The sequence below is a fragment of the Bradyrhizobium sp. UFLA05-153 genome, from assembly GCF_054185185.1.
Map to the genome: position 1 here is coordinate 1 of NZ_JBBIAM010000059.1, position 57,482 is coordinate 57,482.

General features: G+C 59.6%; 42 protein-coding genes, 1 tRNA gene and 2 pseudogenes. 26 read left to right on the forward strand and 19 right to left on the reverse strand.

Annotated elements, in window-relative coordinates:
* Nucleotides 1–261 precede the first annotated feature (261 nt).
* Nucleotides 262–915, reverse strand: a complete 654-nt coding sequence (chpT, locus tag Q2941_RS29250; RefSeq protein ID WP_027527982.1) for a histidine phosphotransferase ChpT — start codon at nt 913–915, stop codon at nt 262–264.
* Nucleotides 916–1,086: 171 nt separating this feature from the next.
* Here chpT and Q2941_RS29255 point away from each other — a divergent pair, with 171 nt between their 5' ends.
* Nucleotides 1,087–1,920, forward strand: a complete 834-nt coding sequence (locus Q2941_RS29255) for a 3'(2'),5'-bisphosphate nucleotidase CysQ family protein (protein ID WP_254108281.1) — start codon at nt 1,087–1,089, stop codon at nt 1,918–1,920.
* Here the strand turns inward: Q2941_RS29255 and Q2941_RS29260 are convergent.
* Nucleotides 1,910–2,395, reverse strand: a complete 486-nt coding sequence (locus Q2941_RS29260) for a YHS domain-containing (seleno)protein (protein WP_254108282.1) — start codon at nt 2,393–2,395, stop codon at nt 1,910–1,912. The genes Q2941_RS29255 and Q2941_RS29260 overlap by 11 nt on opposite strands.
* Nucleotides 2,396–2,533: 138 nt before the next feature.
* Between Q2941_RS29260 and Q2941_RS29265 the strand changes: the two genes are divergently transcribed.
* From Q2941_RS29265 to Q2941_RS29280, 4 genes are all read left to right on the forward strand, one after another.
* A complete protein-coding gene (locus Q2941_RS29265) occupies nt 2,534–3,139 on the forward strand; it encodes a DUF1134 domain-containing protein (protein WP_027527979.1) in 606 nt (201 codons plus the stop codon).
* Between the two features lie 316 nt (nt 3,140–3,455).
* Nucleotides 3,456–4,754 (forward strand): coiled-coil domain-containing protein, encoded by a 1,299-nt coding sequence (locus tag Q2941_RS29270; protein WP_027527978.1) that lies wholly within the window; start codon nt 3,456–3,458, stop codon nt 4,752–4,754.
* 153 nt (nt 4,755–4,907) lie between these two features.
* Nucleotides 4,908–4,982, forward strand: a tRNA-Val gene (locus tag Q2941_RS29275).
* 294 nt (nt 4,983–5,276) lie between these two features.
* On the forward strand, nt 5,277–5,606 hold the full coding sequence (locus Q2941_RS29280) for a hypothetical protein (protein WP_458194528.1): 330 nt from the start codon (nt 5,277–5,279) through the stop codon (nt 5,604–5,606).
* Nucleotides 5,607–6,165: 559 nt separating this feature from the next.
* Here the strand turns inward: Q2941_RS29280 and Q2941_RS51940 are convergent.
* From Q2941_RS51940 to Q2941_RS29305, 6 genes are all read right to left on the reverse strand, one after another.
* Nucleotides 6,166–6,663, reverse strand: a complete 498-nt coding sequence (locus Q2941_RS51940) for a S8 family serine peptidase (RefSeq protein ID WP_479684037.1) — start codon at nt 6,661–6,663, stop codon at nt 6,166–6,168.
* Nucleotides 6,576–7,091 carry a S8 family serine peptidase gene (locus Q2941_RS51945; protein WP_479684036.1) on the reverse strand — a complete coding sequence of 172 codons (516 nt, stop codon included), beginning with the start codon at nt 7,089–7,091 and terminating at the stop codon, nt 6,576–6,578. Before Q2941_RS51945 ends, Q2941_RS51940 begins: the two co-directional genes overlap by 88 nt.
* Complete coding sequence (locus tag Q2941_RS29290; RefSeq protein WP_458194529.1) at nt 7,015–7,389, reverse strand: S8/S53 family peptidase; 375 nt, start codon at nt 7,387–7,389, stop codon at nt 7,015–7,017. The genes Q2941_RS51945 and Q2941_RS29290 overlap by 77 nt, the downstream gene beginning before the upstream one ends.
* Before the next feature lie 1,069 nt (nt 7,390–8,458).
* The gene (locus Q2941_RS29295; RefSeq protein WP_458194530.1) at nt 8,459–8,638 is read right to left on the reverse strand and encodes a hypothetical protein; all 180 of its coding nucleotides are present in this window, start codon (nt 8,636–8,638) and stop codon (nt 8,459–8,461) included.
* 54 nt (nt 8,639–8,692) lie between these two features.
* Entirely contained in the window at nt 8,693–10,432 is a 1,740-nt protein-coding gene (locus tag Q2941_RS29300) for a hypothetical protein (protein WP_458194531.1), read from the reverse strand.
* Nucleotides 10,429–11,832 (reverse strand): hypothetical protein, encoded by a 1,404-nt coding sequence (locus Q2941_RS29305; RefSeq protein ID WP_458194532.1) that lies wholly within the window; start codon nt 11,830–11,832, stop codon nt 10,429–10,431. The genes Q2941_RS29300 and Q2941_RS29305 overlap by 4 nt, the downstream gene beginning before the upstream one ends.
* 115 nt (nt 11,833–11,947) lie before the next feature.
* Between Q2941_RS29305 and Q2941_RS29310 the strand changes: the two genes are divergently transcribed.
* Nucleotides 11,948–12,184 (forward strand): hypothetical protein, encoded by a 237-nt coding sequence (locus tag Q2941_RS29310; RefSeq protein ID WP_458194533.1) that lies wholly within the window; start codon nt 11,948–11,950, stop codon nt 12,182–12,184.
* A 2,025-nt stretch (nt 12,185–14,209) separates the two neighbouring features.
* On the opposite strand, the gene Q2941_RS29315 is transcribed toward Q2941_RS29310, so the two are convergent.
* Entirely contained in the window at nt 14,210–14,512 is a 303-nt protein-coding gene (locus tag Q2941_RS29315; RefSeq protein WP_458194534.1) for a hypothetical protein, read from the reverse strand.
* Nucleotides 14,513–15,162: 650 nt separating this feature from the next.
* Here Q2941_RS29315 and Q2941_RS29320 point away from each other — a divergent pair.
* The 6 genes and pseudogenes from Q2941_RS29320 to Q2941_RS29345 all read left to right on the forward strand — a co-directional run bounded on the left by Q2941_RS29320 (nt 15,163) and on the right by Q2941_RS29345 (nt 20,713).
* A pseudogene (locus Q2941_RS29320) lies at nt 15,163–17,093 on the forward strand (putative bifunctional diguanylate cyclase/phosphodiesterase).
* Between the two features lie 221 nt (nt 17,094–17,314).
* Nucleotides 17,315–17,437 (forward strand): annotated as a pseudogene (locus Q2941_RS29325) (DUF2130 domain-containing protein); the annotation flags it as partial.
* Between the two features lie 477 nt (nt 17,438–17,914).
* Nucleotides 17,915–18,925 (forward strand): DUF6662 family protein, encoded by a 1,011-nt coding sequence (locus Q2941_RS29330; RefSeq protein WP_458194535.1) that lies wholly within the window; start codon nt 17,915–17,917, stop codon nt 18,923–18,925.
* A gap of 25 nt (nt 18,926–18,950) precedes the next feature.
* A complete protein-coding gene (locus tag Q2941_RS29335; protein ID WP_458194536.1) occupies nt 18,951–19,406 on the forward strand; it encodes an FMN-binding protein in 456 nt (151 codons plus the stop codon).
* 2 nt (nt 19,407–19,408) lie between these two features.
* On the forward strand, nt 19,409–20,224 hold the full coding sequence (locus Q2941_RS29340) for an FAD:protein FMN transferase (RefSeq protein WP_458194537.1): 816 nt from the start codon (nt 19,409–19,411) through the stop codon (nt 20,222–20,224).
* A gap of 3 nt (nt 20,225–20,227) precedes the next feature.
* Complete coding sequence (locus Q2941_RS29345) at nt 20,228–20,713, forward strand: cytochrome b/b6 domain-containing protein (RefSeq protein WP_458194538.1); 486 nt, start codon at nt 20,228–20,230, stop codon at nt 20,711–20,713.
* A gap of 337 nt (nt 20,714–21,050) precedes the next feature.
* On the opposite strand, the gene Q2941_RS29350 is transcribed toward Q2941_RS29345, so the two are convergent.
* The 4 genes from Q2941_RS29350 to Q2941_RS29365 all read right to left on the reverse strand — a co-directional run bounded on the left by Q2941_RS29350 (nt 21,051) and on the right by Q2941_RS29365 (nt 25,669).
* Nucleotides 21,051–21,356: an HU family DNA-binding protein gene (locus tag Q2941_RS29350; protein WP_458194539.1), complete on the reverse strand. Its 306-nt coding sequence runs from the start codon at nt 21,354–21,356 to the stop codon at nt 21,051–21,053.
* 824 nt (nt 21,357–22,180) lie between these two features.
* A complete protein-coding gene (locus tag Q2941_RS29355) occupies nt 22,181–22,657 on the reverse strand; it encodes an Lrp/AsnC family transcriptional regulator (protein WP_458194561.1) in 477 nt (158 codons plus the stop codon).
* Nucleotides 22,658–22,866: 209 nt separating this feature from the next.
* The gene (locus tag Q2941_RS29360; protein WP_458194540.1) at nt 22,867–23,967 is read right to left on the reverse strand and encodes an NAD(P)-dependent alcohol dehydrogenase; all 1,101 of its coding nucleotides are present in this window, start codon (nt 23,965–23,967) and stop codon (nt 22,867–22,869) included.
* Between the two features lie 226 nt (nt 23,968–24,193).
* On the reverse strand, nt 24,194–25,669 hold the full coding sequence (locus Q2941_RS29365; RefSeq protein WP_458194541.1) for a benzaldehyde dehydrogenase: 1,476 nt from the start codon (nt 25,667–25,669) through the stop codon (nt 24,194–24,196).
* A gap of 388 nt (nt 25,670–26,057) precedes the next feature.
* Here Q2941_RS29365 and Q2941_RS29370 point away from each other — a divergent pair, with 388 nt between their 5' ends.
* The 3 genes from Q2941_RS29370 (at nt 26,058) to Q2941_RS29380 (ending at nt 32,524) form a co-directional block, all read left to right on the forward strand.
* Nucleotides 26,058–27,851, forward strand: a complete 1,794-nt coding sequence (locus Q2941_RS29370) for a sigma 54-interacting transcriptional regulator (protein ID WP_458194542.1) — start codon at nt 26,058–26,060, stop codon at nt 27,849–27,851.
* A gap of 1,101 nt (nt 27,852–28,952) precedes the next feature.
* A complete protein-coding gene (hemN, locus tag Q2941_RS29375; RefSeq protein ID WP_458194543.1) occupies nt 28,953–30,287 on the forward strand; it encodes an oxygen-independent coproporphyrinogen III oxidase in 1,335 nt (444 codons plus the stop codon).
* A 533-nt stretch (nt 30,288–30,820) separates the two neighbouring features.
* Entirely contained in the window at nt 30,821–32,524 is a 1,704-nt protein-coding gene (locus Q2941_RS29380) for a carbon-nitrogen hydrolase family protein (RefSeq protein WP_458194544.1), read from the forward strand.
* A gap of 216 nt (nt 32,525–32,740) precedes the next feature.
* Here the strand turns inward: Q2941_RS29380 and Q2941_RS29385 are convergent, their stop codons facing one another.
* Complete coding sequence (locus Q2941_RS29385; protein ID WP_458194545.1) at nt 32,741–33,370, reverse strand: FMN-binding negative transcriptional regulator; 630 nt, start codon at nt 33,368–33,370, stop codon at nt 32,741–32,743.
* 62 nt (nt 33,371–33,432) lie between these two features.
* Here Q2941_RS29385 and Q2941_RS29390 point away from each other — a divergent pair, with 62 nt between their 5' ends.
* From Q2941_RS29390 to Q2941_RS29410, 5 genes are all read left to right on the forward strand, one after another.
* Complete coding sequence (locus Q2941_RS29390) at nt 33,433–33,855, forward strand: hypothetical protein (RefSeq protein WP_458194546.1); 423 nt, start codon at nt 33,433–33,435, stop codon at nt 33,853–33,855.
* A 2,201-nt stretch (nt 33,856–36,056) separates the two neighbouring features.
* Nucleotides 36,057–36,782 carry a LuxR family transcriptional regulator gene (locus Q2941_RS29395; protein WP_458194547.1) on the forward strand — a complete coding sequence of 242 codons (726 nt, stop codon included), beginning with the start codon at nt 36,057–36,059 and terminating at the stop codon, nt 36,780–36,782.
* 86 nt (nt 36,783–36,868) lie between these two features.
* Entirely contained in the window at nt 36,869–37,501 is a 633-nt protein-coding gene (locus Q2941_RS29400; RefSeq protein WP_458194548.1) for an acyl-homoserine-lactone synthase, read from the forward strand.
* A complete protein-coding gene (locus tag Q2941_RS29405) occupies nt 37,471–37,713 on the forward strand; it encodes a hypothetical protein (RefSeq protein ID WP_458194549.1) in 243 nt (80 codons plus the stop codon). Before Q2941_RS29400 ends, Q2941_RS29405 begins: the two co-directional genes overlap by 31 nt.
* Nucleotides 37,714–37,769: 56 nt before the next feature.
* The gene (locus Q2941_RS29410; protein ID WP_458194550.1) at nt 37,770–38,084 is read left to right on the forward strand and encodes a hypothetical protein; all 315 of its coding nucleotides are present in this window, start codon (nt 37,770–37,772) and stop codon (nt 38,082–38,084) included.
* Between the two features lie 42 nt (nt 38,085–38,126).
* Here Q2941_RS29410 and Q2941_RS29415 read toward each other — a convergent pair whose 3' ends face one another.
* Nucleotides 38,127–39,416, reverse strand: a complete 1,290-nt coding sequence (locus Q2941_RS29415) for a cytochrome P450 (RefSeq protein WP_458194551.1) — start codon at nt 39,414–39,416, stop codon at nt 38,127–38,129.
* On the reverse strand, nt 39,376–40,023 hold the full coding sequence (locus Q2941_RS29420; protein WP_458194552.1) for an acyl-homoserine-lactone synthase: 648 nt from the start codon (nt 40,021–40,023) through the stop codon (nt 39,376–39,378). The genes Q2941_RS29415 and Q2941_RS29420 overlap by 41 nt, the downstream gene beginning before the upstream one ends.
* 90 nt (nt 40,024–40,113) lie before the next feature.
* On the opposite strand from Q2941_RS29420, the gene Q2941_RS29425 reads away from it, so the two are divergent.
* The 3 genes from Q2941_RS29425 (at nt 40,114) to Q2941_RS29435 (ending at nt 50,894) form a co-directional block, all read left to right on the forward strand.
* Nucleotides 40,114–40,887, forward strand: coding sequence for a LuxR family transcriptional regulator (locus Q2941_RS29425; RefSeq protein WP_458194553.1), 774 nt, complete (start codon nt 40,114–40,116; stop codon nt 40,885–40,887).
* A 1,373-nt stretch (nt 40,888–42,260) separates the two neighbouring features.
* Nucleotides 42,261–46,145, forward strand: coding sequence for a hypothetical protein (locus tag Q2941_RS29430; protein ID WP_458194554.1), 3,885 nt, complete (start codon nt 42,261–42,263; stop codon nt 46,143–46,145).
* 6 nt (nt 46,146–46,151) lie between these two features.
* Complete coding sequence (locus Q2941_RS29435; protein ID WP_458194555.1) at nt 46,152–50,894, forward strand: hypothetical protein; 4,743 nt, start codon at nt 46,152–46,154, stop codon at nt 50,892–50,894.
* A gap of 704 nt (nt 50,895–51,598) precedes the next feature.
* On the opposite strand, the gene Q2941_RS29440 is transcribed toward Q2941_RS29435, so the two are convergent.
* From Q2941_RS29440 to Q2941_RS29450, 3 genes are all read right to left on the reverse strand, one after another.
* Entirely contained in the window at nt 51,599–51,991 is a 393-nt protein-coding gene (locus tag Q2941_RS29440) for a transposase (protein ID WP_458194556.1), read from the reverse strand.
* The gene (locus Q2941_RS29445; protein ID WP_458194557.1) at nt 51,952–53,187 is read right to left on the reverse strand and encodes an ISL3 family transposase; all 1,236 of its coding nucleotides are present in this window, start codon (nt 53,185–53,187) and stop codon (nt 51,952–51,954) included. The genes Q2941_RS29440 and Q2941_RS29445 overlap by 40 nt, the downstream gene beginning before the upstream one ends.
* Nucleotides 53,188–53,451: 264 nt before the next feature.
* Nucleotides 53,452–53,931 (reverse strand): GNAT family N-acetyltransferase, encoded by a 480-nt coding sequence (locus tag Q2941_RS29450; RefSeq protein WP_458194558.1) that lies wholly within the window; start codon nt 53,929–53,931, stop codon nt 53,452–53,454.
* Nucleotides 53,932–54,495: 564 nt separating this feature from the next.
* Here Q2941_RS29450 and Q2941_RS29455 point away from each other — a divergent pair.
* From Q2941_RS29455 to Q2941_RS29465, 3 genes are all read left to right on the forward strand, one after another.
* Nucleotides 54,496–55,203: a Crp/Fnr family transcriptional regulator gene (locus Q2941_RS29455; protein WP_458194562.1), complete on the forward strand. Its 708-nt coding sequence runs from the start codon at nt 54,496–54,498 to the stop codon at nt 55,201–55,203.
* 242 nt (nt 55,204–55,445) lie between these two features.
* Nucleotides 55,446–55,661: a hypothetical protein gene (locus Q2941_RS29460; protein WP_458194559.1), complete on the forward strand. Its 216-nt coding sequence runs from the start codon at nt 55,446–55,448 to the stop codon at nt 55,659–55,661.
* Between the two features lie 118 nt (nt 55,662–55,779).
* Nucleotides 55,780–56,199, forward strand: coding sequence for a hypothetical protein (locus tag Q2941_RS29465; protein ID WP_458194560.1), 420 nt, complete (start codon nt 55,780–55,782; stop codon nt 56,197–56,199).
* The last annotated feature ends 1,283 nt before the right edge of the window (nt 56,200–57,482 follow it).

The window sequence follows — 57,482 nt, forward strand, 5'->3', positions numbered from 1 at the left end:
ACTTCACCAGCTGATTGTCGACGGTGTCCAGGCTCTCGCTGGTCTCCGTCAAAAACTCCCGCAACAGATCATCCATGAAAACAGGCCTTCATAAGGGAGGGCGCACATGTGCGCCTTTCAGAATGGGGCCAGCTTCTCCGCAAAGCGTTTAATATTGGTTGAGTAAGTGCAAAAGAACGGAACCAACAAAGAGATAAGGCGCTCCAAAGGTTTCGAAGCGCCTTGTAAAGCTTTGATTAACGAGTGCCGTGCGGTAGCCGTTTACGAAGCCGTAACAGTTATCGCCTCGCCCTCGGGCGCGAGCTTCACGGTGAGCCCGCAGGCCTGCGCCAGCAGTCGCGTATAATAAGGCTGGATCGCATGCGCGTCCGCGGCGGGTCCGCGCTCGCCGCTCAAGAGCTCGGCGATGTTCTGCGGCAGGCGCGCATTGTGTCCGGTGGCGGTGACGCAAAAGCTCATGGTTTCGCCGTCGCCGATCGGATCGACCTTCAGCATGCCGCCGCGCGGGATCGTATGTTGCGCGATCACGAGCATGTTGAGCAGCAACTTCACGCGGTTCTTCGGCAACAGCAGCCGCGGCAGATTCCAGGTGATCGTGCACTTGCCGTCCTCGATGTGGCCGCGCGCCATGTTTTGCGCGTCACCAAGATCGATCTGCGCGCCGGACGATCCGGCCGCGCCGAAGGCGAGCCGGCAGAATTGCAGCCTCGCCGATGCCGTCTTGGCGCTCTTGCGGATCAGATCCAGCGCGAATTCACGATCCTCGGGCTTGGGATCGTCATCGAGCACCTCGAGGCCATTGACGATGGCGCCGACAGGGCTGATGAGGTCGTGACAGACCCGCGAGCACAGAAGCGCCGCGAGTTCGAGCATATCGGGAGCAGTAGCAGTACCGGGTGACGAGGTGCCAGACATCGATGGTTCCTGGAATTGCACGGCCAGAAGGCGGCGAATCACGCGTGCCCTAAAATTGGCTCGGGTTCTAACATTCGCACCCCCGTCGCAGCTAGCGCTTGCGATAGGCTCGAAGCGGCCATAAGGGACGCGAATCAACTCGAGGCGAAAGAGGTTGCCGATGAATGAGGCATGCAGGTGAAGGGGCGCATTGAGGGGCCGACTGCCCTTGGCCTGATGGAGCCGTTGACCGCGCTGGTGCTGAAGGCGGGCGAAGCGATTCTCGCCGTCAATCGGGCCGCGATGCGGGTCGACGGCAAGCAGGACGGCTCGCCGGTCACCGAAGCCGACCTCGCCGCCGACCGCATCATCGGCGAGGGGCTTTTGCAGCTCGCGCCCGACGTGCCGACGTTGTCGGAAGAGCGGGCTCAGCTTGCGACGCTGCCGTTTCAGGGCAGCTTCTTCCTGGTCGATCCCCTTGATGGCACCAAGGAATTCGTCGCGGGCCGCGACGAGTTCACCGTCAATCTCGCCATCATCACCGATGGCGTGCCGCTGCTCGGCATTGTCAGCGCGCCCGCGCTCGGCCTGCTCTGGCGCGGCATCGTCGGGCGCGGCGCGGAGCGCGTGAAGTTTGATGGCGCTATCATCACCGCCGCCGAGCCGATCCGGACCCGAAAGCTGCCGAAGCCGGGCGAGCCCTGGGTCGCCGCGGTCAGCCGCTCGCATGGCGATACCAGGAGCGAAGCCTTCCTTGCCAGCCGGCCCGGCGCGGTCAGGCAGACGGCGGGCTCGGCCGTCAAATTCGGCCGCATCGCCGAAGGCACTGCCGACATCTATCCCCGCCTCGGCCCGACCTCGGAATGGGACGTCGGAGCCGGCTGTGCCGTGGTCACCGCCGCCGGCGGCAAGGTCACGGACGGCAAGGGCGGCGAGATCCGGTTCGGCGAGAAACGCGACGACTTCATCGTCCCGGAGTTCATCGCCTGGGGCGACCCGCAAGGCGAGTTCGGCCCTACTGGCTGAGCTGCTCCTGCAGCGCGGGCCAGCGCTTGGCGACTTCGTAGAGGAAACGCTCGGGATTGGCGGCAAAGGCGTCGCGACTGTCCTCCCGGCTAAACAGATAGAGCCGCTGGGCCGAGATCACGAAGAAGCGGGGATTGCCCGCAATGACAACACCGCGGGCGATATCGGTGGGATCGTAACCGCCGAACTGCGGTCCATAGACCTCGGGATGGGCCAGGAACTCGGCCCGGTTACCCTCGTTGCGGAACCGCCAGACTGCACCCCACAGGCTTGCCTCGAACTCGGCGGTGCCCTGGACGGGCCCGCCATCGACGAAATAGGCCACGGGATCGAACCCCTCGATGGCCACCCCGGAAAAGCGGTTGACCACGATCCGCTCGGTGGTGGCGGCCTCGACCGCCGGGCCGTAAAAGACCAGCCAAAGGCCGGCCAAAAGCGCGATCCAGGGGCCGATCAAGGCAATTCCGGGGCGCAAAGGGCTATCTTCCTGCCGTTGTGCCGTCATAGTTGCTGCGGATAACATCCGAGTCGAGGGGACATCCAGCGCAACCTAGCCCTCGCCTGTTGGCGTCAGGTTAAAGGTGCGTCCGGATTCGATACCAGGGGTTCTTTTATGACTTTCGCATCACGCCTCGCCGCGGTCGCACTTGCCGCGCTGGTGGGCTGGGTCGTGCCGGCCTCCGCACAGCAGGCGCCGCCGCCCAACCTGCCGCCGCCGCAGCGGACCCCGACGCCGAACACCTATGGGCCGGACGAGCTCGTCGGCGCCGGCCACCGCTTCTTCGGCAACGTCTCGCGCGGGCTCGCCTCGATCATCGAGAAGGCGGTCAGCCAATGGGGGCTGCCGAACGGCTACATCCTGGGCGAGGAAGGGTCCGGCGCCTTCGTCGCAGGCCTGCGCTATGGCGAAGGCACGCTCTACACCAAGAACGCTGGCGACCTCAGGGTCTTCTGGCAGGGGCCCTCGCTCGGCTTCGACTGGGGCGGCGACGGCGCGCGCACCATGACGCTGGTCTACAACCTGCCCGCCACCAACGCGATCTACCAGCGCTTCGCCGGCATCGACGGCTCCGCCTACATCATCGGCGGCTTCGGCATGACGGCGCTGACCGCCAACAACATCGTGCTGGTGCCGATCCGGTCCGGCATCGGTCTGCGGCTCGGGGCCAATATCGGCTATCTGAAATACACGCCGCGCGCGACCTGGAACCCGTTCTAGAGAACTCGCCCGGGGTCTTCGACAAAAAGGTCGAAAACAACCCCATGCAAAGTAGCCGATGACCACCGGCGCGATGCCTTGCGCATCGTGCGGAACCGTCGCGCAAATCAGCGGCATCACTGCATCATCGCGGCGCGCCGGATAGATGGAGCCGTTGCGGAGCTGCCTTTCCGCTAGCGGGAGCCGTCACGTCCTGAGGCTCCCCTACTTTTTCGGTTACAGATTCACGTTAACGACGGGCCGGGGCTGGCTTTTTGCCGGCCCGCCATGGCATGGTCTTTGGTAAATTTTTCCTTGTCTTTGGGAGTTCTGGCTCATGGTCGAACCGATCATGTACCTTGCGATCGGTTTCCTGCTCTCGATGCTGTGCGGGCTCGCGATCGTGCCGCTGGTGCATAACCGCGCGGTGCGCCTGACCACGCGTCGGCTCGAGGCGGCAACGCCGCTGTCGATGGCGGAGATCCAGGCCGACAAGGACCAGCTCCGCGCCGAATTCGCGATGTCCGCGCGAAGGCTCGAAATGAGCGTCGATCAGCTCAAGAACAAGACCACGAGCCAGCTTGCCGAGCTCGGCAAGAAGAGCGACGCCATCAACCGCATGAAGATCGAGCTTGGCGAGAAGAACGCCACGATCTTCGCGCTTGAGGCGCGCGAGAAGGCGGTGAAGGAGCAGCTCCGCGCCACCGAGGAGGAGTTCAGCGCCAAGACCGAAAGCTTGCGCACCGCCGAGCAGGCGCTGACAGACAAGCAGGGCGAACTCGCCAGGATCAACCACGAGCTCTCCGACCGTTCGATGATGGCGGAAAGCCGCCAGGTCGAGCTGGTCACGGTGCGTGCGCAGATCGAGCAGCTGAAAAATCGCGTCGGCGATGCCGAGAAGGAGTTTGCCTCGACGCAGGCGCGCCTGACGCAGGAGCGTTCGGACTCCGAAACTGCTTCGCGCGAGCTCACCGACGCGCGCGGGCGTGTCGAGAATCTGAGCCAGCGCGTCACCGAGCTTGACCGCCAGCTCATCGTGCAGGTCAAGGAGGCCGAGATGCTGTCCGGCCGCGTCGCCGATCTCGAGGGCCGGCTCGCAACCCAGGGCAAGCTGCTCGCCGAGCGCGATTACGAGAACAACCAGCTCCGCCAGGGCCAGGAGACGGCCGAGCGCACCATCAAGGAACTGCGCACCGAGATCGCCGGCCTCAGCGCCGGCAACAAGTCGCCGGCGCTGGAGGCGCTGCGCAGCGAGAAGGCCGCGCTCGAGGAGCAGCTCAAAGCCGCGCGCGACGAGCGCGGCAAGCTCCAGCGCGACATCAACGCGATCCAGCAGCAGGCCGAGAGCTCCTGGGCGACCGAGCGCATGGAGAATGCGCTGCTGCGCGAGCGCATCAACGACATCGCCGCCGAGGTGGCCAAGCTCGCGATACAGCTCGAAGGCCCGAACTCGCCGATCGAGGCGCTGCTCGCGACTGAGGCAGGCCAGGCGCCGAAGCCCGCCCCTCGCCCGGCCAATGGCGCCACGACGAACGGCGCGGCCGCGGCCGGCCTGCCCGAGGGCGGCGGCACGCTCGCCGAGCGCATCCGCGCCCTCCAGGCCCACGCCTCCCGCGCCCGCCAACAGGGCGCGTAAGCGGCCAAAAGACGATTTTCGCAGGGATTGCGAAGTCTACGGACAGTTTTCCGGCTGGATGCCGCCTGAAAACTTGACACCTTTGGCCCGCACTTCTAAATCGCGGGCTCTGACATGCCGGTCGGCCAACCGCCTGACCGGCACATTGGTCCCGGGCGCATAGCTCAGCGGGAGAGCGTTCCCTTCACACGGGAGAGGTCCAAGGTTCGATCCCTTGTGCGCCCACCATTAAACCTTGATCTTCAACGACTTAATGAATTAATTCCCTAGAGGCGTGCCCCGGAAAAGCGGGGGCACAACAGGGGCACAGTTGACGACCAACGCAAACTTTTTGCGGATAGTGGGGCAAAAATCAAAATTCGTGGGGATCTACGAGAACTGATAACGGCGTCATTCGACGCTGCTGCGGCAAATGCGTGGAGCAAGTTTACGGTCGGTGAAGCCGATAAGCTCGTCCTCCACGAGGCCGCCCTGAGCGTACTCAAGATCTTTCCCGGCCGGATGCCGGGCCAGTGCGCTCTGATGAGCGCGTTGTATTCACGGGCGCTGGAGAAGCCTGGTTCGCAGCGCGGCTACGTCGTGGCCGGTTCGCTTTACATCGGCGACGAACGCGTCTTTGGCGAAGACAAGGAGTTCGACGGCAAAGAGCTGTCGGATTCGAACCTTGATTGGGGGGATGCATGGGTCGTCTATAATGATTGGATCGCGGATGTGTCGGTCTGCCGCACGGCTGATGCCGGCACCCCGCGGACACGTCAAAGAAGTCGGCAAGAGCAAAGGCTTGTTGGCGTGCTGCTCGAGTGCAATGACCCGTCAGGAATCCGGTACGTCCCACAATATGTGTTGACGTAGGATCAGGTTGACGCGGTCGGGCGCGGTGCGCTCGCAATGATCGACAAAGTCAACGGGATTTGATGATTCGCGTTGCACAAATTGGGTCCGCCATTTCCCAAAAGTCCACCGGTACAGCCTGTGGTGAGCAATTAGTCATCAAGCAGAACGGCGCCGCATGACGCGGCGGCATCGCACAATGCCGTGGGACATTGCGGCAAATCGCTGCACCACTCAGAACAAAACCGCGAAGATTTATGGGAGTGGTCATTTTTTGTCGAGCTTGCTTGTCGGGGTTCAAGTCACTGGAGCGCTTGTACCTCATCCAATCTTACGCACAGGGTCGCTCGTGAACCCGGAGACCCGGCGTAGCTCTACCCTCGTACGGAGAATATTGAAGCACCTTCGGCTACGGGTCGGCTGAAAGCGGCCTCCGAAGCGGAAAATCGAAGGCGCCCATGATGTGTCCAATGTCGCGTTGGGACCGGATACTTTGGGGAAGACGATGTTTCGGGCCGAAGCTCCCGTGCCGCCTGATTGATGCGGGCTCTGAACTCGTCGACAGTCTCGGTTGCGGACTTCACACGGAAGCGAAGGCCGTGCGAAACGTATCGATGTCGCCTCGTCCCCCGCGCTCTCCAGGATTGGGGTCGATGAGGTAGGACAGGGTCGCTCGTAGCTCAACCTGCGCGGCACCAAGCGCGGCCGGCCAAGTCAAGCGATGCAGTTTCATGTCACGGGTCTTGGCCGCGGCGCTCCCCTCCCGCTGAAACGGTTGAAGTTGATCTTCGACGACTAGCGTCAGATCGTTCACCGTCGAGAGAAGCGCTCGCCCAATATCCGGGACTCCATAGCCATAGCGTCGTACGAGTGCCGGTATTTGCCCCTTCGGGCCGTTGCATGCGTCGATACGGGCACGCATCTGCGGGGTCCACCCAGCGGAGTGCACGATCAAGGCGCGGACCGTTTCCGGCCATAGGCCCGGACGCGCTACCAAGATTTGCCCCGCCATCCGCGCGGCGTGGGCGGTGGCCGCGCTCGTGCCGCCGAGAGTTGTGACGCAGTTCCGGGCGGAAATACGTCGTGAGGATTTGCAGTTTCGTCGATCGGTTCGGCGGGAAGCGTTCCGTCATGTGCGAGGTTGCCACCTTCGAACACGACATCGGGTTTCACAGGCCATTGCCGATCCCAAACGACAGAAGTCCTGCTGCGCGGCGATAGCTCGCCGGTCGGGGCGATTGGCGCATAACCGGCAAACTCAGGATCGATGATATCCACTTTCTCAGTGTACGCACCAACCGTCAGCGCGTACCACGCGTGTGCCGGATCGTCGATCGCCTCGAGGTCATTACGTGTGACGTGATCCGCAGGCGTCAGATCCTCGGCGATGTTTCCCGCGGACAGGATGATCAGACGCCGCTGATCCTCCTCAAAGCAGAGTTGGTCGACCGCCGCTGACCACGATGTGGGTCGGCCGCGCGCGGGGTTTGCGCTGGTGACTGCCAAGGCTATGGTGCGGCGTCGCGCCGGCGCCTGGATTTCGGCGCGAGCAATCGCCTCTCCGGTCGGGATCGTTCGCTTTGTCCTCGGGCGGCAGAATGCGAACGCTCTCGAGACGATGAGGCAAGGCAATCGGATCGCTTCCGACGAGCATAGGGACAAGGTCGCCATAGAGCCCGACACCGGCCATCCGCGTTCCGTGACCTTGCCACGCCGGGGTATCGTCGCTGCCCCAGGCGGGCTTGATTGTGTGGCAGTCTTCCGCAGCAAGTGCGGGTTCGATCAAGGAATGAGTCCGAGGCACACTGCTGTCAAGAATACAAACCGCGACATCGCTGTCCCGTGGGGGGTCACTCGTTCGAGCAGTTCATGACTCCAATCGCGCTGCTCGGCGCCCCCAAGGCCCATGAAGAAGGATGGTGTATCCTTCGCGCCGCAACTCGGCCACGACGTTACTGCGAACGACAAGCCGATCGAGCGTTGCTACGCTAGCGAGCGCGAGCATGATCTCTCGCTCGGGAGACTTGACGGCATGCGTGCGCAGGGTGAGATCCAGCGCTTGGGCGATGACTCGAAATTCTCTCAGCGCCCCTTGCGCAGTCAAATCTCCCACCAGACCTGTTCGGTTGGTTGCTGCGGGAAAAGCTAATCATTGTCAGTATATAGCGATCGCGCCGTGGATAACGGAACGCGCTCTTTTTGGGCCACGGCGGCATCCACTCCTCGCCGGGGTCCAATCTGACGTTAGCGATCTTCTCGACCTAGGGGCTCCCTGCCGCCTCATCTATGACGGAGCGAGAGGCGGACGGGTCAACGATACGATATTGTCTCGCCATCCCCAGTCCAATGGGCGACAAACTGACTTGGCCCCCCTCCTGAGATGCCGGATTTTACTCCGAACGGTCTGTGCCCGATGGATGGTCGGTGGGTGGCGGGTTCTCCAAATGGGGCGGTGTTTCTTCGTACGACATATTTCGCGATGGACACACGATGCACACAAGTTGTTCCAGGCCGCGGCTCGTCGGAAAGTCGTCGCGGCGCGACAGAAGCACAGCGCCGAGAAGGCAGACCGCAACTCCTCCGGAAGAATCTCTGGATTGCAACGCTCAATGAGCTGCCGGATGCGGCGCACGTCCCCGGCATCGACCTTGAACACGGCATCGCGCAAATGCTTGGCTGCGTTTCGGTTAACATGCTCGCCAGATGGGCAGGTCCAGCGGCGGATATAGGCGGAGGTGACGGCGGGCGCCATGATTAACAAAGGGCGGCGAACGGCGAACTCCCCTCATCGAGGAGGTCTTCGTCGTCCACGGATTAATTTTGGGTAAATCCTTCCCGGCTGACAGGCAGGTGCCGAGCCCCCGCGTCAGGTCCTACTCGTCGAGCTTCAGACTGTTCTCGGGACTCTGCTTGATTGCAGGCGCCGCGCTATCCGGCTTTGGCGCAATCTTCGACTGCATCAACTTGTCGCGCAACGCCGTATAGCCGTGTGGCGCGTTCACCTTGGAGAGATTCTCCTCAAGGAGGTCCGTCAACTGTCGTGATATAGCCATCAAAAACCTCCGAAGATGGAGCAAATATAACCAAATCCACGCGAATTTTCAACCCTATGGAATCCGGCCCAGCCAAGTTGGCGGGTCCGGGTGAGCGATCCCATGGGCGGCTCCAAGCGCAAATTGCATGGTCATTTCGCCGTCGCCGCGACCATCCAGCGTAAATTGCTCGACCAACCGGTTCGTCAGAGTCAGCAGCAATCCATGGTTCCCTTTGGGTAGTTTCAGCATACGCGCCGCACCATTCGGCTCCTTCCAGAGTGCTATCTCTCGATTCTCCGCATCTCCGGGATTTCGAGAACGATCAACCATCCCGAGGGACGTTACGGTCAGTACGGCTGAGCCAGGATCTTCAGCCAAAACCGTCGCGTATCGGCCAGGCCAGCGTTGTTCGAGTTGCGGTCCGTCCATCAGAAGAGCGACGACCAGATTTGGGCCGATCGCATTCATCACCGTGAGGACCGGATCATAGCGCGCGAGATCTTCGCACACGAGCACCGACAAGGTCGCGTAGGAGCGAAAGGATGCGATGTAGCAAGCGCGATCGCTGACATTGATCCGCTCCCACCACTTCGAATGCGGATCAAGAACGTGACCCAGATGATAGCGGCGGATCTGGCCGCCATCGAGACACCAGCGATGATGCTTGGACTGAAACCATCTCTGAGATACCCTCTTATTTCTCAGGAGATACATGGCAGCCAGGTTTCGACTGCCATCATGGTCGCTCAGAACGCCCGCCAGCAGCATGTCCAGTTTCGTGTCAGCCGCCAGGATTTCGGCGACCTCGTTCGCGAACTCCAGCCGCAGAGCGGTTTCCGGCAATACGATCGCGTGAACGGGCTCCAGCTCGGATGCTGCGACTTTGATGAGCCCGTGGAGAAAATCAGCGAAATCGCGCGGCGACACACCCGTTGGCCGTCCACTGGGGTCGCGGTTCATCCACTTGTCGGGATCAAGCGTGAAAACGCGATCGCCGGCCGGAAACTTCTCCACGACCGGCAAGAAGCTTCGGCCAGGAATTGAAAACGGAAACGGCACGACCAAAATGTTGAAGGGTTCAGTATGCTTTCGCGTGTCAACTGGCGGGAACCAGGATGTCCGCACGTTGCCTACCGATGGTAGCAAGGCAAGATTATGCGTTAGCGAGCGCAGCGTACAACCTACAGCAGGCGTCACCGTTTTAGGCTGCACACACAAGAGGCCGCGCGGGACGTGAATACACAAGCTAACCGGCAAGTGCGGAAGAAGAATGCCTCCAACATGATTGGGATTGATGCTGCTCCGTCTCGACCATTCAACATAGTCCGCATAGACGGCATACTGAACGGCGCTGGCGTCGGCGGAATCGGGCAAGAAGCCGATACCTGCACAAGCCTCGTCCGCAATCACGAGCAGCTCGAAAACGATCTTCTTCCACGGTAGCGCGCCCGGCGAGGGATCGTCGATTGAAGCCCGTCCATAATTGCGGATCAGATTCCGCCATAACACCTGGACTTCCTTTGGAGGGGAATCTGTGTCGGCCCACTTCTGCCCGATCCTACGCACATATGCAATCCAGGCATCCTTGCACTCGAATTCAGTGTCCCAACAGGAGGTGAACATCTGCTGTGAGTACAGGCCGGATCGCTCGGTAATGGAGGCAACCGCCGCGAAAAGATCGGGCGGCCACTCGCAGACCAGGTCCCAACGCCGGCCGCCGCGCGATCCGTCCGGCAACACGATCTTGATCACGTCGCGCACGGTCAGGGACCGTGGCACGTAGACTGACTCTGAGGTGTCGGTGTTGCTCAATTTACCCTCGGTGCATTCCACCAGCGTGGGAGCCAAGCAGTGTATCGCCATCTCTCGAAAAAGTTGGGGCTGCGAGCGTATAGTGTGTACTGACCATTTTGGCCCCAGGCGCGGATCGAGGCCGGAACTTCGGATCGCGACAGCAACTCCAGGATCTGGCTTACCGCCGGCGCCGGCAATCGAGTTGCCTTGGCAATGCCTTGCGGCGTTCGATAGTCGAATGCTGGATTGATCAATTCGGCCATTATCGCCGCAACATCTTCCGACGAAGGGGCCGTCGCCCCGATGCTCACCGGCGCATCCCAGCCTGCGATCTGGCCTCGCCGTACCAGATCGGCGAGTATCGTTTGTTGCACGAACGCAACGACGTGGTTGCGCAGGAACTGCTTCCAGCCGAATTTCAGCGCGAGTCGCAGCTTAACGCTCTGAGTCTGTGCGTCGATGAAATGCGGAGCAATGAGATCGATGCGCTTGGCCATCGCATCGCGAAGTTGGTCGAAGGCTGCCTCGGTCATTCGAGGCCATTTCGGCAGAGGAATAGGGGCGGCTGCGGAGCCGACGAGCGGAATGATGGGCTGCGGCTGCGTTGCACCGCGCTTGCCAACGATCACATTGTCAGCGGGCAGCAGAAAGCTGCTGCGCAGGAAATGCTGGCAGTTGCGGCGACCGAGTTGGAAGTCGTGCTCGCGAAACTGCTCGTCCAAAAATCCCCCGAAGCCGCCAACCAGCCCGCACGCGATCGCGTAGCGTTCGAGGGGACCTTCGGGCTTATTGGCGTCGGTTCGCGGAATCCGGCGCAGCGGAGCAATCAGAAAGCGGCTGAAGTCCCGATCGCTCACCGCCGGCGCAAGCTCGGAAGCGCGGAATCGCGCCTGGTTGACCAACGACGGAAACAGGACACGAAGGATGGCCGTGACGCTGGGCGAAGGAGACCCCTCGGGCAGAAACTGCGGCGGCTCCGGGAATGGCGCCACCATGACAATGGCGCGCTCGACGCTGCTCCCCTTCTCGGGCTCTTTGGCTGCCCCTCCAAACAGGGCGTATTGGGCGTAATCGAACGGGTCATTGTTGACGAGGCCGCCGTCCACGCTTTCAAATGCAAAAACTCCGGACGCAGCCTGGACGCCGAGCGGAAAGTCAGGCTGGATATTGACGCCCAGTCCACTGGGGATCGGATAGCGGCGCGATAGGTACTGGTCCCAGGCAAAGCCAAGCTTCCGCGAGGCAAGCCCGACCGGATAGGCGCCTGAGGCAAGTGCCGACGTTCCGTACAGATCCCACTCGCGCAGGTCTTCGCCGCGGCGCGTTGGCAACGTCTTTACCGAAATCGGTAGATGGCTATCCTGCTCGCACCAGGAGCCAGGCTCGCTCAAATCCGAGCTGCCGAGATCGCGAACCACATAGTGGATTCGATCGCCGATTGTTTGCATGCCGTAGCTGTTGCGGCCAAAAGCGACCCGAAATGGAATGCCGCGGAGATTGGAGACGGTGATGTAGACATGCAGATCCTTGGCGATGAAGGCGACCGGCGGCGCAACTACTCCCGGCTCGGACGCCGGCTCGATCGCGATCCGCTTGATCTTGTCCAGCAACGATGCGTTGAGCAGCGAGCGAAGGATCGGCCTCTCTTGGGCGGAAATTGCGCTGATGTCCTCCATTCCCAGCAGACCCCCGTCCCCGTCGGAAGAGATCATGGCCGGCAATTCCACCCAGGTCCTGCGCAATGCGGGAAGTACGCATTTGGCCTTTTGACGCTCGGGATACCAATCCGGATAGCATCGCTCGGAATACCCAGGCTCAAACGGGCAATGGTCCAATCCGCGCGCGAGACCAATCGCGCCGAGAGCACCGGTGATGGCGCCGGCTGAAGCACCCGCGATGACCTTCAGGACGACTCGATGCTGCGGCACGTCGGCTTTACCGCGATTTGCCTCCCATTCCGAGAGCGCCTGAAATAGAAAGTCGATCACGCCGGCGGTATAAGCTCCTGCCGAGATAGCGCCAGCCAGAGCCAATCCGACTTGAAACGGCTTGGCCGAATTTGCCCCGGGTAAGTGGACCTGCTCCATGGCCGTCGCAACTACTTTGACGAATCATATGGGCCGACCGACGAAAATGAATCAGCCATCTATGCTGGCTAACGGTCGATCTTGCACGGCTTACGACCGCATCATCGCTCAAACGGCGGCTGGTTGTAAAGTTCTAATAGTGCAACAACGGCAGGGCTGACTGCAGGAGACGAGCGGTCCGTGAGGGCACCGCGATGAGAATATCCCAGAGATTTTGACTTTGACGCCCTCAGGCGATGAAGTCAGCGCAAAACCGGCTTTATGGTTCAGCATCCAGAATGAAAATGAACGCCCACAATGCTCGCGATAGCGACGTTGATCTCGTCGTCGATCTGCTCAACTGAGATCGCAGCCGACTCGTCGATTTCGATTTCTGCGATACGCCCGAGGTCGTCAGGGTCCTTTGCCGTCGCTACACTCTCCATGCGCCTCGGCATTAGTATAATGGAGATCCCGTCTCAGGTCACCGCGGAAGTGCTGGGCACCGAAAGAGCTCACGGGCTGAAATGCTTGAGCACCGCGCCCGGACCGATCATCGATAAAAGCCCGCCATATATCGGATTGCGAGGAAAGTCCCGACGACAACGGCGGCCGTGATAGCGACTGAAAACCCCACTCGAGCCAAGAACTGGCCAGGGCTAAGTCCGTCCCATGAACCCATTTTTTTGCTTTACATTGCCACTCGGGCTTGCACCTGAGGCGTTATGCCTTCAGTTAATGCGAGGCTTGATCCAGCCCCAGACCTCTTACACAACAAGCCGTGAGCTGATCATTCACCAGTCTCGCGACAATGAGCCTGTCGTTTTTGTCCATGTGTCGTCGGATGTCGGCGTCTAGCGCCTCAGCTGTCGACGCCGCTTGAAAGATCCAGGCCCTCATCCTTGATGTGAGCTTTAAATATGATCGATCAGATTCTGTCGAGACCGCGCGTAGTTCGCCTTGTGTTTATTCAAATCCCGAGTGACCAAATACACTGCCGTTACTGATCTCCATACCCACGTAAAGCGATCAGACCGTACCACACGCACACTGCGATTAGTCGACAAAATCTCTGTTGCCCACGCCGTGAATCATCGCGCGTCTTAAGAAGTGCGCCGGAATCCGGCTTCAGCACAGTTCCGTTAGCACGGGCGGCGTTGGGACGGTGCCGTCGGAGTGAGCCGCCGGTTTTTCCAGCCAATATCGTCGGCGGCTCGTGCTACCCTTGAAATTCTGGCGGCAATTCGTCAGACGGCGAGCGTCACCTAGAATGCGGTTTGTGTCGGGAGCTGCAACATCGTGCTGAAGTTAAGGTAACGGCTCAAGGTTACCCGCTCGGGCGCACGGCCGTGTTGCGTTAGGATTACAGCCACCAGTCAACTTCCTGTTCCCCGGTACTGCGGGCCGCCGGCTTGGCAGCGAATCGCGCGCCTTCAATTGATACCCACTGTTACGCGCCCCGATAGATTGCGTGCCACACTTCCGACGCTGTCATTTCCGCCGCGCCGCTGCCGCCCATGCTTCGCACTGGCACTGCTCTTGCTGATGAAACGGTAAACCGACCATTAGCATTGAAAGGTGTGCCGCAATGGGATCCATGTTGTTTCAAAGAAGTGCGTCTGGCATTGCTGTCGGGTACGCGCTCCCGTTCTTAGTGGGCCGTCTGCTGACACGGCGAAAAACCCTCCGGCTGCGCCGAAAACTGCCGCCCTGGACGGGCCTTGCGCTACTAGTGCTTGTCGCCGACATCCTGATGGCGGTGTTCGCCTGGATCGCCGTAGGCTTCGTCCTGAACTGAGATGTCTCCCTTATGCACGCAGAACGCTGCCAGCAGGTAGGCGATCTGGCCGACAACGAGGCATCCGATGACGACGGATACGCCAGCAAAGAAGCCAAAGCCGGAGGCCTGAAGAAAAATCGCGGCGAGGACCGCGGTCGCCGGAGATGCTAGCATCATCGACCAGACCCGAAAGAACAGACCCGTCGCCAGTCCGATGATTGCGCTCCCTAGCAGGGCTAGCATAATCGTCACATTTCACTTCCAGTTTGAGTGCGAGCCGCACTGCAATCCATCATCTAGATCGCTCTAACAAGGATCGCTTTGTCCGCCGCTCCGACAGAGCGGAGTTAGTGTTAACCTCGACAATGCCCTTAAAATTCATCCGGGCCAGACCCGTCTGAAGGGCTTGTCTCGAAACACATCGGCGTTTGCGTTCGTATCGTGCGCTTCTTGCGGCGAACCCGCAGGAATGCTTCGTTCTATCGGATATGGCGCGGGAAAGCGGCGAGATGTCGCGCACAAGCTGCGTCATACCGATCTCATCGCAGAGAAAATCGTCGGCGCAGGCGGCCGTAACTTACGATGCGTTCGCGCATCTCATCTTCGCAGAGCACTGTCGATCGTACCGCGCCACCGTCTAATTGGCGGTCAGCCGAATTCGGCGATCGATTAAAGGCGCAGGTCAGTACGCAACGTACAGAACTGTGCTCCCGCGTTTGCGGTGATAGAGGACACGGGGGCGGCCCAGCTCTCGGCCCCGCCTTAGCCATCGCTAAATAATGAGTTCGGCCACCCATGCCGCGCGGACGTGGCGAACTTCAAGAATTTATCTTTTCTCAAATGTTTGCCGCGACCTTCCAGCGCTGGCGGCAACGTTAGAGCCAGTCCTGCGGGAGTCCCAGATGAGGACATATCTGAGCTCGTATCTCTCGAAGCTACTCGCGGGGGATCTGGCGGCTTTCGGCGGCCCGGCGACTGATGAAGCGGTCGCAGGGCACGTTATTTCCTGGGCATAATGCTGGCCAACGCCTGCAATGCGACGGTGCTCGTGATTGCTCTCTGGTACTCGCCCAGCCGAAACTATGCCCTGATCTGGGCAGCTGCCGTGGTTTGCGCCGCGTTATCGATAGGCTTGAAGGCGCGTTTATCACGACGGATTACGAAGCCGCAGTTCGTCTCCCGACAGGCCATGCATCGGCTGGTGCGAAATGCGCTCGTTCTTGGAACCGCCTGGGCGGTCGTTCCGGTGGCGTTCTTCGCCGACGCCTCGAATGGCGGTCAACTCGTGATTACATGTCTTTGCTCCGGGATGCTCGCGGGCGGAGCATTCGCCTTCGCTACGATTCCGGTGGCGGCGGTTGCATTCACGGCTCCGATTTTTGTGGGTACGGCAATCTGCCTCGGCAGAAATGGCGATTTCGTCTATCTCCTCGTCGCTATCCTTGTTGTGGCCTATGGCTTCGTGCTTCTGCGCGGCGTTTTCGCCCATTCTTTCGAATTCACGAAACGCACCATTGCTCAATTGGAGGCCGAAAGGAGGGTCCGGCGAGATCCCCTGACTCAGTTGCCGAACCGTTTCGCCTTCAACGAAAGCCTCGAAGCTGCGCTCAAGGGGTTGGCTCGCTCGGGCGAGGAATTCGCGGTTTTTCTCCTTGATCTCGATCGCTTTAAGGAAGTGAACGACAAATTCGGCCACCCCGCAGGAGATGAGTTTCTCATTCAGGCCGCGGCAAGACTGCAGCGCTGCGCGCGTGAGACCGATACTGTCGCGCGGATCGGCGGGGACGAGTTTGCGCTCATCATGACCAACCTGGCCAAAGTAGAAGATGCGTTGGAAATCGCCGAGCTCTTCGTCGGCGCTTTCGGCGAGCCATTCCTGATCGAAAGATGCGAGATAGCGGGCACGACGAGTGTCGGAATCGTGTTAGCGCCGCGCGACGGCGATACGCCTCATGAGCTCCTGAAAAATGCCGACCTTGCGCTCTATCGCGCAAAAAAAGCGGGGCCCGGGACGGTTCGCTTCTTTGAGGTCAGCGACGACAAATCAGCGCGCGATCGAAGGACGCTGCAACGGGATCTGGAGGAGGCAATCGCGAGGGACGAGCTTTTTCTCGTCTACCAACCATTCCTTGATATTCGCGAGAACCGAGTAACCGGCTTTGAGGCCTTGCTGCGGTGGCAACACCCTGTCCGGGGAGTCATTTCGCCGGCTGAGTTCATTCCAATTGCCGAGGAAACCGGATTGATTCACCCGATCGGTGAGTGGGTGGTCCGACGCGCCTGCTCGACGCTGTCGAACTGGCCCTCTGATCTCAGGGTCGCCGTGAATTTTTCTGCAGCTCAATTCCATAACACTAGCATCCTGCAAACAATCGTGCAGGCCCTAGCGCAGGCCAGAGTTGCCCCTAGCCGTCCTGAAATCGAAATAACGGAGTCGATGCTGATTTCACAGTACGGGCCGGCATCATCGATCCTGAATTCACTGCTGCAACTGGGGGTGACGGTGGCGCTCGACGATTTCGGAACGGGATTTTCGTCGCTGACCTATTTGCTAAAATTGCCTTACACCCGCATCAAAATCGATCAGTCCTTTATACGCGACATGCTGACACGGCCGGATTGCGCGGCGATCGTAAAATCAATAATCACGTTGGCGCAGGATCTGCACATTGGCGTTGTCGCGGAAGGCGTCGAGACTACCGAGCAGCTCGGGTATTTGCGCCAAACCAGCTGTGATGAAGTCCAAGGATATCTCATCGGTCGGCCAGTATCAGCCGACCGCATCGGCGCACTGCTCGATCAAGATAAGCAATGGTCGACGCCTGCCGCTTAAGACGCCTTGAGCAAACCGACCGACCAGCATGCCGCGCGAACGCCGCGTGCGGCGCTGGCATTGCTCACGGAATCAATCCCGAGATAGGTATGTGACCGACTTGTTGGGCGTCACTTGGGCACGAATGGCAGCATCAACGTCATCAACCAGCTTCAACCGCTGGCGTTGCGTGACTTCTGAACCTCGTCGACCTCTTTCCCCTTCGGCATCTGGTTCGCGGACGCCAAGAAGCCTGGAGCGATGGCTGGTTGGCAAAGCTGCGTGATGATCAACGCCGTTGCGGCGCCGACGTTGCCTTGATCATCTCTCAGGCCCTGCCGAAGCACGTCGAGCATTTTGACCTAGACCGCATGAGACGTCGCGGTGAGCCATTTCAGTGCTGGGTGGCTTGGTGGCTCGGTCACGTAGGTGCCGCTGGTAGGCGTCTATGCACTACGTCCGATCGGAACTCCGCTGCTGAAAGTTGTTGAAGAACCACCTGAAGACGGAACCAGGTCTCGTGCCGAGCGCCATGTGGACAACCCGCCGCTTGCGCGAGACCCCTGCACACCGATCTGGCGACGTCCCAAATCCCTGAGGCGCAATGACCGATACCGACATTCGGTTCAAGTTGTGATTTTGATACCTGCGTCCCGAACGCGAGCTCATGGTCAAAGGCGACTGACCTCAAGCTGAGCCGCGCGCCCGAGTTGGAATTTGTCAAAACGAGAATCATTCAAATCACAATCGGGAAGAAACAGACATAACGAGTAAACCGCTCTTATTGCTCACTTACTTACCTTTCCCGAAGCTTTACGAAGTGGCGCTAGGCGTCCCTATGATTGAAGCCGCTGGCGCGTTTAGATCGATTCCGAGCTGAGGCGCATTGTCACCCGTTCGTCTGTCACTGTAGGCCGAGCCCCACAGGCATTTCTCTGATGGGGACAACAGTGAAGCGATTAGTGGGACCGATCTGCGCGGCAGCTGCGATGCTGGGCACTTGTCATGCACGCGCGGGCGAATCACCGTTCGGCTGGATTTACACCGCCGATGTGCATCCGCAGGGCACGTTTGAATACGAACACAAATCGTTTATGCAGTCAGGGCAGTCTCAGGGGCAGTATTTTTTCATGCAGAACAAGGAGGAGATCGAATACGGCCTCACCAACCAGTTGCAGATTTCCGGCTATTTCAACTGGAGTTATGCCAACGCCTTCCGCAACGGCTTCGACGGGACGACGGGCGGACCAGGCGTTACTCAGTTTCTCGATGCTTCCTTCGACCCATACTCGCGTTACGAGAAGACTCGCTTCGATTCAGTTTCCTTCGAGGCCATCTACCAGGTTCTCAATCCCGTGACCGATCCGATCGGGCTTGCGCTCTACATCGAACCGGAGATCGGGCCGAAAGAGAAGGAGCTGGAATGGCGGGTGATCTTGCAGAAGAACTTCCTGGACGATCGCCTCATTGCCGCTATCAACATCATGGGCATGCATGAGCGCGGGGTCTACGCCGACGGCTCGATCGAAAGAGCGTCGCCGATCGACGTGAGCTTCGGCATGTCCTATCTCGTGATGCCGAACTGGATGATCGGCTTCGAGACCCGCGTCCACAACGAGTTTACCGGCTACTGGTTCAACAATCCCGAACATTCCGCGTTCTTTGCCGGACCCGTCATCCACTACGCCCAGAAGGAATTCTGGTGGACGCTGGCCTGGCGCCATCAGCTTCCGATGGTCATCACCTACAACGAGGACCAGGCGTCTGTGGTGAAGCATGGGCGCATCTACGGCGATGAACATGCACGCGATGAGGTGATGTTCCGTCTCGGCGTGCCGTTCGCCGTGAAATGAGCTCCGGCATTTCTAGGCAAGCAGCATGAAGTGGACGCCACTCCTCTCAACGCCGGCGGCGATCGTCTTGATCGCGCCGGCCAGCGCCAACGTTTATATGAGTGAACAGCAGGCGATGCAGTCGATCTTTCCCGGCGCATCGTTTTCCCCCGGCGGCGGCGCGGGAGTTTTCCGCGCCGACTCGGGCGGGATCGTCGTGATCGACCGCGTACTCGGCAAGCACGAATACATCAAATACGCCGTCGGCATCACCGCTGGCGGCGCGGTCAAGCACATCGAGATCCTCGAATACAACGAGTCCTATGGCTACGAGGTTCGCGAGGCCTCGTGGCGCTCGCAATTCATAGGCAAGAGCGCGAGCTCGCCGCTGCAGCTCGATGTCGATATCAAGAACATCAGCGGCGCGACCTTGTCGTGCAAGCACATCACTGATGGCGTGAGGCGCGTCGTCGGGCAGTACCAGAGTCTCAAGGGGCAGTAGCCATGAGGCGTGCACGACCGATGCTGGGCACGATCGTGGAGATCGAGGTCGATGGCGTCGCACAAGCCGACGCTGAACGAGCGATAGCCTGCGCATTCGAGGCTGTGACGCTGGTTCAGCACTTGATGAGCTTCCACGATGCAGGTAGCGACATCGGACGCATTAATCGCGAGGCGTTCCGGAGGCCCGTGGCGGTCCATCCCTGGACGGCGCGCGTTTTGCGTCACGCAGCAGCGTTTCACGCCGCAAGCAATGGCCTGTTCGACTGCGCGGTCGGCTTCGAGCTGATGCGCCGCGAGTTGCTGCCGTCCGACGAGCTCGACCATGTCTGTGAGGGCGACTTCAGCGCAGTCCGCCTGTCGGAGGATCGGTCCGTGCGATTGACGGCACCGGTCGCGATCGACCTTGGCGGAATAGCCAAGGGCTACGCGGTGGATCGCGCCATCGCCTCGCTTCGCGCAGCGGGCGTTCGATGCGCGACTGTCAACGCCGGCGGCGACCTGCGCGTCACGGGCGAGATCGACCAGCCGATCCATGTGCACGTTCCAGGCCGGGGCTTGCTGCAGGCCGGATTTTTGCGCAACGGCGCCATTGCGACCTCCTCTTCCATCGCCACTGTCGGCCGGAACGGAGCGCAGGAATCGCCGGGCTCCACAACGGACAGACGAGCCTATTCGGTCGTCGCACCAAGCTGCATCGTCGCGGACGCTTTAACAAAGGTCCTGGTCCAGAGCGGCGAGCCGCAGCATCCCTGCTTCGCTCGCTTCGGCGCAACGGCTTTCATCAGCGGCGGTGATCTCCAGTCGATGGCGGCCTGATCTATGCGCCTCGGCTTTGTTCAAAAGAGCGCCGTCTGGACCGCAACCGCGGTGGTCACACTGAGCGGCGTCGCCTGGTTCGTCCTGCACGACCTCATCGACGCCGAGCCCAGTGAAACCGAACGGTTGCTGTTGATGCTCCATGGCGTCTCGGCCTACGCGGTTTTGATCGTAATCGGCTCGCTGCTGCCGCTGCACGTGCGGTCGGGCTGGTACCGGCGCCGCAAACGATGGACCGGCGGCACCACGCTCGCCATGCTTGTCTTGCTCGCGATGACAGGTCTCGCGCTCTACTACGGAGGCGAAGCAACCCGGGAGCCGGCCCGGTGGCTCCACATCGCCATTGGGATTGCATGCATCGCGTTGTTTCCCGTCCATGCGCTACTTGCGGCAACGGTCAGGCGCAGCGCGGACAGCGCGATATCATCTCAGAAGGACGCGGGGGAGACTGAAAGTCGCTGTGCATCCGCGATCACTGGTCGACGCTAGGCACGCCGAGACTCGTTCTCAGTGAATTCCATTCGAGTTGCACATCGAGCCCGCGCTACGGCTGCGGTGTATCGCCCACGAGGCTAGGCCAGGGCGTCCCACGAAAACCCCTCGCGTTGACTACGTTTTCGCCTCCTGGGTGGTGAGCTACAACAATCGTTCGGTGATGAACTCCTCGTGAGATCGGCAGGAACCGCAGCGCAGGGGAAACCGTACCACGCCACTTTCGAGCCAGAATCGGTTCAGCATTCATTTTCCGAGCTATTGTTTTTTCCTGAACTGTCAGGCCGACGGCCTTGGCACACGCGCGTGAGGCTATCCACAGAGAGCGGGAGCTTCATCTTATCGCGACTGCGTCTTTAGCAACCTTGAGCGGTGACGCCTTAACCGATTTGCTGGCCGGCTTGGCCGCGAATTCCATCGGCTGCTTAGTGAAGGGATTGACTCCGCTGCGAGCTTCGGTAGCAGGTTTGTTCACGACCGACATTTTGACGAAGCCGGGAATGACGAACTCACCGGACTGGTTCAACTCATTGTAGCCTACAGTCGCCATCTGCTCGATGACTGCCTTTACGTCAGCCTTGGAAATCTGCGTTCCTTGAGCAATTACGTCAATTAGCTGGTTCTTGGTCATCTTAGCCACGCTGATCTCCTTTGAAAGCACAGAACAATTCAAATGCGTGAAATACGCCGGCTCCGTGACTCGTTCGAGTACGGCAAAACCGCACGAATCGCTTTCCTGTTCACGCGGAGGTTATGAAGAAGTAACGAGCTTAGAACCTATTGGAAGCCAAAACACAAGGATCAGTTCGGTGTATTTCCGGCATCCTGCCTGCTTCTTATACCAGGTGGGTTTGATCGCCGGCTCTTTTCCCGTCTTCTGATCGGGACCGAGAGAGCGCAGTGTTGCCGAGCGATTGCCTATGTGAACCGGTCCCTCCGAAGGTTGATCTCTATGACGTTTTGTTGGCAAGGGTCTCGCTGTAAAAACGGGCGCATTCATCGCTATCTGATGCATCAGTTTCTGGCACGTCGGGGATCCAACCCGGCGGGCGTGCATTTTCTTCTGTCCTCGGCCATCCTCGACCGGATCGCAAACGTGCTTGAGAGCTATTCGGGCAGGCAGCTTTCTTGCACCCGGTGGAGGCGACGCCAAGCGGCAACGTCGAAGTTCTCAACGATACGGGAGACTTCTACCGGTTCTTCGATGCGACGCGGCAGGTGGAGTTTCTGTGCGCGTGCGTTCGTCAGACAATAGAATGGGATCTTGCGTAAGCTGTCGAAGCGAGAGAGAGAACAAGTTCGCGGCGCTTACGATGAACGAGGCCTCAAGGACAATGCATCAGAGCGGGCATCTCGGCGTCTTATTGACTTCACATGACCTCGAGCTGCCCGGAGTCGCAACGTATCCGGGGATTGCGGCTTTGTTACTTGCAGCGTCAAAGATTCGTGGGCTGCGATTCCTTGTCAATCCTCAGGCGGCTCCTCAACAGGAATGGCGAAGCCCGCCTTTACGCGATCTATTATGACCATCGTTTTAAAGCCCTTAATGTCCGTGTTCTCATAGAAGAAGCGCCGCGTGAACTGCTCATATTCTTCCATGGTGCCCGCGGTAACGTAGAGGACAAAGTCGGCGTCGCCTGTGACGTAAAATCCATTGACGACTTGGACGGACGATTTGATAGCCTTCTTGAACTTATCGATTATGTCCGAACGCTCCCGTTCCAGGGTCACCAGCACAAGCATCTGAATCGGTTGTCCTACCGCCTTCGGCGATAGGATTGAGACATCAGCTTCGATGATGCCTTCCGAACGGAGCCTCTTCAGTCGTCGTTGACATGCGGTGGCAGAAAGTCCGGCCATTTCGCCGATTACATCTGAAGTTAGGCGGTTGTTCTTTTGCACGATCTCGAGGATGCGCGCGTCTATTCGGTCGTATCGCATAACCGGCCACTTTGAGATGAATTTCGCCGTCAAGATCCTGTGCGATGGCGAAAATCCTCCGAAAGAAGAGAAAATGCAACGAAAATGCCTTCTTGGAGCGTTCAGACTACCAGAAATCCGCAGCAAGACGTCGAGAAGGCCCATTTGGAACTGGGTCCGGCGGACGAGGAGCTCGGCTCGGCCCCTCGCCGCTACAAATGACCTTGTGTTCAGTTCATCAGCACGATCGGTTTGATTACGGCGCCGGTCTCCGAATCATGGATCGCAGTGTTGATCTCATCGAGCGTGTAGAACTTGACGAGCTTGTCGAATGGGAAACGGCCCCTGCGGTAGAGATCGATCAGCATCGGAATGAAGACAGCGGGATTGGAGTCGCCCTCGACGATGCCGATCAGGCGGCGGCCGGCGCTCATGAAATGCGTCTCGTTGAGCACGATCTCCGCATCCGACGTAGATGCGCCGAGAATGCCGCAGGTGCCGCGCGGGCCAAGGCTCTCCACGGCGTTGCGGATCACCGCAGGCAGGCCGGTTGTGTCGAGCGCGAAATTCAGACCCGTGCCGGTGATCCGCATGATCGCCTCGACCACATTGGTTTGGCGCGGATCGATCACGTGGGTGGCCCCGAGCGACCTCGCAATCTCGAGCCTTGCCGGGTTGACATCGACCGCGATGATGGTGGTGGCGCCTACCACGTGCGCCGCCATCAGCGCTGACAATCCGACCGATCCGGATCCGAACACCGCGAAGGATTTTCCGGCGGAAACCTTCAGCGCGTTGATCACCGCGCCGGCGCCGGTCTGCACGCCGCAACCGAGCGGCCCAAGCAGCTCGAGCGGGACGTCGGAAGTGACCTTCACCACATTGACCTCGTGGCAAAGCGCATAGGTCGCGAATGACGACTGGCCAAAGAAGTTGCCGTTGATCGGCGCTCCCTGCGCCGACAGCGCGCTGGATCCATCCGCGCGCTGTGCGAAGAAGTTGCGCGGGAAGAATTCATGGCAATAGCTGATCGCGTGGTCCTGGCAGCTCGGGCACGCGCCGCAGGAATTAAAGGTCATCACCACGCGATCGCCGGGTTTCACCTTGGTGATGTCAGCGCCGACCGCTTCGACGACGCCCGCGCCTTCGTGACCGAGCACGACAGGTAACGGCGTCGGCAGCATGCCGTCGCGGACGACAATATCGGTGTGACAGACGCCCGTGGCCTTTACCTTGACGAGAATCTCGTTAGGGCGCGGGGCCTCGAGGTCAATGGTTTCAAGGCTCAGCGGTGCCCCCTTTTCGCGGGCGACAGCGGCGCGGATCTTCATCTTGGTCTCCGGAGGTGAGGAATTGAAAGGTGGGATGCTCCTAAAGCGCGGATTGGGATGAATCGTCATCGCGCTTTAGGTTTTTGTTTGAGCATGATCTCCGCGCAAACGCGTTCTGCGTTCCTCGCGAGGGAAAACCGCTGCACACTTTGCACTAACGCGGCCCTTCGGGTCCGGATCACGCTCTAGCGCGCGGGCGCGGGGAAACTGCACGAGGTGCGGCGGATCAGAACGGATAGGGAGTCGCCTGCGGCTTCTCCGAGGTCCACATCCATTGCGTAAACTCTTCCCAGGTTGCCGGACCGCTGATCCGGCTGCCATTGCCGGAACGACCGCGCCCGCCGAACGGTGCGAACGGCCCGCCATTGACAGTCTGGTCATTGATGTGGAGCTGGCCAACAGCGAGGCGATCGCCCACAGTGCGCGCGCGTGCGAGCGAACCGGAAATCACGCCGGCAGCGAGGCCATAGTCGGAGCGGTTGGCAAGCTCGACCGCTTCATCGTCGCTTGCGAAGCTGACGAGGCAGGCGACGGGCCCGAAGATCTCTTCCTCGAACGCGCGCATGCCGGGCTTCACGCCGGCCAGCACGGTCGCCTGGTAGTAGCGTCCGTCGTGGCCGCCTCCGGCGAGCAGCCGCGCGCCCTTCGCCACTGCATCGTCGACGATCGCCTGGATCTTCGCCACCTGCGCGTCGCTGATAATGGGACCGAGCGCAACCTGTCCCGACGATGGATCGCCCGTGGGCAGATGTCGCGCCTTCTCGGCGACCTTCGTCGCCAGCGCGTCAGCGATGCTCGCCTGTACGAGCACGAGGCCGGTCGACATGCAGATCTGCCCTTGATGCAGGAACGCACCCCAGGCAGTGTTGGAGGCCGCGACGTCGACATCGGCATCGTCGAGCACGATCAGCGAGTTCTTGCCGCCGAGTTCGAGCTGGACTTTCTTGAGATGACGGCCGGCGACCTCGCCGACCTTGCTGCCGCCCTCCGCCGATCCGGTGAAGGAGATCATCGCGATGTTGGGATCGGCGCACATCGCCTCGCCCGCGGCCGCGCCGCCCGGCACGACTTGCAGCACGCCTCTGGGCAGTCCCGCGTCCTCGAAGATGCGGGCGATGATGATGCCGCCGGAGACCGCGGTGCGTGGATCGGGCTTATGCACTACGGCATTGCCCACCGCCAGCGCGGCGGCAATGGCGCGGATGGAAAGGACCAGCGGGAAGTTGAACGGCGATATCACGCCGACGACGCCGTGGGGTACGCGCTTCGCGGTGTTCGATCGCCCCTGCTCCATCGACGGCAGCACGATCCCATTGGGCTCGATCGCGATCGCCGCCGCGTGGCGCACGAAAGCCGCTCCATGCTCGATCTCGATCGCGGCCTTGGGCTGGATTGAGCCGCTCTCGCGCATGATCCAGCCGATCAACTCCTCGCCGTTCTGCTCGAGCAGATCAGCGGCTTTGTTGAGGATCGCCGCGCGCTCCTGGGGCGGCTTCGCAGCCCATGCCGGCTGGACCTGGCGCGCTTCGCGCGCGGCCTTGGCGATGTCCCTCGGATCGGCGATGCCGACCGAACCGAGCACCGCGCAGGTCGCCGGATTGCTGATCTCCATCACGCCGCCATCAGTTGTACTCCATTCCCCCAGGAACGCCTTGCCGCGCCAACGGTCGACGGCAATGAAATCACGGGCCTGCATGTTCATCAAAATTTCCTCCCCTCCGCCTGATGCGGATCGATTGACTGTTCGGTCATTGCGACCGCGGCTTGCCGTGCTGAGGAGAAAGAGGTGCAAGACCGTTTGCTGGACGCCGCGTGGCAATCGTCACGCGCCGCAGTCCTGGTCGAGACCGTGACCCGGTCCTCTTGCTTCGCTTCCTCCCGCGAGCGGCTCAGCAGTTAGCAAGGCTGGTGCCAACCGCCCTTAGACGGCCACTCGATTATTGAAATTACTACGCGAAACCAAATACTTAGGTGACAATAGCCAACATGGGGAGGTTCAACGCGATAGGACTTCCATCGTCCGATTTTCCTGAAATAATGAAGTCCCCTCCGGAAGATATTTCACCATTTAATGAAAGAGTGAGGCCCAGATGGCGGAGCGTGGCTCCCGGATTTCACTGGCGGAGGCGTCCCGCCGCGCGGCCCGGATTGTCACGCGTGGTGCCAGCAGCGAACTCGAAACCGGCGCCGCGCCGACCTTCAACGATCTCGCCGAGTCACTGCATTTCGCGCTCGGCGACGGCCGCATCTGGCTCAACGACCAGCGGATGGTGCTGATGCAGTCGCAGGTGCTCGGGCGCCTGCGCAGCGAGATCATCGACGCGTTCGGAGTCGAAACTGCGAGAGCGCTGTTCATGCGTGTCGGTTACATGCAGGGCATGCGCGACGCCGAGTTGATCCGGAAGCGCTTCCCGAATGAAGACCTCACGCACGCGCTCGCGGCCGGGCCGCGCGTGCATACGCTGGAAGGCTTCGTCAAGGTGACCACACGGCATTTCGAATTCGACCGCGACAAGTGCACCTATTTCGGCGAATTCCTCTGGGAGGACTCCTCGGAAGCGGCCGAGCACCTCGCGAGTTATGGCCTCGCCAGCGAGCCGGTCTGCTGGCTACAGGCTGGCTATCCCTCCGGCTATACCACCAAGCTGTGCGGCTGGCCGGTTATCTTTCGGGAAGTCGAATGCGTCGGCATGGGCGCGCCGCGTTGCGTGGTGGTCGGCCAGCACGCAGATGCATGGGGTGATGACGCGCCTGAGCGCAACTATTTCGGACTGGAATGGAGGAGCCGCTCTGTGCATGCGGTCTGCAAGGGCCCGATCACGACGACCGAAAGCCCGCCCCGCGCAGACGACAGCGACACAGTCGCAGTCGGCGTCTCCGCTGCGTTCGTTCGGACCCGCCGCCAGCTCGAGCGCGTCGCGGCGACCGACGCCACCGTGCTGTTCGTCGGCGAATCCGGCGTCGGCAAGGAGCTGTTCTCCAGTCAGTTGCACGCCATGAGCCGGCGCAGCACCGGTCCTTTCGTCGCGATCAACTGTGCCGCGATCCCCGAACAGCTTGTCGAATCCGAACTGTTCGGCGTGGAGAAAGGTGCCTATACCGGCGCCATTGCCTCGCGCGCCGGCTATTTCGAACGCGCCTCCGGCGGCACGTTGTTTCTCGACGAGATCGCGTCACTGACCTATTCGGCGCAGGGCAAAGTGCTGCGGGCGCTGCAGGAACGCAAGATCGAACGCGTCGGCGGCACGAAGACCATCTCGCTCGACGTCCGCGTCGTGGCGGCATCCAACGTCGATCTGACTACCGAGGTCGCGGCCAGACGTTTTAGGCAGGATCTCTATTTCCGGCTCTGCGTGTTCCCGATTGCGATCCCCCCGCTGCGAGAGCGGCGCGACGACATCCCACTCTTAATGGCGCATTTCCTCGGCATCTATTGCGCGCGGCACGGCCGGCACCTGATGGGCTTCAGCCGGCGCGCCACCGACGCGCTGTTCAAATACGATTATCCCGGTAACATCCGCGAACTGCAGAACCTGATCGAGCGCGGCGTCGTGTATGCCGACGACGGCGGCATCATAGATATTGGACATCTGTTCAGCGGCTCAGAGCTGCTGCCACCATTCTCAATCCAACTCACGAGTGAAGGGCGACTGGGACGCATGCCGCTACTTGGAGTGGATCCACCGTCAACGGAAGACAAGAGCACCGCCTTTGTCAACGGAGGCGCATCGTCCCCGGACAAGTCGTTTGCAGAGATGGAGGTCGCCGCCTATCGCTCCGCGCTGGCCCAGGCAAACGGTAATGTGTCGGCCGCCGCGCGCCTTTTGAGGATCAGCAGACCAAAACTCGACTATCGACTTCGCCGTCTTGGCCTAAGACCATAGCGACACGTCGCTCCCCTCGCATTAGTGGAAAGGCGCTTTCTGGTTGGCATCAGATGATGGCGCTTCACTTTTGCGAATCGGCGGTCTGACCGAAGAACCTGCCGCACGCTACGTAAGGCGACAACTCGGGTGGCGAGCTGGTGCGCGGTTCGACTGGTCATCGCACAGGGCATGGCATGCCATCAGTGAGCACCTACACAACCATCAAGCTCGCACTCGAATCCAGAGACGTTAGGTAAGGAATCTAACATCCGCGTTCTGTTGATGCGCCGGCTTGTCGGGCTTACGACGAGGCGCGGCTGAGCTGCGCAGGCGAGATCTGCTCCAAGCGCCCCATTTCGCTGGTCCAGCTGGCTGGCATGGTTGTTGCCAACTTTGCATGTCAAACTGACAGGACAAAGAAGATGTTGCGATTATCTGCGGTCACACTGCTCACAGTTCTGCTTCTCCACCCGGCATGGGCCCAGCACACTGACTCACCGGTGGCGCACACTCTCGGTGGCGCGACAATCGCCGACTTTGCCGGAAAGTGGTCTAATGAGAATCCGACCAGAGGTAACATCACACACATATTGATCGACCAGCAGTTCGACAAAGCCCTCGTTCATGCATGGAGCAGATGTCGTCCGGCCGACTGCGATTGGGGCATCGCGCAGACGCAGGGTTCCAAGTTCGACTATGGAAGCCTGGAAGTTAAATGGACCTCGGGGTCTTCAGTGAGAACGGCAAGGTTGACACTTAGCGGACGTGATCGACTGGAAGTAAGGACACAGGTTCGCTACTACGACTCCAGCAGATCGGATTACGATGCCGTTGACTTCCTCATCCGGACACCTGAGGAGGCGGCGGGCAACATCGCAATCAAGACTGGGTACTCGCCACCTCGCGACCTAAGGACGGCCGTTTCAATACCGCGGCCAGGAAGAGCTGTAGTGGCCCTGTCGTGCTTATCCGGAAGCCTCCGAGAGCACTCGAACTCAGATGCGTTGCGCGCCGGGCGGACCATCAGCGCGCTTCCATCTCAAGATTGATCGCGCAGCGCCTGCCGCTCATCGCGACTGAGAGCAGGGTGATGCTGACATAGGCAGGGGACAGTGGCCGTTGGATACCTCAACCTTAAACAAGTATTTTGATGCCCGCCTGCCTTGGTACACGATCTATCCAACCGTACCGCAGTTTTCCGATGCGGTCGGTACCAAGGCTTGTGAGACATGGCTGAGGTGCCTGCCCGCCGCCGAGCCAGTGTCGCTCTATCTCCACGTTCCGTTCTGCCGCTCGATTTGCTGGTACTGTGGCTTTCCAACGACGATGACTGACCGGGATGCGCCGATCCAGGATTATTCGGCGGTGCTGCGTGAGGAAATCCGCTTGGTCGCGAAGCTAGTGCCGCAAGGGTTAGTCGTGAGCGACATACACTTCGGCGGGGGATCGCCCACTCTCATCAAGCCAACGGAGTTCTTGGACTTGATGGAACACTTGCGCCTCCATTTTGCATTCAGGAGATCGACTAGCATTGCCATCGAGATCGACCCGCGCACATTCACGGCCGAGATGGCCGAAGCTTTAGAAACAGCCGGCGTGAACCGCGCGAGCCTCGGCGTGCAGAGCTTTGATCCCACTGTTCAAAAAGCGATCAATCGGGTTCAAACTGAGGCGCAGACGGCGGCCGCCGTCGAAAATCTACGCCAGCGTGGAATAAGCCGCATCAACTTCGACCTGATCTACGGTCTTCCAAGGCAGACGGTGCAGTCATCCGTACGAACCGCGACAACGGCCGTGGCCATGCGCCCCGACCGGCTCGCGGTTTTCAGTTACGCGCATATTCCTGCCTTCAGGAAAAATCAACGCCTGATCAACGAGGCAGCGCTACCCGATAGCGTTGCCCGTGCCGAACAGGCGGCGGCCGTGGCCGAAACGCTGGTCGCTGCCGGTTATCGCCAAATCGGACTCGACCATTTTGCTTTGCCTGAGGATGATCTCGCGCTGGCGCAGAAAACCGGTCGCCTGCGGCGTAACTCTCTGGGGTACTCGGCAGACACCTGTAAAACCCTGATCGGCTTTGGTGCGTCGGCCATCGGCCGCTTGGGCGAGGGTTATGTCCAGAACGAAGTCGCAGCGGGTTCCTACAGCCGGCACATCAGAGCTGGCCGCCTGGCGACATCAAAGGGCTGCCATCTCACCCACGAAGACCGCGTCCGAGGCGCGATCATCGAGCGACTGATGTGCGATCTAGAGGTCGACGTGCCGGCAATCTGCGCTGCTTACGGATCCGATCCGGCTTCGTTTCTTGATTCAGCTGAACGCTTGGCGAGACTCGCCGAAGACGGGATAGTGGACATTGAAAATGGGTTGATCCGTGTGAGGCGGGAGTACCGTTTTCTAATTCGCTCTGTTGCCGCAGCATTCGACGCTTATCCATACCGCTCGCCCTGTTAGCACATCCAAGCAGCGCAAGCGGTCAACGTGAGCATAGCGACGGCAAAGCCGGCACACCGGAACGAGTGCAGCGACGAGACCGGTTTAATAGCGGCCACGACGTGAGAAGACCGTAATAGCGATAGCCGTGTCTCCCGCGAGTGCCGCAGCAGTTCCTTACTTGCGCGACGGGATCGTTACCCGAAGGGCCGAGACGCCACTTTCCGTGGCGACTCGGGGCGCAGCCTAAAGCGCGATGAGATTGGGATGAATCGTCATCGCGCTTTAGGTTGTGGTTTGAGCATGATCTCTCGGAAAACCGCTTCACACTTTTCCGGATCATGCTCTGGAGCCCGGTCCGCCCGGGGCGGACGCGCCCTGCTCGCTCGACCGATCCGCCCGTTGTCGCCTTCAGATTTCGCCAAAATGAACCCGCACGGGGGCACGAGGCAAATTTCGGCACGCACACTGCTCTTTAGAAGCAGCAGTGTCGATCAGCAAATCGCACATCGCCGTCTTATCAACTGTCGCTATCGAGGCTAACGGAGCATCCCATGAAGTCCTATCTATATCGCGCTGCCGCAGTGCAGACGCTCGCCGAGGTCGGGAACGTCGAGGCGAATATTAGAATCTGCGAGCACTATGTGAAACAGGCTGCCCTTCAGGACGTACGTCTTATCGTCTTTCCGGAGTGCATGAACGCCGGATATCTTTACGATTCAATTTCGCACGCTCGAAAGGTCGCGGAGCCAATCAACGGGCGCTTTGTCAGCAGCCTTGCGAAACTCGCGCGCGAGAACGATATGTTCGTCGCCAGCGGCATGACGGAATGGGATCCGAAAGCGGATAAGGTGTTCAACACCGGGATACTGCTCGACAGAAAAGGAGAGCTTGTGGTCCACTATCACAAGCAATTCCTGACGACGCACGACCAGAACTGGTTCGCGTTCGGCGAGCGCGGTTTCCCGGTGGTCGAGACCGAGCTCGGCAGGGTCGGCCTCATGATCTGCTTCGATGGCCGCATCCCTGAAATTCCGCGCTGCACGGCCTTAGGTGGAGCACAGGTCATCATCGACATGGCCAACTTCTTCCTGATCGATCAGGCCGACATGTGGCGTCCGGCCCGCGCTTTTGAGAATGGCGTCTGGATATGTGCCGCTACGAAGGCAGGACAGGAGCGATCGATCTACTATCCGGGCGGAAGCATGATCGTCGACCCCAGCGGCAATCTGCGTGCCAAGGTCGCTTGGGACACACACGGCATGGCCATCAGCGATATCGACCCGACGCTCGCTGACAACAAAGCCATGACTCTCGGTGCGGACAAGTTCGCCGACCGCCGGCCCGACACCTATAAGGTTCTGACGGCTGCCTATGCGGACACGAAAGTCGCCGAAACCAGCAATCGGCGAATCGTTCCGGGCGAAATGACGTTCAACATCGCTGCGATCCAGAGCCATGTATCGGAATCTCCACCCACGACCCTCGATCGCGTAGTGGAGCAAGTCGGGCATGCGGCAAGGTTCGGTGTCCAACTCATGGTACTACCGGAATATTTCGCATCGCCAAACTGGAGGATCGACCCCGCCGAGGCGAAACGGCTGGCCGCGATGAATGGCAAGCTTCTGAACACGTTCAGCGCGCTCTGCAAGTCGGAAGAATGCGCAATCCTCGTGCCGAATGTCGAAGAGGCGGCTGGAAAGCTCTATTCGACGTCCTTCCTGATCGGACCGGACGGCAATGTGCTGATGTCCTACCGAAAGGTCCATCTCTTTGCGGATGAACGTGCATGGGCGACGGCTGGTTCGGACTACCCCGTCACCGAAACGCCGTTCGGGCGCATCGGCGTCATGATGGGATATGATGGGATGTTTCCCGAAGCGGCCCGTTGCCTCGGAACCAACGGCGCCGACGTGATCCTGTGGCCATCTCGCTTGCAAGATCGCAAGGAGCGGACCTTGCTGGCCGTGCCACGCGCAGTGGATAACCGATGTGCTGTCATCCTCGCCAACCGTGTCGACGCGCCATTCGGCGGCGGCAGCATGGTGGCATTGCCCGCCCAGTTTCCAGTGTGGGACGTTGATATCGCGATTCCGTACCATCCGGACATGCACAAGGTGGTCCTGGAGGTCATCGAGATCGCCAATGCACGCCAGAAGCATATGATGGCGAACGTCCATATGTTCGCCAACCGTCAACCCTCGACCTACGGCGCACTCGTCGAGCCACATGGCTTTACGAACATCACCGCGGAATAGCCGAGCGCAGCGCAGGATGGCGGCGGGTCCCCCGGCCGCGCCGCCACTGTCGCACCAATGGCGGGCCACCCTCCATCAACCATTCAATCGAACCGGGGAGCGTTTCCTTTCGATTATCAGCTGGCAGGCCGCTTCGCCAACGCGAGACCGATGATGCGGCTCCCGACTTGTTCGAAGCCAAGCTCGCTCACCTATTCGTCATTTGCGCGGCTTGTCCTAGCGCTGAACCGGAATAAGACAAGCCACTTCCCGATCCCGCGGCTGTTCGCTCGCGGCAAGGCCGGCGGCGACGCCTATGCGGTCGGCTACGGAGCAGTTCTGGCTCATTTTGTGCTTGCCCTCGAACCTGGTCACGAGGATGCGCACCCCGACGATCCCGCGCAACTCTGCGGCAATGAAATCTGCGGGGGCGTCGCTGACTGCCCAAGGGTTCGCGCGCGACGTCTCATGAAGGTCGGTGAGCCGCGTCACCACGTCGAGGAGCCGTTCCGGCTCCTCGAAAAACTCAACCGGGCCGTAGGCGTGGACGGCGACGTAGTTCCATGTGGGCACCACCTTTTCGGTTTCTGACTTGGTGGCGTACCATGAGGGCGTCACATACGCTTCCGGGCCCATGAAAATCGCTAAAGCCTCCCCGATTGGAGCCGAGCGCCACTGTGGATTGGCCTTTGCCAAATGCCCGTACAGCACCCCGTACTCCCCTGCGGTCTCATCGAGGAAGAACGGCAGTGGTGTTGCGATTGGTCCTTCGGCCGTGGCCGTGACAAGGCTGGCCAAACGAGCGGAGCGGATGGTCGCTCGGATGTTTTCGATCTCATCATTGCTGAAAGCGGGGGGCACATACATGGTGGTTCTCCGTTCTCCGGTCCGGAGATAGCCCCAATCTGGTTCGCTTGGAACTGCCAGCTATGATGGTCGAGTTGCGGCCCTTCCGACTACCGCGGGGAACGAAGCCTCGCCATGACTTCAAATACCGAAAAATTGGCGTCTCGGTCATCAACGTGATTGGCAACCTGCTGCCGGACGGTGAACCAATACGGCAAGGGTGCTCGCCGAGCCGGTTAGGGCAAGCGGCACTGATTCTCCAGCACGAAGCAGGCGATCAGCATTACCGCCGCAGAACCCGAGAGATTGCTTACCGGGTAAGGTGCTCGCGTAACGGCGAGCACCGCTTCCAAACATTCCAGAAAAATTCGAATCTTTCCGACACCTTGCTGAACCCAACGTGGCTGCTCAAAGAAACCTTTTGCGCCACGGCTCAAGCCTTTCGGGGAGGTCCTCGCCGCGGGCGAGACGCTGATGAATACATCGTCTGGCGCTTGAGGAAATGAGCAACAGAAATGTGCTTATCGGCTGACATCGCCTGAACACCCTGTTCCTGGAAAATTCGGACGGCTTCCCTCAACGCAGTTTCCCGGTTTGGAAGCGCGAGATCGTCAGGCCAACAATTGGATCGACGGAAATTATAGATTGCAAGATAGAGCGACTTATCCAACCGCTTTAGGTGCGACATCGAAAGCCCGGCACGTAAGAACGGCCCCCAAACCCTTCGAAAAAACTCGGGAAGCCCCTCATCGGAGCGCCTTTTGCCAGGGTATTTTTCAGGAGCTTCTACAGGTAACTCGACCCTTTCAAGCGCTTTCTCCAAATGCTTCTTAGCGCAGTGGCGACGATCAAATAGGACATTAAATCTTTCCGGCAAAACGGTTGGATGGTACTTCAGAATGTATGAGACCAATAGCAAAAAAACGTAGTGTGCTTCCCGTTCATGAAACAGTATCTCTTTGATCTGCATTAGCTCGCTTACGTTGCCCGGCAACTTTACTTCGACGGCGACCGTTACTTGAGCGTTTTTGCCGCAGATGGAGCTCTTCTAACCGTTACGTACGCAGCTCACGCTTGTGATGCGAGCCGGCGCAAGCTCGTGCAGATGCCTCTCGAAGCTTTCCACAGACTCACGCGCTTTCCGATAACGCGCCAAACGACCCTGCATGAGCTGCCATTCCAGCAACGAAGACTTCTATCGACTCGCGCGAATGATCCGCCTGCTTCTCCTTAAGAGCTCGGTTGATGCGCATTTGAACCCGCCGAACGGCAAGCAGACCCAGGCGCGCCTGGATCTTGCCGGATCTGAGCCTGCCTCCGAGCGCAAAGGAATAACGCCAATATCCAGTTGCCTCTCGGCTAAGTGAGTATGGGACACCTCGATGGGTGCCCTCGTATTCTGCAGGTGGATTTGTGCGACTTGGCATGGCCGGCCTAGACTAATCGCATCCAATCATCGAGGACCGAGAGTCGCGGCCGCGACAATCCGCCTGACGAACCCACGGCCAAATATGCTGGCATAGATCTTCAATGTGCTGGCCCCCCATTTGATGATCAGGAAATATCATGCGGATTCGGCGCACTATTCCTGCCGTTATCCGCAGAGATTGCATTTTTCCGGCTCGATCATCGTGGAGTTCTCGGTCTTGCTGCAAAACCGTTATTTGGCTTTGCTAGCCAGACTCGCTGTGATGAACTTTTTGGACCGAGGGCGAATGACCGCTGTCGAACTCCTCGCGCTCTGCTTCAGGCTAAATGTCAGCGAGGTGACGGTGAAGGTCAATCATGCGCGGATGATGAGAAAGCTTGAGCTTCGGTCACCCGTAGAGGTCGCGAGGCTCGCGGACAGTATCAGTACTGATGTCGCGACAGTACGTCCAAGCCTCGTCCGATCACGTAGTCACTTTCAAGCCAGATCGAACGCGGGAAGTCTTGAGGGAGCAATTGCCCTCCCCGCGAAAGTATGCGGTTTCGTAGTGGCCAAGATGCCCTCGCCTGAGGATCGCCAGGACTTCGAGACGCAGACTCTGAGTTGCGACCAGCTTGTGGTCAGTGCCGCAGGGAGCCCCCCTCGCCCGCCGGATCGGGTCAACCATGACCTCGGCTCCCGCAACCTGCCGCACGTGACGCCCGGGTGCATCGGGCTCGCCCCGCCTCTCGTTTTCCCATCATCTGCCTGCACAAACGCATACTCGAATAGGCTTTGACGCCGTTTACTCACCTTGCTGCCGACGCCCCGACTACGATGGTATCGAAAACGCTTCCGAACACTGAGGGCTGCGGGCTAAAGTCGGCAGCCGCGGGGATCATCGAGGCGCTGAAGACGATCTGCGCTTCCTAAGCAGGGGCCGAAAGCCATAGCAAAAGGCTATGGCTTCGGTAAGATTATCTCTAATATCGGAATCCTGTTTTGCTCGGAGCCCAGAGCCGGGTTGCGGGCCGATGGGGACAGGGAGGATGGCCCAATCAACCGTATGGTTTACCCACGTGATGTTTTTTTTGGCGCCAGAAATTCTATCTAACGAAAGTCGGCGACTCTATCGGAAGCGTAATGACGTTTTGATTTTGGGTTTGCCGACCAACGGATTGGCGGCAGCCTCTAAGGAACGCTACCCATGTAGCCGGTAACGGATCGTAGCTCCACACCGCTGGTCGACCGCGAACAGCGCGACCAGTCTGAACAAGATAGCACCGCTAAGGTCATGCAATGCATCGTGTCTTTCAGGAATTTACCGATCTCCTAGCTCTGGCCGAAGATTCTCAGGATTTTTGCAGCGCCATGTCCGGCCCAGCCGCAGCGCTGGATCTCTCATGCTTTGCCTATCTTGCACTGCCACGGCGACCACAAGAAAGGCCCTGCCTCATCTCCACCTACCCATCCAAATGGACATCGCACTATCTTCGCAACAACTATCAATCCATAGATCCGGTCATCGAAAAGGCGCTCCGAACGGACGATCCCTTCCGTTGGGGTGTCGGCTTGTCACCGAGATTCTCTTTGACGCAGCAACAACTGTTTGAGGAGGCCGCAGAATTTGGCATTCGATACGGATTTACTATTCCCATTCACGATAATCACGGTCCAGTTGCCGCATTGACGTTCGCGACTGACGCGAGACACGCCAAGTTCGAGGCCTGCATCAACTCTCAAGAGCACCTCCTTCAGCTACTCGCGATATCGTTTGATGCTCACGTGCGCCGGAAGTTGATGCGCGCGCGCGAGATCAATGGGATTAAATTGTCTGCCCGCGAGTATGAATGTGTTGAGTGGGCTGCTCAGGGGAAAACGACATGGGAGATTGGTCGAATTCTTGGAATTTCCCATCACACGGTCGCCTCTTACCTAAACAATGCGAAGAAAAAGCTCGGCGTCCGTACCGTGATTCAGTCGGCGGTCCGCTTTGCGGCTGCTAGAAAAAGAGAGCGAAAATAAGACTTACTCCTCCTGTGGTTGCAGGTGGTGCGTTGGTCTCCTGATTCCGCTCCAAAGGGCTAGACACATCTGCCCTCGGAGGGAACATGATCCAACTCATAACTCGGGCATCGTATGAAGAGCTTTCGAGCACGCTCTCAGGCATGTATCAGTTGCGCTATCGCACATTCAAGAGCCGCTTGGATTGGGACGTTCAGACGAGCGGCGGCATGGAAATCGACGAATTCGATGCACTGGGTCCAGCCTACCTCGTGCAGCTCTCTGATGCGGGTCAGGTACGGGGCTCGGTGCGATTACTACCTACCCTCGGTCCAACGATGCTACGGGACACGTTTCCAATACTTCTCGCAGGCAACCCAGCTCCATCGAATCCGCTCGTCTGGGAAAGCAGCAGGTTTGCCATTGATATTTCGCTCGAGGACCCAATAGGCGACCATGGAATAGCTCGCGCTACGTATGAGCTGTTTGCAGGCATGATCGAATTCGGGCTATCGCGACAGCTCACCGACATTGTTACCGTCACGGACAGTCGGATGGAACGGATCCTGCGACGGGCGGGTTGGGCGTTGCGGCGAATTGGAAGTCCCTGCAGGATCGGCCCTACCTCGGCTATCGCAGGCTATCTTGGAATTTCAAGTGAAGTTCTTTTGGCGATGCGCACCGCCGGTACGCTGTCCGGACCAGTCCTTTGGATGCCAGTGATGTCGGCCGCGGCTTGAAGCTCCAGCTTGACAGGAATTTCCTTGAAGCGACTGCCCGGCGTATTCCGGCATTCGCCGACGAACATGACATGACAAAGATCAAGACTGCGGCCAGTTCGCTCTCAGCGGCGGCTGACTGCAGTGAACTGAACGTCATTCAGATAACCGCCGTTTCCGCGTTGGGGCCGGGTCTCGGCGCGAACGAGAATTCGGATGGAGACGGCGACTAGGGCCGCTTGCCGAGCGGCCTGGAAGTTGGCATAGTTATCACGTTGCTTCCGGCCGATTGATCAACCTCAAGGCGAGCCATGTCAAGGATCATGACGACGAAGCTCAGGCCGGCCTGCTCTGCGCAGGTGATAGCCTCGTCAAGTCTTCTGCAAAGCTGCTCAATGTTCGCTTGCTGTTTCATCGTAGTTTCCGTTTTGAAGGAGCCAGAATGACCGATTCCCGCCTTGCCGAATTCCTTCGGTCCCAGGAGGGACGAAATGTGTCGCGCGAGACCATCGAGAGCCTGCGGTTGCTGAGAATGTTCATCAATCTTTCTCCCGCGCAGCGCCGCGATGTAATCGAGCTAGTCGAGCAGTTTTCACAACGCTGATCGCAGCGCCCGGAGGATTTGTTCAGGCCGATTTTCGCTTGCCTATGCAACATGCTGACGCATCCTTGCCTGAGCCCGAGGCCGCAATCGCAGTTCGATACGCGGTGGCAACAAGGTAATTTGTGGCGTTGGCTTCCCCGCCGGAACTTCGGACAAGATCTCCAGTCTGCTCGATGCCGATAGCTCGAGCGCCAGCAATTGGAGTTCGAGTAACCCGAGGCCGATACCAACACAGGCGCGCGGCCCCAATCCGAACGGCATGAAGGCGGGCGTGTTATAGGCACGGTCAAGCCGGAACCCAGCTGGATCGCCCCAATAACGCTCATCGCGCTGCAATTGCCACGGGCTAATAATGAGAGACGTTCCGCGCTTCAAATGCAGTCCGCCAAGATCCTGCGATACCCGCACCTCCCGCGAAAACCAATAGAATGGGGGATAGAGACGGAGCACCTCGCGCGCGACGCGAAGGCTGATCTCAGCTTTCGGCAATCTCCGTGGATCGATCTCTCCGAAGTCGTCCATCATCGCTTGCGCTTCATTGGCAAGGCGCTCTGCGAGACCCGGCTCCGTTGCGAGATAGTAGAGCAACCAGGCAGCCGCATTTCCCGTGGTGTGATGCCCGGCAAGCAACAGCAACAGGATTTCATCGCGCATTTCGTCAGGAGATAGCATGAGCCCTTGCAAGGCCTGAACCAAGGTGCCATCACCGGCTCTGTTGCGCACTCGGTCCACGACCTCTCCCATGATGGCCCGGCTCCTTCGCGATTGTCGTCGCTTCAAGAAGCTACGCCACGGCGTTCGCGGCAAGACGCGAAAAAGGCTATCGGCCATTTCCTCTTCCGCCACATGCACCGCTTCCATCAAGGCGGATTCATCCGCTGATGTCAGAGCGCCGTGGCCGAACAGCAGGGCGACAATCATTCGAAGGGCCAGCGGCGCGGTGACCTCATGGGCATCGAAACAGGACTCACGAACCAGAAGCGATGCCTGTCGCCGGATCAAGCCCGTGATCTGCGGTACGAAATCGTTCATGATGCCGCGTGCCAAATGCTGATGAATGATCGCCCGACGTCGCTGATGCTCAGCACCGCTCAGCGTGATCGAACTGATGCCGATGACGGTCCGGAGTTTGTGGACCAATCGCCCCTTGTCGATCAACGTTTCGTCCGCTCGTAGTACGGCCTTGGCCACCGCCGCATCGGTGACAAGGTAAACCGGCGAAGGACCGAGGTTGAGCCGAACAAGAGGTGCGGCTCCCGCGGCGCTGCGTTCCCTGAAAAAGGCCAATGGATCACGCCGAAAGGCGTTCACATCCGAAAATAGATGCTTCATCGCTGATCTCCACAAATTGCGTGAGTGCAAGGAGCGCACGGAAAGCAGGCGAAAGCTCTCGAGGAATGGGGATCTCTCCGGCGACGGCGAGAATCCATGCGCCATCGTCGCGAAAACCGACAATTTGGGCACTGCCGTAGCGCGACGTGGAAAGGCCGATCCGATTGAGCAGCCTTTCGTGCGCGAGCTCTGCCAACGCAACCAGAGCGACCGCATTGCGGGCCAACGCAAATCGCATCAGGAGGCTGTAAAGCGCAGTGCCTGCTTGACGGTTGTCGGCCACAACGCCGAACCGGCTGATCTCGACGTAACCAGCACCTGTCGGGAAAGGCCTGTGCGTGGCCATATGCGAAAATATCGTTTGCGCTAGATATGGCCGATCGCAACTGATGGCGCGAAAGCAACCGATCATTTGTCCTTCCAAGGACAAGCCGCAGTAGACGGCGTCGTCTGTGTCAAACTGATCCCGTTCACGGTTCCCATCCGCCGGTAACGACCAACCCAACTCGCGCACGAAGAGCCGGTATCGCAGTCGAAACAGAGTCTCGGCGAGGTCTGGACGTGTCGCGGCGGAGAAGAACGCTGCCCTGTATCGCGGTTGCTGCACTTCCCGGCTCCCCATGGCCTTGCATCAGCTTCGGGAAGATGATGGGATCGCCCTTGATTTTGAAATTAGGAATTTTCCCAAGGTTTGAGGATGGGCGCTCTGGAACAGGATTTGAACGCGTTGGAGGTTTGCGCCTCGACCGCGGAGATTCGCGCAGTTTTTCAGCGCATTATTGAAGATTACGGCTTTAGCACCTTCGGATTCATGGACGCATCGCATCCCTGGGAGGACGAGCCGCTTCTCGTCTCCACCCACGCGCCCGCCTGGATCGACACCTATCGGTCAGAAAACTTCATCAATACCGATCCTTGCCTGGCCATGGCCCGCCGGACAAATCTGCCCTTTCATTGGGGAAGCGTGCGGCTGCCGCCCGTGACGGGCAAGCGCAAGCCGGGAGCGATCAAGACCATGGAGGCCGCGCGCGATTTCGGTGTCAATGAGGGGCTGACCATACCGGTTCACTACAACGATCCGCTTGGCCGTCGTTATTCCAGTGTCTGTGCGTTGTTTTGGAAGGATCCCCTCAAGGGGTTCTTCGCGAACCTCAAGCACAACGGTATCCAGCTCCACGTGATTCTGCTCTATCTCGCTCAGAAAATCGTGGATCTGCACGCGATCGAAATCAAAACCTCGACGAGGACCGGTCATTTTTCCGGAGCTCAGGTCTGCGCTTTGACCGACCGGGAGAAAGAGGTGCTCAAGTGGGCTGGAATGGGAAAGACTTCGGACGAGACAGCCGTCATATTGAGCGTGAGCCGCAAAACTGTGGAAGCTCACGTTAAGAGTGCGATGATCAAGCTCGGAGCCACCAACAAGACGCAGGCTACGGTGCAGGCGGTCTACCGCGGTTTGATTGACATTTGAACGGCCAAAACTGCTACGGCCATTGAGCTACTCAGCGGCAGAGGCCGTCGAGTTTCTGAGGAGCCTTGCGTGCGCGGAGGGTCCGGCTCGTCATGAACTCGACGCCGATTTGAGAGCCGTCCAGCCGGACCAACTCGCATCGGCGGAGAGACATGATTCGCATCGAAAGAGTTCTCAATCGGACCATCAAGGCCAAGGAGAGCAGCGAGCTGCCTGCGATCGATGGGAAAGCTCGATGTGCCAACTGCGGCAGCTCCGAGTGGCGAGAGATTGAGACGCGCCATAGCTTTCTTTGACACGCTGGGCTTGCCATCCAGCGCGCCCAAATAGCCCGAGATGTAGTGGCCCAATGTGACGGTTGCGCCTGTCCACCCATTGTAAACGCCGGCATCATGGCGTCTGGCGCGGTCCGTGCAAGCCTCAGCAGCGCTGTTCGGCAATCATTCAGACTCGTCGCACTATCGAGGGACGTTTCTCGCAACGCCGGCCGTTGCCACGTGGAATACATGTCTTGACGACTGCGGCATGAGTGCAGCCGTGTGATTTCGGCCCCCGCTGCTATCAGCATAGGTTCGACGCGCAGGTAACACCCTTGCGACGGCTGCGGCAATCTTGCGACGTAGATCCCGTTCCACAATTTTGGTGTCAACAGCCATGACGGCCGAACCCTTGTTCATCTCGCCAATCCAATAAAAGCCATCAACTGGTTGGGCATAGGCAACAGTGGCGCAGAAAAAGCCAATCTCCGAGCTCCGTCGTCGCGCGGGGGCGACGGTAGTCGCGCTCGCCAAGCAAGCTGATCGGTTATCAGTCCAAAGGCCAGGCAGCTTGCGTATTATGACAGCTTCCGCTCCTTGGCGGTCCCCGGCTTCCGGGATTTGCGATCATCCGTAGCCAATTCGAGGTTGAGCGACAGAGAGACGGCAGATCTAACTCGCAGGCGCCTCATAAAGCGATCGAGCGTGTCACCGCCGATCGGCGCTTCGATACGCCCCGTCTCGGCGGCAAGGCGAAGATTGCCGACCTCACCGCGCGTGAACGAGGCGATTTTCGGCACCATCGATTAGGTGACCACCGCGAGTGAAAGGGGCTCGGACGTCGCGCACTCTCAGGGTGTCTCCCTCGTCACGGGCGCTCTTCCCGTGCTTCGCGCATAGATTTAGCTTTTCATCAGCATCGAAATACGCAATCATAAAATGCGAGGCGGAAATTTTAGACTTTAGAACGAAATGGTTTGCTCGCAGCTTGCCGCTGATCGAAGGCGCGCGGCGGCTTGAAGATATGGAGCAGAGTTGCGTTGTATTTTCTGGCAATACCGGTCCGTTCGATGAAATTGATTTCAAGGGTGGCTTAATACTTTAAAGGGTTTGCCGATGGCCGCTACGATCGTAACGTTCCTTGGTTATACCTCTCCGGTCGAGACCAACGGCGCAATCGTCCAGCCATCGCCTTCCGCCGTCGATTACCCACCAGGCGGATGGAACGCCACGTTCAACAACGGGCTGCTCGATCTCAATCTAGGAGGTTGGATCGGTCCGGCGCATGCCGAGCAGCGGATTTTCCTGGTCGCCAAAGTCGACTGTGTCTTGAACAACGGCGTCTGGACACCCGACAGCGTCAGGAACGGCGCGAAATTTTGGCTTTTCCCGAACACCGAGACGTCCGCACATCCCAACATCGACGTCCGTCTCGGTTCACTGGACTTCAAGTCGAACAGCAATCACGGCCTGGGCGTCCGGGGCGGAAGGATCGTCTTTCAGAACGTCGAGCATACCTGGGCGACTGACCCGGCATCTCCGCTCGTGCTGGTCAACCCCAGCATTCCCATTGATTTCAAGAAGGGCGTCGCACAGATCAATCATGGCGCGCTCGAGCTCGTTGCCCGCAATATCCGCGGGCCAATCACCAAACAAGTAAAGTGCTTCAGCCGCAGTCACATCTCACGGGGCACGGTTGACATACCCCTCGGCAATCCGCCCGCCTCGCTAAGCGTCATCTTCGACACGGCGTGCAACCAGGCTCTGCCGCTGCATGTCGATGTGTTGGATCGAAAAAAGACGAGCGTCGACTCCGGCAATCCCATGGTTGCGGCGCTCAGCCTCACCGACTACGCCCTGAGGCTCAACCTGCTCCGCTCTGGTGCCGATACGATCGCGACGGCTGTCAGCGCGCTTGCCACTGGGGCTAGTCTTCCGCTCACCACCCATTTCCTTTCCAACCAGCAGAATGCTGCGTCGCTCTGGAACGGCCCCGCCTCGCTTGCGCTGGGCGTTCGGGCCGGTGATCCCATCAGGCCCGCGTCGCTGTTCGTCATCAGCCCGAATCTCACGCTGCAACCGACGAGCGTGACACCGATGCATGGCGTCGCCTCCGACGCCGAATTCGCCTTCCAGGGCGCTGCAACATTCCTGCTCGACACGGCTTCAGAACCGCATCATCCGAACCCAAAGGGTTTCGATCCACCCATCGCCAGGGAAATCACCTACCCGTATTTGCGCTGGCCGAATTTGGCGGGCATGTCGAATAAGCCGGTGACGCTGATGCACGCCGGAAGGAGCACTGTCGCCGGGCAGATCACTGGCAGTGCGGGGGCGCCGATCGAGGCGGTCGGGCTTTCAGGTTCGACACTGGTCCTGCCCTTGCTGGACCGGCCACGGCTGCTGCAAACCGGCACGAACGGACAGGATCACATCAAATTCCTCGATAGCCTGCTCGCCAGTCCTTCCTATCCCCTGGTCGAGTCGACCCACGATTCCGGGCGGATTATGTCCCCGCCAAGCGGTGGATCGACCATGGTGCTTAGCGCGCTATTTGCAGCGGACAAGCCTGCCTATCATCCGTTCAATAACCTCTACAATTTGGGCGACCGTTTCACGCTTAATTGCCGCGATAATGGCACGACCCACGATTTCCTCGTCATCCCGCAGGACGCGCAGTTCACCAAATGCCAGCTCGACGGCCTTCTCGGTGACCCAAGCTCGCCTTTCAACATGCAGGGCGCGCCGGCATCCGGCATCCTGAAGCTTTCGCGCGGTATACGTCTGCAAGATATCTGCGCGCGGCTTAGTATTACGCCGCCGTTTTCCCCGGATGACCCAATCAACAGCCCGAACTGGGTTGGCTTAATCGTCTTCAAGATCACGGCAACCACCAACGGTGGCAACGCATTGTCAAAATTGTTCGGCAATGCAGCGTTCACCATGCCTTATCTGGCTGTGACGGCCAAGGACGGATCTAACGCATTCGATTTCACCGGCACGCTGACATACGAGAACGCGTCGCCGTTGCCAGCACCCACCGGCGAAGCCAATTTCAGAATCAGCAACGTCAATGCGTTCTGGCAGAACAGCACGCTGCAGAAACTGGATATCGATGGCACGCTCAACGTTGGGAATTTTTTGGGGCTGACCCTCAACCCCCCGCAACGGATTACCATCACAGGAAGATACGACAGCAAGAACGCGAGCGTTCGTTTCGCGAGTCGATTCGACCCGGTTGACCTTCTGCCCGCCACGGTTAGCGGCGCTCCGATCAAGGCGCTCCGAATCGATTCCATTGATCTCGTTTTCAACAACGACGGAGCCACGATCGTTGCCGGCGGCCTGATCTCAGTCAGCGGGTTCACGCTCGGCAGTTTTTCCATCGATGGTCCCGGCAGTCCGGTCGACTTCACCAAACTGGCCTTTTCCTTTAAAGGGTCTTCCGGATTGTCGGCGATCGATATCAGCATCGATTATGCCGCCCTCCAGCTCGATCGGGACAACATCAGCTTTGACTGGGGATTCTTCAAGATCGCGCTGACCGGCATCGTGATGGCAAAGGATGCAAGCTGGTGGGACTCGATTCCGGTGCTGCACATCGGGTCGGGTAGTCCGGCGAACGCACCCTCCGCCGCCGTTACCCTGTCGCTCAGCTTGATGAAACTGCCGGCGCTGGCGGCGAAATCGGTCGACCGACTCACACTGAAGATCATTATTGGGATGCTGCCTGCCGGCGGCAACTGGAGCAAGAATTTCTGGGCTGCAATCCAGGCCGTCGACTTCAATGGCCTCGAACTCGACCTGCTTCAGTTTGCAACGATCAAGATCAAAGAACTCAGCATGAGCCAAACCGGCGATGTCGCCGAGTTTAAGGCAGACGGTGTTGACGTCGAAATACTGAGCAAGAAAATTGCCACCGTTACCGTGCGCATTTTCAACCGCGCGGGCGAGTCGGGCTTTCTCGCATTCGTTGCGCCCCAGACCATTGCGAGCTGGTTCCAGATCAATTGGCTGCTCGCGGGGCACAATATCGCGATACCGGACAATATCGTTGCTGATCTGATAACGATCAATCCAAGCGGCGGAGACAACACCGATCAACTCGGCACGGATCTGGCCAATGCGAACCTGATACCTGCCCCGGGTCAAGGTAATGGTAGTTGGCTGTTTGGGGCGGGCATCCATGTTGCGGACCAGGTCTTGGTCGGTCGGGCGGTTTTCCAAGATGAGGGATTCTGCGGAATCGCCTTGCACAGTGTCCTTCTCGAGGAATGGTTCAATCTCGATATCTCGATCGGCGTCGCCTATCGCCGCGGGAGCCGGCCGGAACAGGACATCTTCTTCGTGGCATTGACGGTGCCGCAGGTCACGCTGCCGGCATTCGATTTCATGGGCGGGGTCATCTCGCTCGAAATCGCCATGAACGGTGACTTCAAGCTCGATGTTGGATTCCCGAGCCTGGCCACGGATGGAGTCGCTCGCTCCTGGGATCGCTGCTTCGGCGCCGTGGTCGGGATCTTCCAAGGCTCCGGCGGTTTCTACCTCACCAGGGGCACGCCTGGTGCCGTTCAAACCGTGACGGGCCTGCGACTTGGCGGCGGTTACGCGATTCAGGCCGGGTTCGGTGCGGCTTTCGGCGCCGGCATTTTCAGCGTCGTTGTGACCATCGGCATTTACGCGATCGTCGAAGGCGAATTCGTTCTCGACAACGGCAAGCTCGTCCAGTTCAGGCTATCCGGGGCTATTGGCGTGCTGTTTCGCGGTGTCGGCCAGCTCAACTGGTGGGTCATCAGCGTCACCGTCAGCGTCGTTGTCGCTGCCGAAGCGCGCACGACCATCGAATGGACCAGCGGTAGCAAAGTCAATATCGATTTCGATTTCACCGTTTATGCATCAGCGTCGGCACAAGCCTGTATCGGCGGACGCTGGTTCCATCTTTGCAGGTCCATAAGTGTTTCGATTCCGATGCGCGTTCATTACCCCGTACAGATAGGCTAGGCCCGGATGACCGTTCCCGTCTGGATTACCGTCGACTTTTTCTTTCGCGACTGGGACAAGCAAAACGCTGATAGCGCGCTGTGGCTTTGCGTTCAGCCCCATGTGGAGCTAAGCCGGCTGCAAGATTGGATCGGTGCGTGCAACTCTTTGTCCAACACACAACACCAGCTTTGGACCAACGCCAATCCGATCGATCCCAACACCCTGATTCCGGTGCCCCTTCCCGGCGACACCAATGTCAAAATTACATTGAAGCGGGGCGCCCAGGTTGTCGTGGATCACCTCAACGATCGCCGGACCGGACCGAACCTGACCAATCCGGCGATCTTCACCGATTTGAACCGGGTGCCTCAGCCGACAAATCCGCCGCCGCCGCCGCCCCCACCCATGAACGCCGGACCCTTCGCGCGCGTTTTTACCGATGCACTGGTCGACGCCTATCAGGGAATAGCGGTCAGCGATCCCTCGGCAAAACCTCTCGACACCGTCGCCGACCAGCTCCAGCTCGCGTTCCACGGCGGCACCACCCGCCATTTCAGCAATCAATGCCTCGACCAATTGACCGCCGTCGACCTGTTCGAGCTTGATCCGGCCACTGAGAATGTTCCGCCCGGAGTCCGTATTGCCAATCAGCACAGCCTGCTTGGTCTTCAGTTTCTTCTGGCCAAACGCAGCAACGCGGGCGTCCTCGCCACGCCGGGGGCGACGTCCTTCATTATTGAACTGACGGGGGACAATGGCGCCAAGGTTGACCTCGATGTTGTTGCGAGCATTCCGACGTCCGGCGATCTCGACAACTGGCTGGACTGGTTTGCCCAGCCGGGCGACGTCTCTCCGGCTGGGAGCATCACAGCGGACGTCCTGCCGGGTCTGGATCAACGCGTTTATGTGCAGGATGCCCCGGAAGCATTCGCACAACTTGCCCCAAACTCGCCGTTCTGGCGGCGCCGCACACAGGAATCCGGAGCCGGGCGATCCGTTGCAGACGTCAAGCGCCTTGTCGTCAGGCCAGCCAATCAGACCGACACGACGACGCTTTCTGCGTTTCGCATCCAGCCCTATGTGGCGCTCGATTGCGAACTTAAGGGATACCGAAGCAGCCAGGTCGGCCCGAATTCCGGACCGTTGCAGTTGCGGCCAAAACCGCAGTCCCGCGCTCGGTTTGCTGCCAGCTTTGCCGCCCTTGCGCAACCGCAAGGGATGGTGGTGCTTGGCACCGATGCGACGCCGATCACGTCGCTGACGTGGCTCGGCGCTTACACCTTGCCATGGGATGCGATCGACGATCAGAATGCAACGGTCCCGACGGTGTTGTTCTGGGGGTTGCCGCCTGACAGCGACGTAACGGTTTTGGTGCCTGCGGCCTCGGGCGTCATCTCCTGCACATGGGTCCAGGATGGCGACCAGCTCGGACGACGCTGGGAGGCGCGGCACGATCCGCAGGCGCCGCTTGGGTCGTTTCCCCCGCCGATCGGCGATCTTCCGTTTGACGCTTTGCAACTTGTGGACTCTGTCGACAACGTCATCCCCGGCGTCATCTTCCCGTTCAGCCTCAACTTCGCATCGGCGCGCAGCGTGGAGGCAATCGAGGGCATCCTGCGGATGACCTACCCGCATCAGGATGTCTCCACGCGCCACGACCCACCGGACGACTACGCCGGTGACCTCGTCAACTATAACGCCCTGAACGTGCGCGAGGCGCAAACCAATGCCTGTAGCGGTACGCTGCTGAATCCCGACGGCTACGACTTTGCAGTCTGGCATGGACCGGTCGTCAACGGCATCGAACAGACGTTTCACTATCGGTTCGGCTTCAACAGCGATCCCGACATCGGAAAAAATATCGGGCTTGACGACACAAAAAGATTCTTCCGAACGCAATTTGAAGGCGTCGGCACGGCGCGGCCGCTGGATTTTGAGCTCGTTCACACCTACGGGACCGGCATTTGCTTCGGGCATCTGGACGCGGCAGCCAATCCGCATGCAAGACTTCCGCTGCTGCCGAACGAGGTTGCAACCCAGGCCAATGGCGCCGCGAACACCGCTTTCCTCACCGTCGACTATGCCAAGGACGGACCGAGCGATGTCATCACCCTGCATTTTGACGTTTCGGTCTTCAATGCGCCGGTCGGGAGCGGCGATGCACAGCGCTCGCAGCGAATGCGAATGTTCTCTGCCTTCCGGTCGATCGCCGAGATCGGCTACGCCAGCACCGCCAGGCTGACCGTACGCGGCTGCACGTTCGACTATAGCAAGCTGGTCGGCAAAGGGCTGCGCGCGCCGCTCGCCTACGGACTGGTGGACGATCAGGCTGCGAGCCAGTGGACCTACGACCTTTCGCAACTGGCCAGCCAATGCCGCCAGTATCTCGCCGGCACGGCTGCGTCGCTGGATTTGACCATCCCGCTGACACCGTCGCAGTCCGCGACCTTCCGGCATTGCAATCTCCTTGAATTCAGTATCGAGGCCGCCCGTACGGCGGGGGCCGTGCCCGTCATCACCTCGGAGGCGGCGCTGCTGCGGATATCCACCGCTCTCGGAAAGAACCGTGATGGCAGCAATGCGGGGTATGATCGAGACGGGCAACGGACCACGCCGGCGGAATCCCAGGCTGTGACCGCCTATCCCGCGTGGCGTTCGGCGATGGCAAGCCGCACGCGTCCTATTGTCCCCACGCGGTTGAACTCACAAACCATCCGCGACGTGTTCGCCAGCGGCCGCGATCCGAACGCAACGAACCTCAATAGCGGTGCGTCGTGGTTGGCCCCGCCGGATGCACCTGCTGTGGTGGGTGACTGGCCGGACCTCTATGTGTTCCCGCTCGGTTTCCTGCCACTGGCGCGCAGCAGCTCGCTCGGCGCGGCGACGACGGCGGTGAGCCGAAGGTTCTTTGACGCGCTTGCCTTTGTGATCGACGCCAGGCCGGGTGCGTGGAACCAGGATTGGACGATAAGCAATTGGCGAACGCATTTCAGCAATCTGCAAACTGTGGCCGGGAATCTCACCGACCTGCAAAGGAAAGCGCTCTCGCTGCTGCAACCGGCCAACGACCCTAACTCTCTCGATCCGACGAGTCCGGTCACGACGCAAATCGGGAATTTCGGCGTCACCGGCCCGCGCTGGACCGCCGCCAAGGAGCAGCTCGTCGTGGCCGCGCCCGGCCTATTCGGCTCGGCAAAAGGCGTACAAATCACCGCTATCGGCAACAGCGGCGCTGTTCTGCGCAGGGATCTGTTCCGTATCTCGCAGACGCATCAGATCCCCGCGCCGCCGGCCGAGGGCACCTCTACGCCGCGCGCCACGCAGGTGCTGCGTTCCACCGACATGCGCCAGGGGGTGCCGGATCCCGGCAACACCGGCGTATTCCTGGGACTCGACGTGCTGGATGACGTTTCATATGGCGACCGTTACGTGGTGTCGGAGCCGCAGGCCGAGTCATTCGAATCCCTGATTGATCCGGCATCGGCTCCCGCATCGGGGCACGTGCCGCAGGCTTTCGTTCCCACAGTTGGCGGCAAGCCGACAGGTCCTGTCGTCGCATTGCCTTCACGCGAGCCGCTCACCCCGCCGCAGCACCTGTTCACGGGCGTTGTGGTTGGCGCGACGGCGCCCGACTGGTGGAATGTGACGAACGCTCAAGGCAAAGTTCAACCGATTTCGGCAAGCAAGCTTGTCGGGCATGTTATTGATCATCACCCTGGCTCAACCACGGATGAACTGGAATTTATCGCCGGCGGCTCACAGCCGCGCAGCGCGCCACCGCCTGCAAGCCGGGTCGACCGCAGCATTGTTTGCGGCCTCTTCAGCGTAAGCAGCGATGAGGAGGGCAGCTTCGACAACGATACTTTCTCGCTGCGTTACGATCCGGCGCTGGCTCCCGATGATACGCCACCCGAGGACAGCAAGCCCGTCGGTCTTTTCTACGACCTCGTTTCAATACCGCTACTCGAGAATATCCCGGCGCTGAAAGACGTCACGATCAACGCGAACATTTCGACGATCTCTGCTGCCCTGACGCCGGCACCAGTTGCAGCCGCAGTGCCATCCACCGCGTCCCGGATATCCGTGAAGGGTCCAACCCTCACGATTGATCCCGCCACCACGGGAGCGAATGACGGCTATTGCATTTCAGCGGCCTTATACCGTCAAACCATGGGCACAGGTGTTTACCGCGCTTTCCTGATTGTCACTCTCGAGGTGCCAGTCTGGACGATCGTCAAGCTCGGTCTCTATCACAGCCGCGATATCGTGGGCCCGGATGCTGGCGTCCCGCCATTTGCTGCGGCGTTCGGTCAAACATTGGGGCCGGTCGGCGGCGGCGCATCGTTTATCAACGAGCAAGAAGCGCGTTCGTCCGGCGCTGCGCCGATCTCCCTCCCTGCGAAAAACTGGACTACCGAGGACCTGATCAGGCAGGTGCTGGCCGACAGGCAGATCATCGACAGCACGCAATGGTCCGACATCCTTGCCGAAGTGACGATCCACCATCGTCAGACCGTGGCACTGCTGGCGGATGACGGGTCGGCGCCCCCCAATCAGGCTCTCGACCTCGATACGGGAAGCCGGTTTGCGCTCGTTCGCAGCGAATTCATCCCCGGCAAGCCACAAACGGCATCCCCGCTGTTTCCGTCCACCTACAACGATTTCTCGGTCGATTTCATCTGGCACACGCAAGGCAACGAGTTTTTCCGGATCATGGATGTTCCGGTCAGCATCGCGCCGGCGCACGCGACGTTGGCGCTCACCTAGCAGCCCTTGGTCGGCATCCATTTCTACTGAACACCGCAATGCCGATCACGTTGTCGAAGACACTTCAGCAGCTAGTCAGTGGGCTCGTCAACACAACATCGGTGGCGTTTCCTTCGATGGTGATCACTTCCTCATTAGCCCCAGCCATAGTTTCAGGGCGGGCAAGCGGAAACACTACGCTTTGCGGCTTTGTGCTGATCGGCGGAGAAAGGTAACCGTCTCGAGTATCGTGACATAACCGTCGCGTTGGACAAGGAAACCAACCAGCGCATTCTCGAGATCGAGGTTCGGGGCAAGCGCGGCGTTGGCTACTGCAAGAGCATGCCCAGCACGCCGTTGCGCCCTTCTTCAGGTTGCGCAAGCACAATAACCCGAAACCTACCGATCGTCTCTTCCCGAGCTAACAGCTCGAGCTCTTCAACAGGATCCTCGAAGAGGAAGGGCTCAAGTTCGACCGTGAGGGACTACGGCGCACCGCCTGCAGCCTGCGACACACGGACATCTGCCCTCGGCTGATGGAGGGTGCCGACATCTATCAGATCGCCAAGAACTGCCACACAAGCGTGGAGATGATCAAGAAATTCTACGCCTCGCACATCAAGAACCAGCTGAGCGCGGCGGCATTCTCATCTTGATTGGGTTCTTCCGCATATTTGGTGCAGGTCCCTTTTGCTTTTGCTTTTCGTCGAGCGCATTGTGCATTGTCAGGCGGCTGCCAGCAGCCTGTTTTTGAGTAGTGCATATCCTGAACGCCCATACATCTGGCGCTTGATCGTCTTGAGACGGTTGATCTGTTCCTCGACGGGACTGGTGCTCCAAGGTTGGGTAATGGCTGCGCGGACAGCTGCAATGTCGCGGCCGATGCCTTGCGCAAGCGAGGCCAGTTCGCTCCTCGAAGCATCCTCGATCCATTGATCGAGACCCGCATCATCGTTGCCCCGTATCAATGCCGCGAGCCGTCGAGCGAGCTCGCCGGCATTCGAAAGATCCGGCGCATTGTCATAGAGATGGTGAAGGAACCGCCCGGTCTGCTCATCGAGCGATGTAGGCTCTTTGCTCAGGAGCCATGCACAGTTGCGGCGCGAGGCAGTCGCCACCGCACATTTGGTCCAACCGTCGATGAGCCCTGCTGGCGAGCAGCAGTCCAGCGGTAGACAGTCGTTTTGCTGCCTTCAAAGCCGCGGAGCTTGATTTCGGTCCACAATTGCAAACCGCGCCGTTCACCTTCCTCCCAGCGCTTTGCCAGATAATCTCGAAAAGGATCAATGAGGACAGAGTCCGCGGGTGGCCGCCGGTGCTCAGGCTCACCGCCCGCAGCAAGCCAGCGTTCAACCGTCCTCACATTCATGCCGATCCGCGGCGCGATCCCGCGCGGCGACAGGCTGGCGGTGCGCAAATCGAGAATTTCGGCATAGAGTGAACAGCGGTGGCTGCGCCGCGAGTGACGCAGGGCCTCAAGTTTCGTTGCAGGCTCTGGTTCCGGCTTGGCATTGTCGTTTTCGACCATCTCGGCAATCATGGCTTTTCCAGCAGCACCGACCGCATGGCGATGACGGCCAACAGCCAGACGCAGCGCTTCACCCAGGTTTTGGAGAAGGTGAAAACGGTCGGCCACCTGCGTTGCATCGGGAGCACCGCGACGGGCACCTTCAGAATAAATGCCAGCACGATCGCGCGCGACCACCTCAATGCCTGGATGGCGTCCCAGCCAAGTCGCGACCGTATCGGCATTTCGGTCCGGCAAAAGATCGATGACGCGGTTGCGCTCGATATCGCAGATGATGGTCCCGTAGCGCAGCCCCTTGCGCCAGGCCCAGTCGTCAATGCCGATTACACGCGGCGCTTCTGGCGACCTTAACTCGGCTGAACGGATCATCCGCAGCAGCGTGTCGCCGCTGGCCGGCATGGCCAGCCTGCGCGACAGGCGCGCACCCGGCTCCCCGCCGACCGCGAAGCCGATCGCCAGTTGGCTTTTACCGAGGCGGCACGTGCGCCTCGCTTTCGGCCGCACCGTTTCGGGCAACCGCTCAGTGAATATGCGACGCGAGCATTGCGAATTCGCGCATCGAAACCGTCGCGCATGAAGCCGGATCTCGACAGCCCGACCCTGCCACGGCAGATCGGCTAAACGTCGCACGTAATGGCTGTGGACGCGGCGCGTCTGGCGACCGCAACCGGGACAGAACGAGACCGCCGACTTCGAACGAGCCACGAGCACCACTTTATCGGCCTGGGGAAGGATCTGAACGATCGAAAGCTCGGGAGAGACCAGCGAGCGGAATGCATGGAGCAAGGCGAATCACGGAGGTCGACTGCGATTCCGACCTTATGGCCTTATTCGCGCCTTCCGTGAATCCCGCACCCTGCACCAAATATGCGGAAGAACCCTTGATTGACGCTGCACTCTCACTTTGATCGCCGCGCCGCAGACGGTCAATCCCAGCCGACCAAGCCCACTCCCACCAAGAAAACTATAGCCACGCACGAACTACGTTCGGCGCAAGCCGCAATACCCACCAGCTTGAGCCTTCGCGAGGGCCATCTAACCGCCTGCGTATCATGTCAGTTCAAGAACCATATACTTTGCCCTATCATCATAGCTTGCGAGCTTCTGGTTCAGATCTGCATCATCCAGCGTTCGGAAACCGTGTCTCTCCCAGAACTTCGCTGAATTGTTGACCGCCACCAGCGAGAGATTAGGAAACTGGGCTTTTTTCGCGTGCCTGACCAGCTTGAGCACGACCTCGGAAGCTGCGCCACCGCTGCGCGCTTCGGGCAGCAACGCGATATCATGAATATAGTAGGTCGATCCGGGCTCGGCGACGGCGCCCAAAAGCGCATTCAGCGCGGGAGGCTTTTTGAAGTGCCAGGGATGGCTGACGATGTAGCCGGCCAGGCCGTCCCGCGCGCGCTCGAGCACGAAACATCCCTCAGGGTACAGCTCCAGCCGCTCCGAGAAAACGGCCGCATCCTCACGGTAGTTCAGATGGACGCGATCTGCGATGCCACGAACTCCAGGAAGATGGTCGGGCTCCATCGCTCGCCACGGCATGCAAAACTACTTTCAATGAATCTCCCAAAGTATAACAGCCACTAGCACCAAATTCCTGTCCGGGACAGGCGCGGATCCGACGCTAGGCTGCTCAAACCGTGTGCGGAAACAACCGTATTCTCTTTGCCTTAGGTGAATTGCGCCGTATAGATGGGCCGATGCGAGCGTGGCGGAACTGGTAGATGCATCGGACTTAAGCCATCGAGTGCCCTAGGGGAAACCCTGGGCGCAGAACTGCTCAAAGTCCGGGAAACCTTCACCGGCGATCACGAGCCAAGCCCCCGCCAGGGGGAAGATGTAAAGACTAGACCGGCAGCACCTACAGCGATATCGCCAGGGTGAAGGGATAGTCCACACCACGAACGCCTAATGGCGGCGGCGAAAGCCGAAGTGGTATGCAAATCCATGGGGCCGCAAGGCCTGTGCCGGTTCGAGTCCGGCCGCCCGCACCAGGTTATCCAATTCGAAGTTTTGAGGTGACGATGAAAGAGCAATTTGAAGGAGAGCAAAACCGCCCTCAGCTCTTTGCGTCCCTGCGCCGTCAGGATCTTGGGGAGGCAAGCTGGAGATTGCAAACGCCCTGGCCGACGTGGGAGAGCTTATCGAGTTCAGACCGGGCGAAAACATCATGTCCAACATGCTGTCGATAACGACATCTATCTGCTGGTGACTGGGACGGTCGCCGTCATAGTGAACGGCGCGCAGGTTGCCATCCGATCGGCCGGGCAACAAATCGGAGAGATGGCGGCAATTGAGCCGTCGCTGCGACGCGCAGCAACCGTAACCGTTCTAGAACATGCAGTGGTGCTCAAGCTGACTCGCGCAGCGTTTATGGCTGTGGGCGAGGAGCATCCCGAGGTTTGGCTGCCGATTGCCCAAGAACTCTCAAAACGGCTGTATCAGCGCAACAAAACCATTTATCTCCCAAACCAAGCGCCCAAGCTCTTCATCATGTCATCGTCCGAAGCTTTGAGAATCGCTCATGCGCTGCTTGGCGGATTGGAAAAAGACGTGTTCAGTACCGTTTGCCAAATTCCGCCGACGACGGACATAGATCTCACAAGCCGGAATATTTCAAGCTACCCTGCAATTCGAGAGGTCGTGCCGCCACAATGGTGGAAAAATCGGCACGCGGTGCATCTTGGAACACGCACCGCGTGCCGCCGAAGCTCGTACCAGTGCGTGGGCAACCCGCTTGCCGAAACGGGCCGCCTCTTCAACGAGCATCAGCTTGTCGGGTATGCCGCATCCACCTGACGAGAAGCTGACGGGGCGGCCACTTGCATCTGTCTGATCGGGAGGCGCCATGACCATTCTTGAGGGCTATACGAGACCTATTGCGCGCTGGAGGTGAAAATCACTCGCGTTCCGCCGCACGATACCGAAACCATCTGCCTCTACTCGCAGCATTGAGGCCGGCGCCATGATTTCGCCTCTGGGCGATCGGCTAATTCATCATTGTCATGCAGCGATTCGCGTGAGGCATTGGGATGCCCGACTTGACGCTCTGGAACAAGCTAACTCGCAGGGAGCAGAGAATTGTTATTAAGCTGTTCGGCGGAGGCTCCACGCATGGCGACAGCCTGATCGAGACGGTCAACCTCATGCGGATGGGTCTCGTCACCGAGAACGCTTTAACCTCCTCCGGCCTTGAGGTCTTCATCGCTGCCTTCAAAGCGCAGCGAGACGCGCGTCAGCGGGAGTTGCTGGCGTAGATCGCGAGGCGCTACCAGAACGGCAAGCCGGGTGCGAGCGCTATCCGTTAGACGGATCGGGTACGCTGGTGCGCCGGACCCGACACCAAGCTGAAAGTCTCTTTGAAGGGATCGGCTTATGCCTATGCTTGACCATACGCTTAAGGCGGACGTGACGGCGCTGGAAGCGATCACGGAGACGGGACGCCGTCGTTGGTTCAAGGACGACAAGGCCGGAGCGTCGAGGAGACGCTGTTACCAGGCGCGGTCGCTTTCGAGATTGCCCCGGCGACACGGGCTGACCACACAACAAGTGTTCACCTGGCGCCGGCAAGCACGTCAATTGCCGACGCCGATGGCTGACGATCCGCCGTTTGTACCGGCGCTGGTAGATGCCGTGGTACCGACCGTGGCTGTTGGCCAATCGCGGCAGCCGCAAAAGCAAGCTCTTGCGCCAGCGCATTCGTTCCGCCGGAAGCTGCACCGCGACGCCAAGATTATGTCCGATGACGTGGCGCTTCTGGATATTCAGCGTCAAAACCGTAAGCGCTTCAGGTGAAAGCGCCACATGCCCTAACGGAGGCCGCCCGTGCAACGTTGACACGCAGGTTCAGTGCCACACTTCCAACTCTGTCATTCCCCACCCCCCCGCTTTGATCGCCGCAGGCTGCCATCAATTGCGCGGAAGTTACGCCTAGGGCCGGCTTATGCCGTTTCGTTAATCCGCGGAGGTGTTGCCTTCCCCACGATGAATAGACGAACCCGTAACCCGGGATGAGCGCCGACAAGGCGCAATTGAGGATGGACCTGCTTTGCAGTCCTCGAACACGACGGCTGTGGTCCGAATAATGAATTTCGCTCGAGCGGGATGGTCATCCTAAATCGCGCCCATCTTCACGCAAATTGCGTAGGCAATCACAAACGCTGGCAAGAATAAGAAAAACCATACGAGGGCGTTCGGATCGCGATGCGATGCGAACTCACGGTTTGCATCAGTCTCTTGGCCGTGCGGGACGATTGAGTAGAGCTGACTTGGACGCCTTCGCCTGGCTGCCTTCCTTAGCAGTTGCTTCACGGCGGTTTCATGCTCGATTTCTCGATCGGACATCGGCGCGTTACCTCCTAGCCAACCATCCAAAGCGCGGAAACGACCGCGCATAGAAACAATCCGGCTACAGTAGCCAGACCAATCAAGAGGCGTTCTGGCAAATCCATTGACGGTCCTCGCCGCCAGCCACGTTAACAGCGCGTGCAAAGCAGACGGCGGGGCTGGCGACGCCGGAGCCGCCCGCTCTTAGAGCGCCTATCCGAGCGCAAACCATATCGGGAAAAAATGGCAACCGAGAAACCATCTATGGGTATCCCCACCACAATGGGTTGCACCAGCGAGCACGATGCCGATCATTGCTTCTCTGCGGGGGCGTCGCTGGGCGGTTCAGCCGGCGATGCGGGCAGCGCAGCTTCCGGCGCAGCAGTACAGTCGCCCGCCCATACCTTAGTGCCCCTGACCGTGCCAACCAACTTGCAACCCATCGGGGCTTGCTGCTTTGCCTGAACTGGCGGCCTTTTAGCGGCTCTCGGCGGAGCGGTTTGAGCGAACGCGCTGGTCGTAAGCAGTAGCGCGACAAGTCCGATTAGCGGCTTCATGGTCCGTCCCCAAAGCTTATTTCGCCTTCGCCTTCAGTCCGATATCGACGAGCCGCCGGATCGCCTCTGGCCGTCCGGGAAGGTCGTCCTGAACTCGGCGCCAATCATCCAGCGGCTTTGCCAGTTCTGGCTGCAGGCGCACCAGCACCGCCTCGCCGGCTTCGGAAGGTCTCTTCTTTGCTGATTTCGTGATAT

What these genes read in the sequence shown, in the direction of transcription:
- chpT (WP_027527982.1), bottom strand. Translation starts at nt 915, where the DNA reads ATGTCTGGCACCTCGTCACCCGGTACTGCTACTGCTCCCGATATGCTC.
- Q2941_RS29255 (WP_254108281.1), top strand. Translation starts at nt 1,087, where the DNA reads ATGCAGGTGAAGGGGCGCATTGAGGGGCCGACTGCCCTTGGCCTGATG.
- Q2941_RS29265 (WP_027527979.1), top strand. Translation starts at nt 2,534, where the DNA reads ATGACTTTCGCATCACGCCTCGCCGCGGTCGCACTTGCCGCGCTGGTG.
- Q2941_RS29270 (WP_027527978.1), top strand. Translation starts at nt 3,456, where the DNA reads ATGGTCGAACCGATCATGTACCTTGCGATCGGTTTCCTGCTCTCGATG.
- Q2941_RS29280 (WP_458194528.1), top strand. Translation starts at nt 5,277, where the DNA reads ATGAGCGCGTTGTATTCACGGGCGCTGGAGAAGCCTGGTTCGCAGCGC.
- Q2941_RS29295 (WP_458194530.1), bottom strand. Translation starts at nt 8,638, where the DNA reads ATGGCTATATCACGACAGTTGACGGACCTCCTTGAGGAGAATCTCTCC.
- Q2941_RS29310 (WP_458194533.1), top strand. Translation starts at nt 11,948, where the DNA reads ATGAAGGCGACCGGCGGCGCAACTACTCCCGGCTCGGACGCCGGCTCG.
- Q2941_RS29335 (WP_458194536.1), top strand. Translation starts at nt 18,951, where the DNA reads ATGAAGTGGACGCCACTCCTCTCAACGCCGGCGGCGATCGTCTTGATC.
- Q2941_RS29340 (WP_458194537.1), top strand. Translation starts at nt 19,409, where the DNA reads ATGAGGCGTGCACGACCGATGCTGGGCACGATCGTGGAGATCGAGGTC.
- Q2941_RS29345 (WP_458194538.1), top strand. Translation starts at nt 20,228, where the DNA reads ATGCGCCTCGGCTTTGTTCAAAAGAGCGCCGTCTGGACCGCAACCGCG.
- Q2941_RS29355 (WP_458194561.1), bottom strand. Translation starts at nt 22,657, where the DNA reads ATGCGATACGACCGAATAGACGCGCGCATCCTCGAGATCGTGCAAAAG.
- Q2941_RS29360 (WP_458194540.1), bottom strand. Translation starts at nt 23,967, where the DNA reads ATGAAGATCCGCGCCGCTGTCGCCCGCGAAAAGGGGGCACCGCTGAGC.
- Q2941_RS29365 (WP_458194541.1), bottom strand. Translation starts at nt 25,669, where the DNA reads ATGAACATGCAGGCCCGTGATTTCATTGCCGTCGACCGTTGGCGCGGC.
- Q2941_RS29370 (WP_458194542.1), top strand. Translation starts at nt 26,058, where the DNA reads ATGGCGGAGCGTGGCTCCCGGATTTCACTGGCGGAGGCGTCCCGCCGC.
- Q2941_RS29380 (WP_458194544.1), top strand. Translation starts at nt 30,821, where the DNA reads ATGAAGTCCTATCTATATCGCGCTGCCGCAGTGCAGACGCTCGCCGAG.
- Q2941_RS29385 (WP_458194545.1), bottom strand. Translation starts at nt 33,370, where the DNA reads ATGTATGTGCCCCCCGCTTTCAGCAATGATGAGATCGAAAACATCCGA.
- Q2941_RS29390 (WP_458194546.1), top strand. Translation starts at nt 33,433, where the DNA reads ATGATGGTCGAGTTGCGGCCCTTCCGACTACCGCGGGGAACGAAGCCT.
- Q2941_RS29395 (WP_458194547.1), top strand. Translation starts at nt 36,057, where the DNA reads ATGCATCGTGTCTTTCAGGAATTTACCGATCTCCTAGCTCTGGCCGAA.
- Q2941_RS29400 (WP_458194548.1), top strand. Translation starts at nt 36,869, where the DNA reads ATGATCCAACTCATAACTCGGGCATCGTATGAAGAGCTTTCGAGCACG.
- Q2941_RS29415 (WP_458194551.1), bottom strand. Translation starts at nt 39,416, where the DNA reads ATGAAGCATCTATTTTCGGATGTGAACGCCTTTCGGCGTGATCCATTG.
- Q2941_RS29425 (WP_458194553.1), top strand. Translation starts at nt 40,114, where the DNA reads ATGGGCGCTCTGGAACAGGATTTGAACGCGTTGGAGGTTTGCGCCTCG.
- Q2941_RS29430 (WP_458194554.1), top strand. Translation starts at nt 42,261, where the DNA reads ATGGCCGCTACGATCGTAACGTTCCTTGGTTATACCTCTCCGGTCGAG.
- Q2941_RS29435 (WP_458194555.1), top strand. Translation starts at nt 46,152, where the DNA reads ATGACCGTTCCCGTCTGGATTACCGTCGACTTTTTCTTTCGCGACTGG.
- Q2941_RS29450 (WP_458194558.1), bottom strand. Translation starts at nt 53,931, where the DNA reads ATGGAGCCCGACCATCTTCCTGGAGTTCGTGGCATCGCAGATCGCGTC.
- Q2941_RS29465 (WP_458194560.1), top strand. Translation starts at nt 55,780, where the DNA reads ATGCCTATGCTTGACCATACGCTTAAGGCGGACGTGACGGCGCTGGAA.